The following is a 57671-nucleotide window of genomic DNA, read 5'->3' on the forward strand; positions in this document are numbered from 1 at the left end:
TCCAGCGTGCCAATCACACCTAACACGATTCCGCCAATTATGGAATTGTTACGTCATGGAGTCAATGTCCATCTTGGTTGTGACAATATCTACGATTGCTGGTCTCCTTATGGTGATGGCTCATTACAAGAAAAATTGGCTCGTTTAGGTGAACTTTTTAATGTGAAAGATCAAGATGCTTTAACCCAATTATTGGGCTTAGTGACAGATGGTGTCACAACTTTAGACGAACAAGGGCAAGCAAATTGGCCGCAAGTTGGTGCTGAAGCAACTTACTTACTCACTGAAGCAGAATGTGCGGCGGCTTTTGTCGCTCGTCAGACACCGGTGGAAATCAGTGTGGTAAAAGGAACCACACTTTATCAAAAATAACAAAAAGAAGCGAGATTTCTCGCTTCTTTTTTTGTTATTAAATTTATTTGGATTAGACGCTTAATTTTACAATTGAAAACGACATCCATCTTATATTTCATTGATGAAATTAGTGAGAAGAAGTATGATTTAATTTAGCTCTGATTACTTTTGATACATCGTTTTTCAACTGATCGAAATCTGATCTATAAGTAGCAATAAAAACCAATAAATCAACGCCTTCTTGCGTATCTAATTGGAAATCATAACCGTTTAATTGTAAAAATAAGTCGGTTGCCATTACAGCTGTCCGTTTAATTGCATTGTAAAAACAATGCTTTGTTGCAATGTTAATCATTAAAATAGCTGCTTTTTCTTCAATTGTTGGGTACAGGTCAACGTCAAAGACGAATTGTGCTGGTTGGTTGCTAGCCATTTCTAATGCATTACGATCTTTGATGCCAATTTGTTCTGCGGGAGAATACGTTTGGATCAAGAAAGTATTCATTTGAAATAGATCATCCGCTGATAAATAATAAATACTTTTCATTTAGTAACCAATTCTTTGTACAGCTCATTATGTTTTTGTTTTGAGTTCTCCATCATTTGTTGTAATTTTTTTTGATGTTCTGACATATTTTTTTTAACAATAATATCTTTTAATTTTTCTTCGTCTACATAAACGGTGTCTGTCGCAGTCGCACCAATGCTTTCTAGAAACTCTTTTGACAATGTCATAACAACAGAATTCCCAACTTTTCTAAGTTTTCTTTCTTTGATTTCCACCAGTAACCCACCTTTCGTATATATTGTATATACAGTATATCATGGATCATAAAAAAGTTTCTATCACAAGTCTAATACTTTAATAAAATTTCTTGATTGCTTATCGTTCCTTCAGCCAGCTATCCAATTGCTCAAATAAAGTGATGACCGAAGGATCTTTGGTTTGTTTTAAAAAATCATGTTCTAAATAGTAAACCGCTTTAAAGGTACTCTCAGGAATGGTCCGTCCGATTTTTTTGCTATAGCGGAACGGCACTTCTTCGTCTGAGCTGCTAGCTGTACTGAAACAAGGGGGAAAAGTTTTTAATGTTTCGTCTGACAGTGCGTAAGCAGACCAGTCCCCATTTTCTGGTAATCCGTAAAAGTGCGGCAATAGCCCTTGCTGAATACTGTAATGATACAGCAGATAGCGAGAAAGAAAAGGATCATCCCAAACAGGCTTTGTTTGGTCAATGGTAGCTATTTCTTTAGCGGAAATGGCTTGCTTTAATAATTTTCGTGGCTCTTTAATAAATTCTAAATCTGTATAGCCGTAAAAATTGACTAAAAATTGTGGCGTCAAATTTAGTGTTTGTAATTGTTTGGTTAACTGTAACATTAAATAACCGCCAGCGGAACGCCCGCACAAACCAAATGGCTGGTTTTGAATAATCTCTTCGTTTAGCAATTGGAAGGTTTCTGTGAGCGCCCCTAAGATGTGATCGATTTTTGTATTTGGAGCCAACAAATAGTCCAGTGCTAAAACGGTATAGCCATTGCTTGTAAACAGCTCCTTCAGTTCTTCTGGTAAATCACTTTTGGTTCCATAAATCATCCCGCCACCGTGTAAATAGACGACATAGTTCGTTGATTCAGTCGTAGTGGGGTAGATAGTAACTGTTGCGCCATTAGCGAGTGTTTGATTGTTTTTCAAGTGCACGTCTCCTCATCTTTATAATGTATGTGGCAATTTCATAATTTAACAATTGCAAGGGATTGGCTAAGTCAATATCAAGAAGTTGTTCCACTTTGTTTAAACGATAACGAATCGTTTTTGAATGAAGGAACATCGCTTCAGAGGTCTGTTTATAGTTGCGATTATTTTGGAAAAAACTGTACAAGGTTTCAAACAAATCGTAGTTATTTTCGGCTAATTGATAAAGTGCGCGAGGAATTAATTCGTCTAAATTTTCCAATTGGTCTTCGCGGATAAAATTTTTAAATACCCCGATATCGGCTAAGGTGACAATTGGTCCGTTATAAAAAGTTTCATTAAAGCGCAGAATGTCCAGACATTCAATCAGTAGCTCTTTAATCCCTTCTCGTGATTTTAAACTGCTGACGGCAACGGTAAGCGTGTCGTTTTCTTCTAAAAGTTCAGCTAATAAACGACTTAATTGCAGCTTTGTAATTTTTCCATCACTTTCATTGAAGTTAAAAAGGACCGCCGAATAATTTAGCTGATCAAAGAAGATGGATTTCACACGCAGGGTACGAAGTAAGGCAATAATTCGTTCTTTCATGAGTTGTGTATTGGTGTCTTTGGTAGAAAAAGCAATCGCTTGGTAAGAATCTAGTTCTTGCATTTGCACTTCACGAAGCAAACTGTTTAGCTCGTCAGGATTTTGCGGTGTATTTTGTAAAATAGCATCCGCTAAGTTGTTCAAACGAGTATACCGTTCTTTTTTTAACAAATTTTCGGTATTGAATTTTTCTTGCAAGACATCAATCGCATTTTCGATAATCACTAAATCCGTTTCTTTAACCTTTTCATCTTGTAAATAAACCAGAAGTAAACAATTAGTGGAATAACTATTGAAAATAGAAACTTCTAGTGCCAACTGTTTTTTGGGGTTGGCATGAGAATAAAGTGTTAAAAGAGAGTAATCATTTTTAGTGAACTCACTGTTTTTTAGTTTTTCTCTTGAGAGCACAATCGCATCATGGGGTAAGTCGCCATCGCTAATTTCCAGATGTTTATCCAACATTTTTAAAGCGAAGGGTAATTTAATGATGTCATAAAATTCTTGCATAATCGTCTCAACCGTTGGGTAGTGGCGCTCTAATTTGGTGAAACGTTGGCGTACATCGTAATACGTACGTAAGACATGCGACTGATAATTCAACAAAGGCTCGTAAATCGTAAACAGAATTTTTTCATAGCTAATGTCTTGTGTGATTTTAATTAAAGGAATTTCATAATTGAAACATAATTCGATAAACCACTCTGGAATCATTTTAATGAATCGATCTGTTTTCAAAATTAAGCCGCTGATGCCAATTCGGCGCATCTTTACGAAAAAATTTTCCAACTCTTTTTCTGGTAAATCATGCAATGCGTAGAAAGAAGTCAAAATTAACTGATTCTTTCTACTCCAGTTCTCAATGTCAATCGCTTCTAAGACCATTGCCGAGTGAACTTCATTGTCTAAACCAATCTCTTTCGTCAAAATTTTACCTTTTTTTAAGTCACCTATCGATAATAACTCTCTTAATTTCATCATTTTCTCCTTTTTTCCTCTTATGGATAAAAATTATACCATTTTTTTAGAATTATGTCCGATGAAAACACTTTCTCGTTTCGATACAATAGCATTGTAAGGAATAGATAGGAGGATGAACAATGTTACACACAGTAATTTTGAAAAACAATTACCAAGACTCCATCAACTTAATGTTATTGACCAATAAAATCAATGCATTAGATGGTGTAACCATGAGTCAAATCATGATGGGAACAGATGCCAACAAAGACATCCTTAACAACACGAACTTGTTAACGGATGAGGCCAATAGTGCATCTGCAAACGACATGATGATTGTGGTTGACAGTGAAAAAGAAAACATCATGGAAGAAGTTATGCCAGCGATTGATGAATTCTTAGATGATTTATCAGCAAAGGGAACTAGTGAAGAAGCACAAGCAGCGACTTCTTGGTCAGAAGCGTTTGATCTTTTACCAGAGGCGAATGTAGCGCTATTCAGTATTCCTGGTGAATATGGTGCGCCAGAAATGGAACGTGCCTTAAAAAATGATTTACACGTGTTCTCTTTCACGGATAATGTGTCAATTGAAGATGAAGTACGTTTGAAAAAATTAGCGCATGAAAAAGGCTTACTAATGATGGGGCCTGACTGTGGAACTGGTATTATCTCAAGTATTCCAATCGCCTTTACAAATGTTGTTTCTCCAGGAAACATTGGCGTTGTTGGTGCTTCAGGGACAGGGATTCAAGAAGTTACAACGATTATTGACCGCTTAGGTGGCGGAGTTGTTCACGCCATTGGTACTGGTGGTCGTGACCTAAGCGATAAAGTAGGCGCTATCACAGTGAAAGATGCTATTGTGGCCTTAGAAAATCACGAACCAACCGATGTGATTACAGTTATTTCTAAACCACCTGCAAAAGAAGTTCGTGATGAAGTGGTTGAATTATTACAAAGCATTTCAAAACCAGTCGTTGCGATTTTCTTAGGAGAAAAACCAACAAGTCACGAAGGCAAAGTTTATCTAGCTCATACATTAGAAGAAACAGCTAAAATTGCTGTTGATTTAGCAAATGATGTGGCCGTGAAGAAAAATTACTTTGAAGCATTAGCAAAACCAGCTGTACCAACATTACCAGAAGATAAAGTTGTAAAAGGCTTATATTCAGGTGGTACATTAGCTTCTGAAGCAGGTATGTTAATTTCTGAAGCTTTAGATCTTGGCGGTTTAGTGAAAGCAGAAGGTTATGTCTTGAAATCTCACGGTTATGAAGTCATTGACTTAGGCGATGATATGTATACACAAGGTCGTCCACACCCAATGATTGACCCAGATGTTCGTATCGAAAAAATTCGTGAATACGCACAAGATGAAAAAACGGGGATTATCTTATTCGATGTGGTGTTAGGCTACGGTGCTCATGAAGACATGGTTGGTGCGTTATTACCAGCAATTGAAGAAGCGCGTGCCACAGCCAAAGAAGCAGGACGCGATCTTTACTTTGTTGCAACTGTTTGTGGGACGACGAAAGATCCGCAAAATTACCAATCGTCGGTTGATCGTTTGAAAGAAGGCGGCGTTTTAGTTGCAGAAAGCAATGCTAAAGCTGTTCAATTAGCTTTATTACTAAAAGGAATCGAAATTTCAGAAGACGATAAAGAAGTGGTTGCTTACAACGGACCAACTGTCGATGTACCAAAACCAGGCGAAAAAGTAATGGAACTATTAACAACCAAACCAAGAATCATTAACGTTGGGTTGCAAAGCTTTACAGAATCAATCGTTGATTACGGTGGCGAAACTGTTCAATTTAACTGGCGTCCGCGTGCCAACGGCAATAAAAAAATGATTAAAATTTTGGATGCTTTGGAAGATTACAGTGAACAAATCGAAGCTGAAAATCACAAAGTAACAGACAAAATTAAAAATGCACAACCATTCTTAGTAGATGTGGTACCTGCAAAATCAGTGATTCCAGAATTAAATGATGATGCACAAAAAACATTACTTCATGCTGGACCACCAATCCAATGGTCTGAAATGACTGGACCAATGAAAGGTGCTTGTATCGGAGCTGCATTATTCGAACGTTGGGCAGACAATGAAGAAGATGCTTTGAAGATTTTTGAAGCTGGCGAAGTACGTTTCATTCCTTGTCACCATGTAAAAGCAGTAGGACCAATGGGCGGTATTACTTCTGGTAATATGCCAGTCTTTGTTGTAGAAAATCGCTTAGAAGGTAACGAAGCATACTGTATCTTGAATGAAGGTATCGGTAAAGTATTGCGTTTTGGTGCTTATTCACAAGAAGTAGTTGATCGTTTAGATTGGATTAAAGATGTTTTAGGACCAACTATTGCGAAAGCCTTGAAACTTTCTGAAGAAGGCTTGAACTTAAACGTATTGATTGCGCGCTCTATTACAATGGGTGACGAGTTCCACCAAAGAAATATTGCCGCATCTTTGAACTTCTTAAAAGAATTGTCTCCATTAATTATCAAAACAGATATTCCAGAAGATCAAAAATACGAAGTAATCAAATTCTTAGCTGACACAGATCAATTCTTCTTAAATGTCATGATGGCAACTGGAAAAGCAATTGTTGATGGTGCCCGTAAAGATACCAACGGAACGATTGTCACAACGATGACTCGTAACGGCGTGAACTTTGGGGTCCGGATTGCAGAAACAGGCGATCAATGGCATACCGCACCAGTAAATACACCAAAAGGTCTTTACTTCACTGGTTTCAGCGAAGAAGACGGAAATCCTGATGTCGGGGATAGTGCAATTACTGAAACAGTAGGCGTTGGAGCAATGGCTATGGTAGCTGCACCTGGCGTAACACGGTTTGTTGGTGCAGGTGGCTTTGAAGATGCGTTAGCAACCTCAAATGAAATGGCAAAAATCTGTGAAGGACACAACCCAACATTCTCAATTCCAACTTGGGATTTCCAAGGAACTTGTTTAGGAATTGATATCCGTAAAGTGGTGGAATTAGGAATTACACCAATCATCAATACAGGGATTGCACATAAAAATGCCGGTGTTGGTCAAATTGGTGCAGGGACAGTTAGAGCACCTCTAGGCTGTTTTGAAAAAGCCCTAGAAGCGTATGCTGAGAAACTAGGCATTACGGTTGAATAACCAACTAGTCATTAGTGACTACATTTTTCCTATCCACCAATATGGCAAGATGGGAACCATTCACAGTGTTTTTGAACGTTCATTTAATCTGAAAGTCCAGGATCAATTAATCAATGTTGCAAACTTCCATAATTATTTATCAAGCTTTGGTATGTTTTTGCCAGATCAATTGTTTCAAGAAATCTTTCCGTATGTACAACAAGGTAATAAAGTCAAAATCACAGAAAATCAGTTGACCTTTTACAGTACAGTCGGCGTGAAAACGATCCAACTCACACCTGCCGAGGTCGTTTCTTTAAACATTACTCATTTCAAGTTAGAAAAAGACCAATTACGCTTGTTGCGAGACCGCTTATTAGCGAGAAACTTAGAACGTAGAATTGGCCTGCCTTTAGACGAACGAGCAAAGCATATTTTCAAAAAAATGAGCCAAAAACAAAAAGTTTGGACACTATCGGAATGGCAAGAAGTAATGAATTATCTGATTGGTCGGGGCAAAGGGTTAACCCCGAGTGGTGATGACATTTTAGTGGCGTATCAAACAATTCTGTTCATACTTGCTGATGAAAGAGCTGCGGCGTTAGCCGCTACTCTTTCGGCAGCAAATTTATCCACAACAGATGTTAGTAAAGGCTATATTGCAAGCTCGGCTAAAGGATATGTAAATTCATTGTTGTATCAGTTACTCTTGGATTTGGAGAACCATCGGGATAATAGAGTTGACGAAAATATTGACAGAATTATACAAATCGGACATTCCTCTGGTAAAGATATGTCATTTGGAATGTTACTAGCTTTACAATCTGTAGAGTTAGATGAGAAGTGAGGAGAAGACATGGAGAATAGTAAAAAAAATCAAGCAGTGCAAGTGAGCAATAGTTACTGGATTAAAGTCGTAGCCATTTTCTTCGTAGGCTGGATTTTAATGTACGCAACACGAACTATTTTTAATCCAGTGATGGGGGTCATTGGAGAACAATTTGGTCTAAGTAACACACAACTTGGTTTAGCCAATAGTATCTTCTTTCTAACCTATGCTGTTGCACAGATTCCTTTTGGGATGATTGGCGATAAAATTGGGCGGAAATTAGTCATTGCTGTTGGGTTTATCGTTCTTGCTATTTCTACTTATTTTAGTGGATTAGCGACAACCTTTGTTATGTTTTTAGTCATTCGTGCAATTGCTGGTATTGGACAAGGAGCTTACTATGGCCCGCAATATGCGCTATCGACAGAAGCGATTCCAGCAAGTAAACGGACCATCGGTAATGCCATCATCAATAGTGGGATGGCCTTCGGTACATCAGGTGGGTACCTACTTTCAAGTAAGTTGGTTTTAGAAAATGGTGAACATTGGAGCAAACCATTCTTTATCATGGCGATTCCAACGTTTATCGTAGGAATTCTTTTCTATACAATTTTGAAAGAAAAAGTGATTCGTCCTGGTGAAGAAGCTGCACGAGCAGCTGCTGAAGAAGGACCGCAAGAAAAGATCTCATTAAAAGAAATTTTCTCAAATCGTAATTTATTAGCCGCATTTATTTTATGTTTCACAAGTATTTATGCAAACTTTGTCATTATTACTTGGTTGCCACAATTTTTAATTGCTGAACGCGGCTTTACAGGAGCGAGCGTTGGTTTCATTTCATCACTTGTACCATGGGCCTCTATTCCAGGCGCCTTAATCTTCGCTCGTTTGAATGATAAAACAGGTGCGACGAAAAAATTAGTCTTTACATTAGTACCTTTAGCAATCCTATCTGTCTTTGCGATTGCTTTTGTAACAAATCGGACATTGTTAATTTCTGTTTTAATTCTTTATGGGTTAACAGGGAAATTAGCGTTAGATCCAATTATGGTGACTTTTGTTACCAAACATGCACCAAAAGCGGCCTTAGGAACAACGTTAAGTGCCTATAATTTTATCGGGATGTCAGGGTCAATCCTAGCACCGTATGTCACAGGATATTTAGCAGATACAGCAGGCTCAATGCAAGTTGGCTTCTATCTTTCTTGTGTACTATTAGTTATTGGTTTACTAGCTTTTGCTTTCTTAGCTAAAGATGAAAGTAAACCGAAATTAGGTTAATTATCCCTTCGATAATGACTGAAACAATCAAAATGAGCAAGACAAAATCTTTCATTTCGTAAACAAATTATTTCTTATCCGTCGATACTGAAAAGATTTTGTCTTTGCTTTACTAAAAAGGAGCGAATCAATCAATGAGTTTAAACGTAATTGCCCTAGGTGGGAATGCTATTTTAGATACGGACCCAACAGATGAAGGCCAAAAAGCCGTCGTTAATCACGCGGCCAAATATATTGCAGAATTTGTTGCCAAAGGGGAACAAGTCATTGTCTGTCACGGAAACGGACCACAAGTAGGGAATTTGCTTTTACAACAAAAAGCAGGCGAAAGTGAAAAAAATCCAGCGTTGAAATTGGATACTTGTGTTGCGATGACACAAGGAAGCATCGGTTACTGGTTACAAAATGCTTTAACTAATGAGTTTGAAAAACGTAACATTGCTAAACCAGTTATCTCTGTAGTTACGCAAGTGCGTGTGGACAAAGAAGATCCTTCGTTTAAAAAACCATCCAAACCAATTGGTCCATTCTATACAAAAGAAGAAGCTGACGCGGAAGCAGCCAAAGATGGCTCTACGTATGTGGAAGATGCTGGCCGTGGCTACCGAAAAGTTGTTCCATCACCAATTCCTAAAGAAATTGTTGAAAAAGAGGCGGTTCGTGCTTTAGTAGAGGCGGACGTTTTAACTATCTGTTCTGGTGGCGGGGGCATTCCGGTCGTAGCAGAAGACGGACAATACGTAGGTGTGGAAGCGGTTAACGACAAAGATTTCTCTGCACGTGTTTTAGCTGAAAACGTTGATGCAGACCGTTTGATTATTTTGACAGGCGTTGATAACATCTACATTAATTACAATCAACCAGATCAAAAAGCATTAGAACAAATCAGTGTAGCCGAAGCAGAAGAATACATTAAAGAAGGTCACTTTGCTGCTGGTAGTATGCTACCAAAAATCGAAGCTGCCTTAGACTTCGTAAAAGGTGATGACAAACGGAAAGCAATCATTACTTCTATCGAAAACTTAGAAAACATCGATAAAGAAGCAGGAACTGTGATCAGTCAAAAGGGGTAGTTTACCATGAAAAAACCGTCCATGATCACCCAAATTGCAATTGCTGTTGTCGTAGGAATCCTCGTAGGACTCTTGATTCCTGCTAGCGGCAATTACTTGAAAATAGTTGGAGATGTCTTTTTGCGACTGATGCAAATGGCTATTCCTATCTTGATCTTAGGGCAAATTGTCCAAGCAGTTGGCAGTATTAATCCAAAAGAATTAACGAGCCTTGGGGGTAGAACAATCGCTGTTTTCGGGATTTCCTCCTTAGCTGCCGCTTTATGGGGCGTCCTAATGGCAGTCATTTTTAATCCAGGATACGGTGTTAAAATGACTGGCTTCCAAGATGCTTCTATTAAAGCGCAAGAAATCTCAATCACTGATACGATTTTAAATTTCGTTCCGAAAAATATTTTTGATTCACTGACTCAAGGATCGATTATTCAAATTATTGTCTTTGCATTATTTTTTGGTTTAGCACTGAATAAATACTTACAAAGCCATCCAGAGACACAACTCTTCCAAATAATTGTGGACTTTAATGAAGTTATCATTACAGTCATTCGATACGTCATGTATCTAGCACCTCTGGGGATTTTTGCTTTAATTGCTTCAACAATTAGTCACTTAGGCCTTCAAATTATTTTACCGTTAGTGAAGTATCTATTGGTCTATGGATTAGGAACTATTTTATTTTTGGGCATCTGGATTTTGGTTATCACATTGTACTGTAAAGTAAGTCCACTACGTTTAATTACAAACATGAAAAATATGTCTGTGATGGCCTTGGCGACAACTTCTTCAGCAATTACTTTACCAGTAGCTTTGGAAGAAACAGAAACAAAATTAGGTTTAAGTAAGCGAATTACTAACTTAGTGTTGCCGTTAGGTATGTCGTTAAACAGTAACGGTTCAGCGATGCATATGGCTTTTACTGTAATGACTATCGCTCAGATGTATCAGCTAGAGTTTGATATTACGAAAATGATTTACTTAGCAATTACAGCAACGTTTGTCTCACTAGCAAACGCAGTTGTTCCCGGTGCGGGCTTAGTCTCACTGGCAGTGATTGTTCCGCAAATGGGTTTACCCATTGAGAGTATTGCAATTTTTGCAGGCGTCGAATGGTTTGTTGGCATGTTACGAACAATTTTAAATGTCAATTCAGATGTTTACTCTGCTATTCTAGTTGCAAAATCAGTGGATGAAATTGACTATACTGTCTTTAACAGTAGCAATAAGTAGTGAAAAAAGGGGAGGAAATGCAAGGACGAAGAAGAAAATCACTTGTTTTCTTTCCCTTTTTTAAGATTAATGATAAAGGAGCAAGCGCAATGGAAGAAATGGTTGTCGTTACACCGGAAAAATTAGAAAAGCTGATGAAGCAAAAATTAGAAGCTGCTGGTTTACATTCTGAACATGCCGAAGAAGTTGCTCGACATTTAACTTTTGCAGATGCTAGCGGTATTCATTCACACGGGGCGGTTCGTATGGATTATTATGCGGAACGGATTGCAAAAGGCGGGATCACGATTGACCCCGAATTATCATTTGAAAAAACTGGACCGTCCACTGCCATTTTTCATGGCGATAATGGCGTGGGTCAATTTGTTTGTAACGAAGCATTAGCTGCTGCAGTTGACCTAGCCAAAGAATCAGGGTTAGCATATGTTGGCGTTTCTCAAACGAGTCATAGTGGGACGTTATCGTATTATGTTAAAAAAGCAGCGGAACAAGGCATGGTTGCTCTTTCGATGTGTCAATCTGATCCAATGGTGGTACCGTTTGGTGGTACAAGCAATTATTTTGGGACAAATCCAATCGCTTTTGCAGCACCTAGAGCAGGTCATGAACCAGTCGTGTTTGATATGGCTACGACAGTACAGGCGTGGGGGAAAATTTTAGATGCACGTTCAAGAGATGTTGAAATTCCCGACACATGGGCAGTAGACGAAAAAGGCCAGCCAACGACTGATCCTTATGAAGTACGAGGTTTATTACCGATTTCAGGACCAAAAGGATATGGACTAATGATGATGGTCGATGTCTTAGCTGGTTCGTTGTTAGGCTTACCTTTTGGCAAACATGTCAGTTCCATGTATGCGGATTTAACGGAGAAACGGAATCTGGGTCAGATGTTTTTAGTCATTGATCCAAGCCGCTTTACAGATTCTGAACGATTTAAAGAAAATATTAATCAAATGGTGGAAGAACTTCATAGTGTGCCTACAGCAGAAGGGTTTCAACAAGTTTACTATCCAGGAGAAATTGGTCAGCTAAACTATCAAAAAGCCATGTCAGAAGGCATTGAAATTCCACAAAGTATTTATGATTATTTAGTTAGTGAGATTGTACATTACGATAAATATGGCGGGCAAGGTGCCTTTGCCAAATAATGAGGAGCGCAGAGAGTATTCGCTGCTGCGTTGCTCTCGCCTTCTTTCTATTGGAGGAAAGTAAAATGAAAAAATCGTCAAAAGTAGCACTTATTTTTGCATTTTTAGTTAGTATTTTTGTGCCAGTTGCGGCCTTTGCTGATGAGATTGGGGATGTAGTTGCCCCGACAGGAATCATGGCATTAGTTGTGATTATTCCGTTGATTGTTGTTTTGGTTCTATTGTTTATGAAAGTCGATATGATTATTGCTGGTTTAATTGGTGGCGTCTTAGCGATGCTGATTGGTGGCATTGGACTAGAAGAAGCGAATAAACAGATGTTGGAAGCTATCCCAATGATGTTAGGAATTACCGTTCCCATCATTAATTCAGCTGTTGCGATGGCGGTCTTTAAAGCAGGTAGTTATTCAGCTGCATTAACTTTAGCCAAACGAGGCACAAAAGGAAAAGTCGAGTATGTTTCAGCTTTTATTGTTATCTTATTAGCCGCAGCCACATATATGTCAGGAATTGGTGGCGGAAGTGCGATGGTTATTGCGCCATTGGCCTTTGCCGCAGTTGGCGTTGTTCCTGAATTAATTGCAGCAATGTCTTTAGCTGCTGCGGTATCATTTACAACATCACCCGCTTCATTAGAATCAAGTATTGTTTCAAAATTAGGCGATATCAGTGTCGGTTCATATGTTTCAACCATGCGACCTTACTGGTTATTCTTCGTAGCATTAGCGATTGTTTTAGCCTTTTGGGGAACGAAACATAGAAATGTTGGCTTTAAAGAGTCGGCAGATGATGAATTTGATAAAAAGAGCAATGGTGAATTATTTAAAATTACCTTGCCAGCCATTTTCTTATTGTTTGCTGTAATTTTTGGACCAATTGTGAATGATTTAATTGGTTTTGCCTTCTTTACGCCACTTGTATACATGATTTTAACATTAGTTTTAATTTTCTTATGTACAGATTTCTCAATGAACAAATCTGTCGAAGCGATGGTAGATGGGTCTACATATATTTTGACTCGTTTATTCCAAGTAGGGATTTTCTTAGCCTTTATTAATGTTATTGCACAAACAGGAACGTTTGCTGTCATCGCAGGTGTTGCTGAAAATGCACCAGCCTTTATTGTCGTGCCAGTTGCCATTTTAACAGGGATTTTAATTGGGATTCCAGCTGGGGCCTACGTAGGTTCTGTTTTAACTTTAGTGCTACCAGTTGCTGTATCGTTGAACTTCCCGCCGTTAGCATTAGGTTTTGTAGCAATGGGTGTTGGTTTAGGTAGTCAAATGAGTTTCGTTAATATTACTATGCAAGCTTTATCTTCAGGCTTCCAAATTCCAATTTTGGATGTAGTTAAAGGAAACGTGAAATGGTTAAGTATTGCCTCTGTACTATTATTAGTTATCGGTTTAATCTTTGGATAAAAAACAATTTAGGGAGTGGAAAACATGGATTTATTAATTAAACAAGTTCGTCTTCAAGACGGTGAAGCATTACAAGATGTAGCTATTAAAGAAGGAAAAATCATTGAAATCGCCCCAGTTATTACTGGTGATGCCAAAGAAGTCATCGAAGCAGATGGTCGTGTTTTAATCCCAGGTTTTGTAGAAAGCCATTTACATTTGGACAAGGCATTAATCGCTGATCGTAAACCAAATAAATCAGGTACGTTGAAAGAAGCAATTGAAGTAACCGCAGAATTAAAACCAACATTTACCGAAGAAGACATTTACGACCGTGCCAAACGTGCTTTAGAAATGTTAATCGTTCATGGGACCACGGCGTTAAGAACGCATGCAGAATTTGACCCAGCGCAAGGTTTTACTGGCTTCAAAACAATTATGCGTTTGAAAGAAGAATACAAAGAGTTAATTGACATGCAAGTAGTTGCGTTTCCGCAAGAAGGAATTTTTAAAGCCCCTGGAACAGAACAAATGATGTATGAAGCAATGGATATGGGCGCAGACGTTGTCGGCGGTATTCCTTATAATGATGCACCAGCGAAAGAACATATTGATTTAGTGTTTGAAATTGCTAAAAAATATGATAAAGATGTAGATTTACACCAAGATTTTGCCGATGAAGCTGATGATATGAGTATTGAATATTTATGTGAAAAAACCATCGCTGAAGGCTACCAAGGCCGTGTTTCAGTGGGCCACTTAACGGCATTGCATGCCTTACCTGAAGCAGAATTGGCGCCTATTATTGCAAAAATGGCGGAAGCAAATATTAGCGTGATGGCTTTACCAGCAACGGATTTACATTTAGGGGCTCGTGGTGATCAGTACAATGTTCGACGTGCGGTTACGCCAATCCGTAAATTACGCGATGGTGGCGTGAATGTCTGTATTGCTACAAATAATATTCGCAATGCTTTTACACCATATGGCACAGGGGATATTGTTCAAACAGCGATGTTAGCCATTCCTGTTGGACACCTAGGTGGAGCGGATGACTTAAAAACAGTGCTACCAATGGTAACAACAAGTCCTGCTCGTGCGATGGGACTAGAAGGATACGGTGTCGCAGTTGGGAATAAAGCAGATTTAGTCTTATTAGACACAAAAGTGGTTGAACATGCGATTATTGATATTCCAGAACGGTTATATGTTATTAAAAACGGCCGTGTTACAGTCAAGACAGACAAAAAAGTCGAAATCATTCGTTAAGAAAAAAAACAAAAAGCTCAAAATGTTAGTTGTCAAAACTAACATTTTGAGCTTTTTTTGATAAAGGTAAAGCTAGGAAGGTGAAAATATGATTAATTTATCCTGTTTTAGCTATGATTCTCTATTGAAAAGTTTATTTTTAGTTTATTTTTGGTCGATTTTCCTTGATATATATAGAATCTTCAGGAAATGCTCCTGTCTGTTTAAAATTCGGAATTTCAGAAATTATTCTTTTTTGCTAAACTAGTTATAACTGGTTAGTAAAAAGAAGTATTGGACGAATAGCGCTGAAACAAGTGAATGATCCAAAGTATAAAGAAAAATGAAACCGATACCACAAGACAAGACTGTTGCTGAAAATGGTAAGTGATCATTCTGCTAAGTTTAGTGTTTTAATGTTTAGTTAACTAAGAATTGTTGGATTGTTCTTTAGAAAGAAGGGACAATATGAAGCGAAGTAAATGGAAAGAATTGATAGTAACGGGCATCTGCCATATATTAGTATTCCCCATACTAATACAGACAACTGTTTTTGCAGAAACATTACCAAGTACAAAACAAGTAAGAGAAGGAACCAATCATTCATTAACAGCAGAAAAAGCCGAAAGTGAACAACCACAGACAAAGGATAAACTACATGATGAAGAACCACTAGCATTGCCAAAAAGTGAGTTAATCGATAATGAGGCTAATGTTACAAGTCAAACGATTAGAGAAAGAATTGAGACGCCTAACCTAACTTATCGTTATGGATTTATTAATGAAGAGGGGCAGCCAGTAAACGCCAATGAGATCCTTCTACAGTATCATAGCTGGCAAGGCAATTCCCCAAATGGCATAAATGTGTGGGAAGGTGAAAGTCAACCAGCGACAGCATCTACAGTGGCTAATTTAAAAGAAGTGGTAATTCCAAGTGAGAAAGTAGCCGTCTATTCCGACATGTCAACGGTGCTTGCAGCGAGTAATCAAACATTTTTTTTACCAAGATATTATACTTCTTTAAGCTTATACAATAAGAAAGGGGAAATTGATCCCAATTTTCCGCTGCCAACTATTTCCGACGCATCAGGAAACCAATATCCAACAACAATTTCGCAATTTGAATTGGAAAAAATATCTGCACAACAATATAGTCAGAAAACAGGAGTAACATTTAACATTAGCGAGAGTCAAAAACTAATCGTTCCTGTGTACAACCAAGTGAAGGTTGATTCATCGAATCAATCTGGGCTATTGAATTACTTTAAATTTTCAGGGCCGGTTTATTATCATGTTACCAATCGCAAAGTGACAGAACATTTTGTGGATACTCAAGGGAAACCAATCCCTCCGCCACCGGGGTTTAGACAAGGAAAGCAAACGCTTATTGAACGTGACCCTTACACCTTTAAACAGAACGGCCTTTTGCCAAGTAGCTATGAAATCGACTCAAAAACATATCAATTTCAAGGATGGTATAAAGGGAAAACGAGACCTGAAAATTTAGAAAAAAGCGTAACGCCCAGTTATGATATTACCTATGACGACAATGATGATTTAACTGTTGTCTATAAGGAGGTACCTCAAAAAAATTATACATTTGAGGATGTCAATGGTGTTGAAATTGCACCACCATCTGATTTTATTCAGGATCACCAACGACCAATAACTACGGATGGCTTTCGCTATTTAGCTGGAAAAAAACTGCCACAACAATACAGCGTTAACGGTAAAACTTATTTATATCAAGGTTGGTATCAAAATAAAACAAAACAAGAGAACTTAGAAAAAACAAAACGACCAATAAACTCCCCTGTTTTTAATGAAATGAACGCTATTACAGCAGTGTATAAGGAAATAACTGCAAAAGCTGAAATGCAAATAGAAGGACTAGTCAAAGTCATGCCAAGTGGTTATATACAAATTTGGCAGATTATGCTTACAAATGTGGGAGAAGTACCGTTAAAAAAAATAAACTTAAAGCCAGCAAGTGGTTGGTCACCAGGTCTAGCTCGGCCAATCCAAGTCACGATTCGTGTTGGATCTGAACCAAACAAAATTGTTCCTATTACTGATGAAAATTGGCGAGTTGGCATTGCTTTAAATACGGAAGTGCCTATTAGTCAGACAGCAACTATTATGATGACAACAATTGCTACAGGTGAACCAGATCAAGTGTTACAAGCGGCTGTTGAAATGAATGGGAATTTTTCTGCTGTTCACGCAGCTGATACTGTCAGAATCCAACCTAAAAATCAAGAAATTGTGGCACCAGATGAGGAAGGTTTTATCAGCACACCAACTTTTGATTTTGGTAAAGTCGCCATTTCTAGCAACACGCAGCAACATGGTTTAAAGCAGGCAGCAGATTATTATGAAAATGGTCAGGAAAATCCATATTTACGTTTGAAAAAATCACAACCCAATTGGGCACTAACTGCAGAACTATCCCCCTTTGAAGGAAGAGTGGATCAACTATCATCAATGACAAAGTTATTGTTAGGAACAACCAATGTTTCAGGTTTTATTCAGTACAATCAACCAACGGAAACTAAAGTTGCTCTTGGCAAAACAACCGCTATTCAATTAGTTGCCAACGGTGTAGCTAGCCATATTGTTGCCAATGGTCAGTTAGACGAAAGTGATGTTTATCAATTTGATTTTTCTTTTGATCAAATCAAATTAGAAATTCCAGCAAATCAAGGTAGAAAAGATCAAACTTATCAAGCAATGGTGACTTGGAATTTAGTGACAGGCCCATAAGTCCATAAAAAATAAGTTGAATAGTTTGATCAAAAACATTGCATAGAAATAATAAAAGGCGGCTCAACGAAGCGGCCTTTTTCTTGGTTCATTACCAAAATATAACGAATTTTGTAACAAAAACGTTTGCTAAAAAGAAGGAAAAATGATTAATTTTACGAAAAAAAGCATATATCGACAAAAAAGAAGCAAAATTTGAATAAAAAAAGAAAAAATATGAAAAAAAATCGAAGAATTGTTTAACAATTGAAAACACGTGAAAACCAGTAGTGGCAAGGTGTAAAAGCCTTACAAAAGGTAAGTTTACCTATTATGGAGAAAGAACGAGTGATCTGAAATGTTTTTGTAACATTTCTATTGCTTAATTGAAATATGGGTGTGGTAGAATGTTTTTGTCGTAAGAAAAGATTAAGATATTTTAAATAAACTTTAGAAATTAATTCGGAGGAATGACAAGTGAAGAAACGTCTATTTGCATCAGTATTACTATGTTCATTAACGCTATCAGCAATTGCTACCCCAAGCATCGCTTTGGCGGACAATGTTGATAAAAAAATTGAAGAAAAAAATCAAGAAATTTCATCATTAAAAGCAAAACAAGGGGATTTAGCTTCACAAGTATCTTCTTTAGAAGCAGAAGTATCTTCAGTATTTGATGAAAGCATGGCTTTACGTGAACAAAAGCAAACACTAAAAGCAAAATCAGAACAATTACAACAAGAAATTACAAACTTGAATCAACGTATTGAAAAACGTAACGAAGCAATCAAAAATCAAGCACGTGATGTTCAAGTTAATGGACAAAGCACAACAATGCTAGATGCGGTTTTAGATGCGGACTCAGTTGCTGATGCAATCAGCCGTGTTCAAGCTGTTTCAACAATCGTAAGTGCCAACAACGACTTAATGCAACAACAAAAAGAAGATAAACAAGCCGTTGTTGATAAAAAAGCTGAAAACGAGAAAAAAGTGAAACAACTTGAAGCAACAGAAGCTGAATTAGAAACAAAACGTCAAGATTTACTTTCTAAACAATCTGAATTAAACGTAATGAAAGCTTCATTAGCATTAGAACAATCATCAGCTGAAAGTTCTAAAGCTGGCTTAGAAAAACAAAAAGCAGCTGCTGAAGCAGAGCAAGCACGCTTAGCTGCTGAACAAAAAGCTGCAGCTGAAAAAGCTAAACAAGCTGCTGCAAAACCAGCTAAAGCTGAAGTGAAAGCAGAAGCACCAGTTGCCTCTTCATCAACAACAGAAGCGCAAGCACCAGCAAGCTCAAGCTCAGCAACTGAATCAAGCACGCAACAAACAACTGAAACAACTACACCAAGTACAGATAATAGTGCAACAGAAAATACTGGCTCTTCTTCATCAGAACAACCAGTACAACCTACAACACCAAGTGATAATGGAAATAATGGTGGCCAAACTGGTGGTGGAACAGTTACACCAACACCTACACCAGAACCAGAGAAACCAACACCACCAACACCAACACCTTCTGCTGATCCAACAATCAATGCATTGAACGTTCTACGTCAATCATTAGGTTTACGTCCAGTAGTGTGGGATGCAGGCTTAGCAGCTTCTGCAACTGCTCGTGCAGCACAAATTGAAGCAGGTGGCATTCCAAATGATCACTGGTCTCGTGGAGATGAAGTTATCGCAATTATGTGGGCGCCAGGTAACTCAGTAATCATGGCGTGGTACAATGAAACAAACATGGTAACAGCTTCAGGTAGCGGTCACCGTGATTGGGAAATTAACCCAGGTATTACACGTGTCGGTTTTGGTTACTCAGGTAGCACAATCGTAGGACACTCAGCCTAATCAGCAATGATAAAAATAGACGTAAGCAGCTTCTGAAAAGAAGCTGCTTTTTTCATTACTATTTCATCCATCTCCGTTGACAAATTTGCTAAACGTGGTATTCTAATTGTAATCTAATAATTTCCGTTGAATAAGAAAGTAAATACAAGACAGCTGGTAGAGAGACTTTGGTTGGTGAAAAAAGTTAGATGTCTGTATCGAAAAATGGCCTAGGAGGAATTTTTGTCGAAACGTAGGCAAAAACGTAATGTCTTTCGTTAACAAGACCGCTGATTATGATTGTCAGTTGAAGGGAAAGAGTCATCTTTCCGAAAAAAGGTGGTACCGCGATAATAATCGCCCTTTTACTAGTTACGGCTAGTAAAAGGGCGTTTTTTTATAAATAAAAATAGGAAAGAGTGAGGCAAATGAGTAGTCAGATTCCTTTTACAGTTGATTATGTGGGAAGTTTTTTACGTCCGGAAACAATTAAGAAAGCACGGAAAAAGGTCCAAGCAGGTGCGTTATCTCAAGCAGAGCTACGTCTTATTGAAGATGAAGAAATCAAAGCATTAGTAGCAAAACAAAAAGCTGGCGGCTTACGGGGAATCACAGATGGTGAATTTCGTCGCGGTTTTTGGCATATTGATTTCTTAGAAGGATTAAATGGTGTGACAGGCTATATCCCAGAAACGGGGTATAACCAAACCTTTCATGGAAAAGCAGCTCCGGCCTATAATATCCGCGTAGTGGATAAAATATCTTTTCCTACGCAACATCCATTTTTAGAGGACTTTTCATTTTTAAAAGAGGTGGTGGAAGTTGGTGATGGCACGGTAGCCAAAGCAACGATCCCTAGTCCGACCATGATTTTACGTCAAGAAATTTTATCCAACGACGGCACCTCGCGCATTCAAACAATTTATCCAGAGATTGGTGATTTTTATAAGGATTTAGCACAAACATATAAAGATGCAATTGCGGCCTTTTACGAGAGAGGTTGCCGTTATTTGCAATTTGATGATACAAATTGGGCGTTTCTAGCGGATCAGACAAAACAAGAAGAATTACGAGCAAAAGGAATACAGCCAGAAGAAATTGCACAAGTGTGTACCACGATTATTAATGAAGCCTTGGATGGTAAGCCAGAAGATTTAACTGTAACCACACACATTTGCCGTGGGAACCATGCTTCATCTTGGTTATTTTCAGGTGGTTATGAACCGATAGCAAAAGAATTATTTGCTACGAATTATGATGGTTTCTTCTTGGAATATGACTCAGATCGTGCAGGGGACTTTTCACCATTAAGACATTGGCAAAATAATGGCAGCAAAGTCGTTTTAGGTTTAGTTACTTCTAAGTTTCCTGAATTAGAAGAGACTGAACAAGTGAAAGCACGAATTGAAGAAGCCCAACAGTTTGTTCCTTTAGAAAACTTAAGTATTAGTCCGCAATGCGGTTTTGCTTCGACGGAAGAAGGAAATCGTTTGACGGAGAAAGAACAATGGCGCAAAGTTCAATTACTTCAAGAAATTGCTAGAGAAGTATGGTAAAAAAACTGGGACATAAGTCTAAACGGCTTATGTCCCAGTTTTTTCATTGTATTATTTTAAATATTGATCTTTAGTAAAATTCGTGTGTTCATACTCGCCGTTGTCACCATAAAAGCGGTTATAGCGTTGTTTGAATTTGCGGAATAAATAAATGACTGTCACTTTAACTAGGCAATACATTGGAATCCCAAAAATAACGCCCATTAAACCAAACAGTTCGCCCATAACTAACAAGACAAGTAAAATAGTAATCGGATGGACTTTTAATTTATCGCCCATCACACGAGGAATAACAAAATCTCCATGAATCAATTGGATGGCAAACCAGACGATAACAAATTTAACTACCATAAATGTGGAATCCTGAAAGGCAATAATCAATCCAGGAATAAAGGCAATAAATGGCCCGATATAAGGAATAATACATAAAATACCCGCAGCTAAAGCTAAAATGCTACCAAATTGTAAACCAATTAATAGAAAAGCTGGCCAATACATAATCCCTAAAACCAACGAAGCAATGACTTGACCTTTTAGATAATCGCCAATTTGAATGTTGGCAATTTGGCTATATTCGTCAAAATCAGGACGAAAAGCTGGGGGAATGATGCCTTTTACAAAGCGATAAAACTTTTCTTTGTCTTTTAAAAGGAAAAAGGCGATGATAGGTCCTGTAAACAAGGTTAGGAAAGTAGAAGAAACTGCAGAAAAGACGCTTCCCAGACCTTGTGCGCCTGTTTGTAGGTAATCCCCTGCAAAGTCTTTAAAGGAGTTTGTAAGTTTGCCCCAGAGCTGATTAATCGACTCATTAGCAGATTCTAAATCTTTTGCAAAAGGTGTTTTAGCCATAAATTCTTGTACTGTTTGGAGCGTGCTTTTCCAAAAACTTGGGAATTGTTTGATTAATTCTTCCGTTTGGTCTTGGATAATTGGGAAAAGTTGCAGTCCAGCTAACACTAGTAATGCAATAATTAAGACATAGAGAATCGCAATCGCCCAAACACGGGGAATTTTTTTCTCAAGGCGTTTCACCATTGGATTAAGCAAATAAAATAGAATAATACCAAAAAGTACCGGGCCTAAGACGGCACTAAAAATAACAAAAATTGGTTTAAAGATAAATGAAACAGTGTTGAATAAAAAGATAGTTACAGCAATTAGACAAAGGATAGTTAATGTGTAAAGTAAATTTTTCCCACCTAAAAAGCGGATCCACTTGGTACTTTCTTTATCCATAAGTTGCTCCTTTCGTTAAGCTTTATTTCTAAAATGACCAATAATTTCAATGACACCCATGAAAATCAGGATAAATCCAAAGACTTGCATCAAAACTAAGAGACTTTTGAAGGGGTTGAAAACTAAAACAGCTCCAGCGATTAAAACCAGAATACTGTAGATAAGCGCGCCTGTTTGACGAGTATTTAAAGCAAAAGTCAATTGAACGAGGCCGTTTATAACAATGCTAATCCCTAATAAAAACGGCAGAATCGAAACGATCACTGGTGCAAAAAATAAAAAGGCTACTGCTAAGACGACAAAGATTAAACCTGTTACGAAACCAAGTCCCCAGCTACCCGTTTGTTTTTTTATTTTGTAGTCATCATAAATATTAATTAACCCTAAAAGCATCAAATAACCAGCAATTAAATAACCGACGAACTGGAAGAAAGCACCGGGATTAAAGACAATGGCACTTCCGATAACGATAAAGACGGCGTCGCGCAATAGGGTATGGCGCCGAAAATTTTCTCTAAAAGTTTGGAACATAAAAATCCTCCTCAATGTTATTGTTTCTTTTATTCTAGCGGAAAAAAGAAAAAAGTGCGAGTGGTAGCTCTAAAAAGTGTTGGAAACTGTGTCTTTAGAAAAAATAACATTAAAAATTAAAAAAGTCTTACAAATGAGCGAAAATTGGCATATAATGGAAAGTGAAATTTTATTTTAAGAAGGAGAGATTTGATGGATTTATTACCTTTATTAGGCGTATTGATCGTCATTGTCGGCTTCGCATTGAAATTTGATGCTATCTTGATTGTGATGGTTGCTTTAATAGTGACGGCTTTTACTGGCGGGCTTGGTTTGACATCAATGCTAGAAACACTAGGAACAACCTTTGTGAATAATCGAGGCATGGCTATCTTTATTATTATTATGTTAGCAACAGGAACGTTAGAGAGAAATGGCTTGAAAGAGTCAGCGGCTACGTTGATTAAACGATTCAAAAAGGTATCTGCTGGTGTGATTATTGACATTTATGGTGTCTTTCGGATTATCTTCGCCGCTTTTAACGTAAGTTTCGGTGGGGTAGCAGGTTTTGTGCGTCCGATTATTTTGCCAATGGCGTTAGGAACAATTGAATCAAAAAATTTACCAATGGTGCCAGAGTATGAAGAAGAACTAAAAGGGATGGCTTCAGCCATGGAAAATATCTGTTGGTTCTTTGGTCAAGTTCTGTTTGTTGGTGGGGCTGGGGCATTGCTTGTTCAATCAACATTGAAAGATTTAGGCTATGAAGTGACATTAGGTAAATTGGCTTTAGTGGAAGTACCAGTCGCCTTAGTTGCCTTAATTTCGGCAAGTATTTACTTTACTTTAAAAGAAAAAAGATTACGTAAAAAATATTATGGACAGGAGGGACTGAAATGAGTTTTTTCACAGATCCAAGTATTGATTTGAGTGCAAAGTTATTGGAAGTCCTTTATATTTTTATGGGTATTATCTTGTTATATACAAGTTTTCGTAGTTTTCGTGATAAAACCAATCAACATGCGTATGGGACTAGTTTATTCTGGGGGATTTTAGGGATCTTAATCGGTTTTGGTCGGTTTATTCCACCAGTTGCCTGTGGCGTACTTATTTTTGTGATGACAATTCCGGCAATTCTTCAAAAAGTGACAAAAGGAGAAAGTCGCTTACCTTCGAAAGAATACATGGAAAAAATGTCTCAAAAATTAGGAATGAAGATTTTTATTCCCGCACTAAGTATCGGGGTTTTTGCAATTCTTTTTGCCACATTGACTACTTTAGGAGCTTTAGTCGGTGTCGGTGTTGGTGTCTTTGTAGCGATTTTCATCATGATGTTCTTTTCTAAAAATAATACGCCGAAAGTATTTTTTGATGATGCGGCGGAAATGTTAGAAACAGTCGGTCCTCTTAGTACGTTGCCAATGCTATTAGCTTGTTTAGGTGCTGTTTTTACTAGCGCTGGTGTTGGTGAGATTATTTCAAAAGGAGTTAGTGCCGTAGTACCAGCAGGAAATGTCAATGTAGGGATTATTATTTATGCTGTGGGAATGGTTATTTTTACGGCTATCATGGGCAATGCCTTTGCAGCAATAACCGTGATGACAGTCGGAATTGGTGTGCCGTTTGTCTTTTCTTTAGGTGCAGATCCCGCATTAGTTGGGATGGTTGCCTTAACATGTGGTTTTTGTGGTACACTGTTAACACCGATGGCTGCGAACTTTAATATCGTACCTGTAGCCATGTTGGAAATGAAAGATAAGTACGGCGTCATTAAAAATCAATTGCCGATTGCACTCTTCATGTTAATTTTCCAAATTGTTTATATGATTCTATTCAAATAAGAAAGGATGATCGAAATGAAAGTTGTCGTTACTGGCTTTGATCCATTTGGAGGAGAAGCAATCAATCCTGCCTTTGAAGCAGTCAAAAAATTACCTGCTGAAATTGCAGGAGCTGAAATTATTAAAGTTGAGGTGCCAACTGTTTTTGGCACTAGTGGTGAAAAAGTGGCTGAAGCAATTGAAACCCATCAACCAGATATGGTGATTTGTGTTGGACAAGCAGGCGGCCGCCAAACAGTTACTGTTGAAAAAGTGGCGATTAATTTAGCGGAAGCGCGTATCCCGGATAATGCAGGACAACAACCAAGCGATGTGCCATTGGTTGAAGATGGAGCAACAGCCTATTTTACAAATTTACCGATTAAAGCGATGGTAAAAAATTGTCATGACCATCAATTACCTGCAGCGATTTCTTATACAGCAGGAACCTTTGTATGTAATGATATTATGTATCACTTACTACACTTAATTAACACTAAATATCCAACTATTCGTGGCGGATTTATTCATGTTCCGTTCCTACCAGAACAAATAATTGATAAACCAACGTTTGCTTCTATGTCATTAGAAGCAATCACAGATTCTTTGTTCTATATGATTGAAGCAGCGGTAAAAACGCAAGAAGATATTCAACTACAAGGTGGCACAACCCACTAATTAACTGGCGCTTTCGTGAGAACGGAGGCGCTTTTCTATTTTTACAAAAAGAAAAAGTAATTTTTGTTGGCGTGTGAAAAAATTTTTTATGCTATTTTCGTTGACAAGTCGGTTTCTTCTTGGTATATTGAGATTCATAAATTATTAGCCCAGTAGGAAATAGATGTTTTGTTCAGAAAGTCGATGGTTGTTGCGAATCGATCAAGTCTATTTGTGAATTACACTAATAAGTAGTGACAATTACATAATACATAAGCGAGAAGCAAGTAAGCTTCTAATTAAGGTGGTACCGCGGAGAGATTCGTCCTTATTCTTTAAGGATGAATCTCTCTTTTTATGTAGCTTTAGGAGGCGTTTTCAATGAGTTGTGGAGGGGTTATTCGTTATCATAAGATCCTTTAATGTCAGAGTATTCAGAAAAAAGATTAGAGGAGAGTAACGAAATGAAAGAAAAACAGAAAAAGAAGACCGTGAGTGTTCGAGAAGCAAGTATCGTGTTATTAATTATTGTGGCAGCTATTGCAACAGGAGTAATTGGCTTAAAGATATCGCCAAATATTACTATTTTGTTTGTGATTGCATTGATTTTAGGCTACGCAATGTTTCGTAAAGTACCATTTGATCAAATGCATAAAGGGATTGTTGATGGCTTGAAGCCAGGAATTATTCCAATTTTTATTTTCATTTTAGTGGGGGCATTGATTGCCGTTTGGATTCAAGCAGGAATTATTCCAACGATTATGGTTTTTGGTTTTAAAATGATTAGTGTTAAATGGTTTGTGCCGTCAGTTTTTATTGTCTGTGCGATTGTCGGCAGTGCAGTAGGTAGTGCTTTTACAGTGATGTCAACAATTGGAATTGCCTTTTTCGGTATTGGCAGTACCTTAGGGTTAAATCCTGCTTTAGTTGTGGGGGCGATTGTTTCTGGTTCAGTTTTTGGTGATAAAATGTCACCTTTATCAGAATCAACAAACTTAGCCGCAGCGATTGTTGAAGCGGATTTATTTAAACATATAAAAAACTTGATGTGGTCGACTGTACCAGCATTTATCGTCTCTTTAATCTTGTTTATGATTTTAGGACAAACGTACGCGAATACTAGTCTGACAGAAGTAGTTCAAGTTATTCAAGTATTGGAAGACCACTTTACCATTTCCATTTGGTCATTGTTACCATTAGCCTTAATGTTAATCTGTGCCTGGCGCAAAATTCCAGCGATTATCACGATTTTGTTGAACATTATTGTGGCAGTAATTATGATTATTATTCAAAATCCGAAAGTATCGTTGCAGGCATTAGGAAACACGTTGGAAAATGGGTTTGTTTCTCAAACGGGGAACGCACAAATTGATCAATTATTAAGTCGTGGCGGGATTATGAGTATGATGCCGACTGTGGCACTTATTATTCTAACGTTGTCTCTAGGTGGCTTATTAATGGAATTAGGATTGATTTCTGCGGTCATGGAAGTTGTTTCGCAGAAAATGAGCAGTACACCGAAATTGATTTTATCAACGTTATTAACAGGAATTGGCGTAAATATTTTTATTGGTGAACAATTCCTATCGGTTATTTTACCAGGGAATGCCTTTAAAGAAGTTTACAAAAAAGAAGGTTTGGATCCGACTGTTTTAGGCAGAACCTTGGAGGATGGTGGGACGGTTATTAACTACCTCATTCCTTGGGGGATTGCAGGTAGCTTCGTAGCGGGGACCTTTGGCGTACCAACGTTGACTTACTTACCATTTGTTTTCTTTAGCTTATTATCGCCTGTCTTCTCAATGGTCAGTGCATTTACTGGTTTAGGAATTAAGCGGTTATCAGCAGAACCTGTTACCGAAAAATAGATTGATTAAAATAGAACAGTTGATGGGGAATACTGTAGTTTCTCCCTGTCAATTGTTCTATTTTTCTTGTAAAAAAGGTTGCATTTTTAGAAAGAAACAGTTATAGTTGACTAGTCAATTGTTGACGAGTCATCTTTTTAAGGAGGAAACTATGTCGTTATCATTACGGGAAGTCAGCCAATTATTATGTCAGTTAAAGGTATTAGATCAAAAAATTACCAAAGTTTTTGAAGAGCAAGTTGGCTTGAGTTTGACTCGTTATGAGTTGCTGATGATTTTAAAAGAACGTCAGCCGTGTCTTCAAACGGAGATTCAAGAACACTTAAAAATCGATAGTGGTGCGGTCACTCGCCATTTGAAAATTTTAGAAGAGAAACAGTATGTGACACGACAGCGAAATCCAGAAAATAATCGGGAAGTGCTAGTGCATTTAACAGAAAAAGCACAACAAGAACTACAGCAATGTACAGCCAAGCAACAAATGGTAACAGAAATTATTCCCAGTACATTTACAAAGGACGACTGTCGCCAATTAAAAGAACTTTTGACAAAACTAGATCAAAGCATTACAACGAAAGAGGTATGATAGAATGACAACATATACAACGAATGATTTTTCAGAGATTGTTTTTGGCCGCAAATCGGTTCGGGTGTACGATGAAACCCATAAAATTTCTCATGAAGAAATGTTAACAATGATTCAAGAAGCGACCACCGCCCCTTCTTCTGTTAACATGCAGCCATGGCGTTTTGTCGTAGTAGAAAGTGAAGTAGGCAAAGAAAAATTAAAACCCTTAATTCGCTTTAATACGCGTCAAAATGAAACATCTTCTGCAATGCTCTTAATTTTTGGTGATCTAAACTGCCATGAGCGAGGAGAGGAAATTTACAATCAAGCCTATGCTAGTGGTAAAATGCCTAAGGAAGTGCGGGACCAACAATTAGCAGCCATTATTCCCCATTATGAAAGTTTAAGCAGAGAACAAATGAATGACATCGTAAAAATTGATGCGAGTTTAGCAGCTATGCAATTTATGTTAGTGGCACGAGCTCACGGATATGAAACAAATCCAATCGGTGGTTTTGAAGCGGAAAAATTAGCCGAAACATTTGGTTTAGATCAAGAGCGCTATGTCCCAGTAATGATTTTATCTGTGGGTAAGGGCATGGAAACTGGCTATGAATCTGTTCGTTTAGCACCAGAAAAAATCACGACATTTGAATAGGCAATAAAAAATGACGGCGTACGCTTGCATCAACCAACGATCTTAAAGAAAGTTGGCTAATGCAACAGCGATGCCGTCATTGTCGTTGGATAAAGTGACTTCCGTTGCGATGCTTTTAAGCTCGTCAACGGCGTTTTCCATAGCAATCCCCGTGCCGGCCCATTCCAACATTGTATAATCGTTGTGACCATCACCAAAAGCAATTACTTCTTCAGCAGCTATACCTAACTGTAGGGTTAGTTTTTCTAAAGAACGCGCTTTATCAATATTTTTTGCGGTAAATTCAAAATAGAAAGGAGCGGAAAAAGCAGCGGTGACGGTTTCTTTGAAAGGCGCGTAGATGGCCTCATGATATTTTTGTAAATAGGCGGGTTCACCAGCAATTAAAATTTTGTTCAAGGGAAAGTTTAGTCTGGCGGCTAAATCATGCCACTCACATAATTGAAAGTTGCCACCCCGTGATTCATATTCAATAATATTAAAATCACCAGTCTCTAAATGTAAGGTGTTATGAAAAACATCATTGACATACATAAATGTTTCATCATTAATCATTGGAATTACGTCAAATTGTTTCAAATGCTCTAAAATTTGTTGACTCAATGACTTTGAAATTGTCTGATTAAATAGTTGTTGCTGACTGCCATGATGGGTGACACAAGCGCCGTTATAGGAAAGTAAGTGTCCATTATAATGAGCCATCTCCAATTCATCTGCTAAGGTCCGCATACCGTTAGTCGGGCGGCCAGAAGCCAAAATCAGTGAGAGGCCTTGTTTTTGTGCAGCTGCTAGTGCTTGTCGCGTTTTTGGTGAAATCTTTTTTTCTGAAGTTAACAAGGTACCATCAATATCCATTACAATTGCTTTGATTGCCATAATTGGCCTCCAATCCGAAGAGTTTCTTTCTTTTAGTATAAAAGTTTTTTCTATTAATGTAAACGGATTCTCTTGTGAGGTGTATAAAAGAATTATTTTACAAAAATCTATACTATTTTTTTGTGAAATTTCATATAATAGAAGTATTCTAATTATCTACATAGAGAGCGAGGGACAAGGAATATGAAGGAAAAAGAAATGCATTCGCTCTTTTTTAAACATAAGTTTGTGAAAGTAACTCCCTATTTACGTCGTTTTGGTCATCGTTTGAGTGGGATGATTATGCCAAATTTGAGTATTTTTATTGCGTGGAGCTTATTGTCTTTGGTGGCTGGCTATACGACAGGGAATCTACGGCTAGCTCTTTCTGAAGTCGAAACGATAATGATTCGAGTTGTTTTACCGATTTTAATTGGTTTTACAGGCGGAAAAATGTTCGAGGAACAACGTGGCGGCGTCGTTGCTGCTATTGCGACAGTGGGCGTGATTGTTTCCACAGATGTTCCACAGTTGTTTGGTGCTATGTTTATTGGCCCTTTAGCAGGATATACTTTCGCCAAAATTGAACAAATTCTCTTACCGAAAGTTAAAGAAGGCTATGAGATGCTGACTAAAAACTTTTTAGCAGGAATTGTGGGAGGACTGCTGTGCTGTTTTGGTATTCTGGTTGTAGCTCCGGCTGTTGAAAGCGCTAGTTTTTGGCTGTATCAATTTTCTTCTTGGTTAATTGAAGCCAATCTTTTGCCATTGGTTCACGTTTTCTTAGAACCCTTAAAAGTGTTATTTTTTAATAATGCGATTAACCATGGCTTATTAACGCCTCTAGGTTTAGAAGGTGCTAGTCAAACAGGTCAGTCCATTTTATTTCTATTGGAAACAAATCCTGGACCAGGCGTGGGCGTTTTGGTTGCTTTTCTGCTGTTTGGGCCTGTAGGCCAACGAAAAACAGCAGGAGGTGCCACCATGATTCAACTGATTGGGGGCATTCATGAAATTTATTTTCCGTTTGTTTTAATGGATCCGCGCTTATTTTTAGCAGTAATTGCTGGAGGAATGAGTGGTACGCTTGTTTTTCAAATATTTAATGTGGGGCTAAGTGCTCCAGCTTCGCCAGGTTCATTGGTTGCGATTTTAGCCAATGCCCCGACTGATGCGAGGCTGGCGGTTTTTAGCGGAATTTTTGTTAGCTTTCTGTGCTCTTTTGCAATAGCAAGCTTGTTATTAAAACGTCAACGAGGAATTGAACCAGTTTCAATGATAAAGATGAAGGAGAAGGAGGAAGACCAAGTGGAAACAGTCACACCTAACTATCAGCAAATTTTATTTGTTTGTGATGCAGGAATGGGCTCAAGTGCCATGGGGGCTAGTTTGCTAAGCCGACAATTAAAAGCTGTGGACTTGGAGATACCTGTGACTTACCAGTCCGTTCATCAGATGAAGTGGCAGCCTAAGACATTAGTGGTCATTCAAGCAGAATTGAAACAGTTAGCACAAAAGTACGTCCCAGAAAAGGATATGGTGAGTGTTCAAAATTTTTTAGAAATTAAATCCTATTACCCGCAAGTTTTAGCCAAACTGACTGCTTCTTCTCAAGAGCAATCTTCACTTGGTTCAGAGTCTACTGGAACGAACTCGACCAAACAAAGACAGAAGCTTGTTTTTTTATATGCCGAGAATGTTCGAGGATCGCAAACAATGGGAATGGAATTATTGCGGCAACAAGCGGCGAAACAAGGAGTCGCGATTGAAGTATCTAAAGAACCACTGGAAACAGTCTTTTTTACCAAGGAGACAACCTACGTAGTGACTCGTGAACTGGCGCAAGCCTATCATTTAGATCTAACGCAACAAAATTTATACGTAGTTACTAGTTTTTTGAATAAGAAAGAGTATCAAGAATGGCTGGAAGGAGGAGCTGATAGATGTTTTTAACGACAAGAGAAACTGTTCTATTAACGGAATTAGTGAATAGTCCCACCCCCGTTTCAGTAAACCGCATGATGAATTTGTTAAAGGTTAGCCGCCGGACGGTATATCGTGAATTAGAAAATTTAGAAACCTCGCTAGCATCGATGGGCGCGACGTTGGAAAAAGTAGCTCGTGGGCGCTTTTCGATTCAAGCAGATGAAGCAGCGATGACGGAAATTCAGGCTGCTATTTTAGGAGAAGAGACACAGGAACTTTCTACTTTGGCGCGGCAACATGCGATTTTATTGACATTACTTCAAACAAAAGAGCCAGTCTCTATGCATTATTTTCTGGAAACGTATTGTATTAGTAATACGACTTTTTATGCCGATATTAAACAATTAGAAACACGGATTGCTCGGATTCCGTTGACGATTTCTCGGAATCAAGGCTATGAAGTGACTGGTTCTGAAAAATATCGCCGTCTTCTAATGGCGAATATTCTAAGTATGGAAATTAATGAGTACCAATTTTTTCATTTTACCGAATTAACAACAAACGACCATTTTTTCTTTCAGTTTATTCATGCAGAACATTTAGCATTTGCACAAAAAATTGTTCAGCCAGAAGTAGAAACTTTATTTCCAGCATTAAGTGATCGCAAATTACAACATTTGATTTTAATGTTAACAATTGCGATGGATCGGGTCACTGCAGGTTTTTATTTAGCTGATGAGACCTATACTGGGCAGATGAATAAGGCCTTTCTAAATTGTTCTAAACGACTTTTTTCAAAAGTCGCTGCTGAAACAAAACAACTATACGCTGTCAGTGAGATTGTTTTTTTTGCTAGCTTATTAAGTGATTTTTCTAATTCTTTTGATGAAGATTTTTTTGATGAACATTTTGACACTCAGCTGGCTTATGCAGTGAAACAACTGATTGAAGCAGTAAGTCAAGAAACGGAAGTTAATTTTTTCGAAGATACCAATTTGTATAAAATGTTGTTGACGCATTTATCAGGTGTTTTTTCTCGGGCGGTTTTACAAGAAGAAGATTTAACGAATCCCATTTTAGAACGGATTATGAATCAATATCAAGAAATAGCTGCGGCTTTACGCCAAGCGTTGCCGCAAATTTTTCCGCAAAAGAATTTATCGGAAGAGGAAATTGCCTACATGGTACTTCATTTTGCCAATTCTTTAGAGCGGAGTCCCAAAATTATGGAAGTTGATATTGCTGGTTTTTCTCCTAGCGGTTTGGCTTCGACAAGTATGCTGGAAATGCGATTACGGCGCTACTTTCCTTTTATCAACCAGATTCATTTTTTTCGGATTGCGGATTTAGGTAAGGTGAATGTTGAGGAAAACTATGACTTAGTGATTTCCACTTCGTTATTACCAGGATACAATGGTAAATATAAATTGATCTCACCGTTACTTTTAGACGATGAAATCCGCCAATTGAAAGAAGAGTTTAAGCGGATTAGTCACGAAAAACGCTCGCTTAGGAAAGCACCTGTGAAAAAAATAGGTGGCGAAGAAAGCTACGAAATAGTGGTCGCTTTCATGGAAGAAATTAGTAAACTATTAGAAACATTTTTCATAGCAGATTTAAATAATCAAGCGGATTTAGCAGAAACCGTTCAACAAGCTCTCGCGCAACTTTCCGCAGATTTAATCACCGATAGTGCAATCGTCTGTCAGCAATTGATGAAACGTTACGAGCAAGCGCCTATTGGGATTCCTCAGACGGAAATGGCCTTATTCCATACCTCAAGTACAGCAGTGACACAGCCTGTTTTTTGTATTTTTAATCTGGCCCAGCCACTTATGATTGAAGGGATGGATAAAAAGCCGATGCAGTTACAACGTATGTTACTCATGCTAGCGCCGATGCCGATTGATGAAACAATCGGGAAAATTTTAGGAAAAATCAGTGGTGCGATTATTATGAATGATTTAAATACAGAAATTTTTCATTCAGGAAATGAAGCCATTGTTTATCAGTTGCTTTCGTCATTATTAATTGAAGAAATGAAAGGCTAGGTGTTGAGAGATGTTTGAAATTACAGCGGAGCAAATAATGTTGAATCAATCGTATGCTAGTTGGGAGGAAGCACTTGCAGCTTCTGGTGAATTACTGCTAAAAAATCAGTTGGTCACGCCTGACTATGTCAAAGCAATGTATCAACGTCAACAAAAAGTCAGTGTGTATATCGGTAACTTCGTGGCATTACCTCATGCGGAAGGACAAGATGAACAAGTTTTAAAAGAAGGGATTTGCTTTATTCAAGTGCCTGATGGGGTCAACTTTGGTACGGAAGCAGATCGAAAAATAGCTACTTTGTTATTTGTCGTTGCTCTAAAAAGTCAACGGCAATTAAGCATGCTTCAAGAATTAGCTTTTTTCTGTTCAGATCTCGAAAACATTCAGCGGCTCAGTGATTGTCAAACAATAGATGAAGCACAAAAAATTCTGGCTCAAGCCTAAAGTTACGTCTGGAAAAAATCAATTCATTCTGAAATGTTCAATAATTATTGAAATAATTTTATATTAAAAAAATAAAATATTTTAATTTAAGAGGTTAAACAAAAAAGATAAGAAGATTCCTTGACAAAAAATAGGACCTATGATAAATTTAAGGTAACTTGTGACAAAGTCGTGCATGGATGCACTAAAAAGACACCCTATTGTGGTAGGGTGTCTTTTTTTGCTGTTTAGACAGCAGCGGTTGGAAGCAACTTGTTTATTCCTCGTTCTGTTTTTCCAACCAAATGGTTACAAGTTTCAGGACAATCCCGACAAAAATCGGCACAAGAATTTTTGTGACAATCTCGTACATGTGATGCACCTCCTTTCGAGGCAAGTCGCCAATTTGAGTATAGCATAAAAAGTTGTTCATTTATTATTGGAATTATTAGAAATGGAATAAGCACGTGTTTTCTGGTTTTCGTAACTAGAGAACACGTGCTTTTTTCTTTCAACTTTTGGCACAATGGTTTGTGCCAAAGTACGACTTTTTTCAGCTTTGGAAAGCGGATACAATTTAGTCAACAAGAAAAGTTACTTGAGAGAAGGGGAATAAAAATGGAACAAGTACCAGAAAAAAATAAAGTATCAATTAAAGCAAAAGTCCAAAGACTTGGCAGTACCTTATCTAGCATGGTGATGCCCAATATCGGGGCGTTGATTGCGTGGGGCGTTTTGACAGCGCTATTTATCCCAGATGGATATCTGCCAAATAAAGCCTTTGCCACGATGGTTGGCCCAATGTTGACCTATTTAATTCCATTATTAATTGGCTACACTGGTGGGAAAGTAATTGCAGGTGATCGCGGTGCCGTAGTTGGCGCAATTGCGACAATGGGCGTGATTGTGGGAACCGATATTCCGATGATGCTAGGTGCCATGATTATGGGTCCACTTGGTGGCTTTACAATTAAGAAATTTGATCAGTATTTCCAACATCGGATTAAAGCTGGTTTTGAAATGTTAGTAAACAATTTTTCAGCTGGATTGATTGGTTTTGCATTAGCTTTACTTGGTTTTTCAGCGATTGGCCCAATTGTCGATGCGCTGACTGCTGCAATGGCACGTGGTGTGGAAATCATTTTAAATGCTCATTTGATTCCATTAACGAGTATTTTTATTGAACCGGCAAAAGTGCTCTTTTTAAACAATGCGATTAATCATGGCATTTTAACACCCTTAGGGACAGAACAAGTCTTATCGGCTGGTAAATCAATTCTTTTCCTATTAGAAGCAAACCCTGGTCCTGGGTTAGGTGTCTTATTAGCATTTATGTTTTTTGGAAAAGGTGCGGCAAAATCTTCTGCGCCGGGAGCAATAATTATTCATTTCCTTGGTGGTATCCACGAAATTTACTTCCCATATGTAATGATGAAACCGTTATTATTCTTATCGGTTATTGCAGGTGGCGCGACAGGTAGTTTGGTTTTCCAAACGTTAGATGCTGGTTTACGTGCGCCCGCTTCACCAGGCTCCATTATAGCTATTTTAGCGATGACACCAATGGGTTCTTACTTACCAGTTATTTTAGGTGTTTTGGCAGCAACTGCTGTTTCCTTTGCAGTATCCGCAGTCATTTTAAAAGCAGATGCGAAAGAAGAAAGTGATGAATTTGCCCAAAAAGTGAAAGAAACCCAAGCTGCTAAAGCAGCATCAAAAGGATTAACTGTCACAAATGGTAGTGCTTCATTGTCAGGAATTCAACAAATTATTTTTGCTTGTGATGCTGGGATGGGCTCTAGTGCAATGGGGGCGTCTATCTTACGGAAAAAGGTCCAAGAGGCTGGTTTAGTACAAACTGTGACGAATCGGGCCATTAATAATTTGACCGATGAGGGAAATACATTGATTGTCACACAAGCGGAATTGCAAGAGCGGGCCAAACAGAAAGCACCTAATGCAACCTTTGTAGCAGTTGAAAACTTCTTGAACTCACCACGTTATGATGAAATTGTGGCTGAACTATCAGGTACCAAAGAAAAAAACGACGCACAACCAACAGCCTCCAAAGCAACACCTGCTTCTGAAATTGAGGGAGATTTAGCAAATGTCAATGAGATTCTTTTGGTTCACGATGACCGTGTCGGGTCAGCAACGATGGGAATGAAAGTCTTAGAAGAAATTTTAGATAAAGAGAAAATTTCAATGCCGATTCGAAAAATTAATATTAATGAATTAACTCAACAAACACAGGCTTTAATTGTCACTAAAGCTGAACTAACGGAACAAGCCCGTAAAAAAGCACCGAAAGCGACACACTTATCAGTAAAAAGTATGGTTAATCCCCAAAAATATGAAACAGTGGTTTCGCTCTTAAAAGAAAGTGCCTAGAGAGGAAGAAAACAATGGAAAATCTTACGAATATTTCAATTGAATTAAATCAACAGTTTAATACAAAAGAAGAAGCTATTCGCTTTTGCGGCGAAAAACTAGTCGAGGCAGGCTGTGTTGAGCCCGCTTATATCGAAGCAATGATTGAAAGAGACCAATTGCTATCTGTTTATATGGGGAATTTTATTGCCATTCCTCATGGAACAGAAGAAGCCAAAAAATTAGTGAAAAAATCAGGAATCTGTGTAGTGCAAGTCCCAGAGGGTGTTAATTTTGGCACCGAAGAAGATGAAAAAATTGCTACCGTATTATTTGGGATTGCCGGAGTCGGTGAAGAACATTTGCAATTAGTCCAACAAATTGCACTTTATTGTAGTGATATGGATAACGTGGTGCAACTTGCCGACGCATTAAGTAAAGAAGAAATAACAGAAAATTTAGCCATTGCTTAAAGGAGAGAATAAGAATGAACGCAGTACATTTTGGAGCAGGAAATATTGGACGCGGCTTTATCGGCGAAATTTTAGCTAAAAACGGGTTTCATATTACGTTTGTGGATGTTAATGAAACCATCATTCAAGCGTTAAAAGAACGTAAAAGTTATACAATTGAATTGGCCGATGCCTCACATCAACAAATTAACGTTGAAAATGTGACCGGGTTAAATAACATGACAGAACCAGAAAAAGTAGTAGAAGCAATTGCGGAAGCCGATTTAGTCACGACGGCGATTGGTCCCAATATTTTACCAAGAATTGCTGAATTAATTGCTCAAGGAATTGATGCACGTGCCGAAGCAAATTGTCAAAAGCCGCTGGATATTATCGCTTGTGAAAATATGATTGGTGGTTCAACCTTTTTAGCAGAAGAAGTGGCCAAATATTTGAAAAACCCAGCTTATGCTGAACAATGGATTGGTTTTCCTGATGCGGCGGTTGATCGGATTGTTCCATTACAAAAACATGAAGATCCACTTTTTGTTCAAGTTGAGCCTTTTTGTGAATGGGTCATTGATGATACCAACCGAAAAGCCAAAGAGATTCAGTTAGAAGGCGTTCATTACGTTGCTGATTTAGAGCCGTATATTGAACGAAAATTATTTAGTGTAAACACTGGCCATGCTACAGTTGCCTATACAGGGGCGTTGTTAGGCTATCAAACCATTGACGAAGCGATGCAGGACGCCTTAGTGGTAGCACAACTCAAATCAGTTTTGCAGGAAACCGGTAAACTTTTAGTGGCTAAATGGAATTTTGATGAACAAGGACATGCAGCCTATATTGAAAAAATTATTCAACGTTTCCAAAATAAATATATTTCAGATGCTATTACACGTGTAGCACGGACACCAATCAGAAAATTAGGTGCGCAAGAACGGTTTATTCGACCAATCCGTGAATTACAGGAACGCAATCTAGTGTCGCCGCATTTATTAGCAATGATTGGTATTGTCTTTAATTATCATGATCCAGAAGATGAACAAAGCCGTCAATTACAGGAAATGCTTGACCAAGAAAGCGTTGATACAGTGATCGCTGAAGTAACGGGCATTGAAGATCCAGAAACGGTTAAAAATATTAAACAAAACGTAGAACGCTATGCGCGACCACAAGTAGCATAATAACAAAATCCTTCTACCAAGATACTTCACATTTCTTAATTAAAGAAAAAAACAACCGCTCACTGATTAAAGTGAGGGGTTGTTTTTAACATATTGACTAAGTGGTTTTTGATAAAGCTCTCCTTTGAAGGTACCTGTATTGAAGTATTCAGCTAATTGGTAACCAATGAATGGGCCAGTAGTGAGTCCTGATGAACCAAGTCCGCTAGCAACCACAAGGTGGGGCAGCTCTGGCAAAGGACCAAAAAACGGAGCGAAATCAGATGTATAAGCACGTGTACCAACGCGGTAATGCATGGGTTGCTTAAAAAGCTGATCTGCTTCTTTTAGAAATGGCGCAGTCCCAGAAGTTAGTTGTTGAAAAGCGCTAACAGTCTCTTCTAAATCCCAGGCTTGTTCATTTTCGTGGGTGGCACCTAATAAAATTTTTCCTTGATTAAAAGGAATTAAATCGGCTTCGCCATCTAACATAGCGACAGGCCATTGCTGACTATTTGTAAAAGGGGTCTCGAAAACTAACAATTGTCCTTTTTGGGGATGAATGTCCACAGATAAATTTAAAGTAGCGAGTAATTCCTTTAAATGAGGACCAGGTGTTAAAGCGAGAAAATCAACGCTCTTTTTTTCTGAATTTGTGACAATTTCCCACCCTTGATTCAGTTGTCGAAAGTGCGCCCGTTGTGAACAAAAAGTGACCCCTTTGGCTTCGGCGCGTTTCTGAAGATGGTTTAGATAAGCTGGTCCATCTAGGCGACCGCCGCCAGAAATAAAAAGTGAGGGAGTTTCCTTAAGTAGCGGTAAGAACTTCGCTGTTTGAACCGCTGACAACATCGTGATTTCTCCAATTTCAGGTGCAGTTTGCTTACGCTCTTCTGCCAAATGGGCTAAGTCTGCCAAAGCAGCTGCCGGACGCAAAATGACTGTCCCTGATTGACGATAAATATCCTCCGTCAGCTGAAAATCTTTGACTAGCTTTGGAAATAGGGCAGCGCCCTCTCGCGCTAATTGGTACCATTTCTTATTTCGACGTTTGGATAGCCAAGGGGAAATAATCCCAGCGCTCGCTTTAGTCGCTTGGCCGATCCCTTCATCATAAACGGTAATGTCAAATTTTTGTGGATCTAAATAATTAGCTAACGTCATTCCGATAATGCCGCCGCCAATAATGGCAATTTTTTTCATGCTTCTTCTCTCCTTCGAACAGTTGTATTGTAACACAAAAAAACCGCCTCTAGACAGAGACGATTGAGAGATAAATTGTTAGCGGGTCCTTCTGTGTGTGTAAATAGAATTGCCGCCTTCTAAAACGTGAACAATTTCTTGTGCCATTTCTGCCACAGGCACGGGATCATAGCCAATAAATAAGTTCTTTAAAAAGGGGATTTTCTTAAAAAAATAAATACATTTACTAAAAAGTATGGTGCCGGTACGTTCTTGACCTACAAGTAAACTAGGATAAAAAATTACTGCTTCGGCGACTTCTTGGTGGATTAGTTCCTCCGCTGCCAATTTGGCATCCATATATTTTCTCAAAGGGAAAGGAACAGTATTGGCTGAAATAAATAAAAACTTAGCTGGCTTTTTTTGTTGTGCTAAAAAAGAGCTGATTTTTTTCACGGGCGTCAGAATTAGCCGTTGATAGGTTTTCTTTTTTCGTGGATTTTCAAATAAAATACCTACCGTATCAATGACCCAGTCAGCACGCTGGACTTGTTCTTGCCAATTCGTGTCACGAGTAACATCGGAGCATACCCACTGCACTTGGTGGCTCCAAGATGCGGAGAGCGTGGCAGGCTTTCCATGACGTGAAACACTGATGACTTGATGTTGGCGTTGGACTAAAATTTTTGCGATTTGTTGACCTAAAAAACCGCTACCGCCAAAAATAATAATTTTCATGGCAAGCCCTCACTTTCAATTGTTTCTTCTAGTGTACCTTAAATAAAAAAAGAAGCAAAAAATCTCGATTGCGTATAGTTTAGTTATAAATAACATAAAAATAACCTTTTTAGATTGTTGAAACACAAAGACCCAACAATGGTTATTTATTGTCGTGAAATAAATAAAAAAATGAACAAAAATGAAATAAATCAGACTAAAGGCCTAGAGAAATGCCCTTGTTTCTTGAATTCAAGCATGGTTAAATAGTTATAAGTGAACGACCGAGCAATTTAGTTTGTTGGGGAAAATAGACAGAATGAGGAGATGAAACGAAGAAAATGAAGAAGAAAACGATAATTATATTGGGGGCAGTTGCGGTAATTGCGGTTGGGGGCATCGTAACTGTGAATGCGTTAAATAAAAATGCACAACAAGTAGCTGTCAAGCAAGCGCCTAAAGATGACTGGGGAATTGACTATTTTGACGTTCCCGACTTGCAACAAATTTATATTAACGGTGTCATCCAACCGGAACAAATGGAAGCCTTTGCGCGTGATCAAAAAATAACAAAGGATCCAGAGATTAAGGTGAAAAACGGCGATGTCGTAGATGCAGGCACAGAATTATTTACTTATGAAGATGAGGCGGTCACAAAAGAAATTGAGGCACAACAAAATAGCTTAGCCAAATTAGAAACGAAGCGGGCGAATATCTATAATAAGTGGAATCGGGCCATTGATAAATTTAATAAAACTAAAGAAGAAGACCGCACAATGTCTGGTGATGATTTAAATGAACAATATCAAACAGAAGTCGATGCGGTAGATGAAGAGATTACCTTCACCAATGAAACCTTAGCGGATTTAGGAGCGAAGCAATATATTTCCACAAAGGCTAATTTCAAAGGTCGCGTATCAATTCCAGAAGTAAAAGATGCCAATTCACCGATTTTACGGTTAACTTCAGAAGATCTTTATTTAGCTGGAAAAGTGAATGAAAAGGACTTGACTAAAATTAGTGTTGGGCAAAAAGCTAAACTAACTTCTGTTTCCAACAATGTGGTTGTGGATGGCTCAATTTCTTACATCGATGATAATCCTCCTGAAGGCAACAGCGATGCCGCGAGTGGCAATCCAGAGGGTGGCACGACGATGTCTAGTTATAGCGTCAAAATTGCGTTGGCCAATTTAGACAAAGTTAAAAATGGCTACCATATGCAAGCAACCATTGATTTAGGCGATTTAGGGGCGATTGAGTTACCGAAAAAAGCGATTCAAAAAGAGGGTGAACAGGCCTACGTTTTAGTGAATGATTTTGGAACCATCATTCGTCGTGATGTCCAAGTCGGGCAAGAAAATGGCGACAAAATGGCGATTGAATCTGGCTTAGAATCAGCCGACCGAGTAGTTATTTCTTCAAAAAAACCAGTAAAAGTCGGTGATATTGTTGAATCAGATGCAGCGATTGCTTCTGATGAATCAGCAACCAACGAATCAATGACAGATGCGTCGAAATAGGAGGGCTTGATGGTGGAAGCAAATAATACAAATCAACCCCTCATTGAATTGCGGGACATTAACAAGTTCTATCCGGTAGGTAAGGAAAAACTACATGTTTTAAAAGAATTGAACTTGACCATCCATCAAGGAGAGTTCATTTTAATCATGGGGAAGTCCGGCAGCGGTAAGACAACACTGATGAACATTATCGGTTTCTTGGATCGCTTAACAGACGGAAGCTATCATTTCTCAGGAACAGATGTTTCAAAATTGTCTGAAAATAAAAAATCAGCCTTTCGCAATGAATATCTAGGGTTTATTTTTCAACAATTTTTCTTGATTAATTCTTTAAATGTTAGTCAAAATGTTCAATTGCCCTGTGTTTATGAAGGGAAAAAAAGCCGCGCTGAGAAAAAAGCGATTGCTGAAAAATACCTAAAAATTGTCGGTTTGGAAACAAAAGCCAAATCAAAAGTTACTGAACTTTCTGGAGGACAGCAACAAAGAGTAGCCATTGCTCGTTCCTTGGTGAATGATCCATTATTGATTATGGCTGATGAACCGACTGGGGCATTGGATAGTGAAACGGGTACAGAAATCATGGAATTATTGAAAGAATTGAATGAACAGGGCAAAACAATTGTCATGGTGACACATGATGAAGATATGAAAAAATATGCCTCACGAGTGATTCATATGAAAGATGGTCGCTTTTTGGAAGAAGAGGTGATTAGATGATTGCTAATTTATTTGTTAGTACTTTTTTAAGCTTAAAGGCGCATAAGTTGCGGGTATTTTTAACGATGGTCGGGATTATTATTGGGATTACATCAGTCGTAACGATTTCTGCGCTAGGTGAAGGGATGAAGCGTCAAGTTGTGAAGGCATCCAGTGCAGTGAACGCGGATGTTTTGAAGATTCATTATACAATGTCGGATGGTAGCAGTGACAATTTTATGTCCTATGAAGAGCCAGATTATACGTTTAGCCGAGTGGACTTGAAGAAATTACAAGACATTCAAGGAATTGAAAGTATTTATCCTCAATATGGTGAATCAATGATGGGGGGCGGAGACAATTTGTTTGTACCAATGGATTATTTTGGGGCGCAGGCGAATTTATCCATTACGTCGACTAAAGGGCAGAATGATATTTTATATGGTCGTGATTTTCAACCGAGCGATGCAAATACAGATGCGATTGTCTTAAATCATGATATCTTTGAAGCGCAAATTCGGCTTGATGATCCTAGCCAACTCATTGGAAAAGCTGTTTCAATTGGTGGTTATATGTACAAGGTGATTGGTATTTTAGCACCAAAAGATTTAGATAGTTTGGGCATGAACGATGATTGGGCAACTGCTATGAGTAGTTTTGTTTCTCGAGAATCATATAATAAATTAGCGAAAACAAAAGCAATTAGCGGCATCAATATTAAAGTTCGTGAGGGAGCGGACCGTGAAGCAATTTTAGGACAGGCAATCACTATTTTAAGTGAAAATCATCCTGAAGTGAAAGGAACGTTTAAAGAAAACGACCAAGACCAACAACTCCAACAACAAATGGAAGAAATGGTCACGGGTATGACAATGTTTCTGATGGCAATTACTGCAATCTCCCTATTAGTCGGGGGAATTGGCGTCATGAACATCATGTATGTGTCTGTCACGGAACGGAAACGAGAAATCGGGATTCGTCGGGCCATTGGTGCTAAACCACGAGTCATTTTATTCCAATTTTTAATGGAAGCAGCGTTTATCACATTGATTGGTGGTTTGATTGGTGTCGGCTGCGGCTACTTATTGGCAACTGTGGTCGGTGGGTATATTTCGATTACGCCAATTATTACGCCGTCCATCTTTGCTATTTCAACATTGGTTTCGGTCTTCACAGGTATCTTTTTCGGGATTATTCCAGCAATTGGTGCCTCGAGGATGGATCCGATTAAAGCGATTTATAATTAAAAAGAAGAGCTTGGTAGTCACATCTTTTTTGATGATCCTATCAAGCTCGCTTTTTTATTTCATGTCACTAAGAATTTTCTGAATCAATTCTTGTTGAAACTCTTTGGTATATTGTTCGGTGAGTTTCGCTTGTTCTTCTTGGGACATTGATGGATTCGCCATCATAGCGGCCATCATTTTTTTGCCAACTGTTTCAGTCCCTTCTTTTTTGATATCAGCGGCATGTTGTTCCATATATTCGCCTAATTTTTTGGCTTGATCAGCACTTAAAACTAGCCAGTCACTAGCAACATTAAAGGTGTTTTCTTGTTTTGCAAATTGGTTATCGTTGTCAGCAAGGCCAAATAGTGTTTTGGCCCAAGACTCTTGATAGGACCATTTCGTCGTTTTTTGGACTAATGTGGCTTTTTGAGCATCTTTTTGAACTGTGTTTGTGACGTTTTCCGTTCCTGTTTTTTGTAGTTTCTTTTTATCTGGTGTGTTATATAAATAAACTTTTTCGGAACCATCGCCCAACGGCTGATACAATAACATGTTGGGGCCATCTTTACTTGAACTACTGCTTTTTAGTTCAAACGTTTTGTCCTGAGTAACTTCGGTCATACCAAAATGATCTTTATCGTTTAAAACGATAAGACTTAACGAAGCTAAGAAGCCTAAACCAAAAATAACCATACAGCATTTATGCCAAACTTTTCGGCCAAATACATTTGTGTAGGCAAAGCCTAACACGCAAAGGATTAAAAGGAAAATAATCATTATTTCATTGCACCTACTTCCTTAACAGGCATCGCTTCTTTTTTATTTAAGAAGAAAGTAATCGCCAAGCCGAGAACGCCAAAGATTGTTGCCACGAAGAAGGCTGCGTGATAACCGTTTAATGTTGCGTTTGTTGCTTGGTCGCGATAAGCGAGTGGGGCTGTTTTTAATAAGTCTGATGCAGGTAAGCCGTCTTTGGTAACATTTGTTAAAACACTAATCAAAACAGCTGTTCCAATTGAGCTGGCTACTTGTCGGAAGGTGTTGTTTACAGCAGTTCCGTGACTTAATAAATTCATTGGTAAAGCATTCATGCCAGAAGTTGTCACAGGCATCATGACCATCGAAATACCAAACATCCGAATCGCATATAGGACAATGATATAAATAATAGGTGTTGCTTTTGTTAAGAAAGCAAACGGTAACGTTGCAGCTGTTAAAATAAACATCCCAGTAATCGCAAGACGACGGGCACCAATTTTATCAAAAATGCGACCCGTTACTGGCATCATAAGTCCCATGACTAACGCTCCTGGTAAAAGCATTAACCCTGAATGGAAGGCAGATTCACCACGAATATTTTGGATATACAAAGGTAAAACCATTTCGGCACCAATCATTGCCATGTTGGTTACGCCAGATAAAATGGCTGCGACAGTAAAGACTTTTGATTTAAAAACGCGTAATTCTAAGAAAGGTTGTTCTAAATGCAATTGTCGATATGTAAAAAGACATAAAACAATCGCACCAATAATTAAGAATCCATAGACTTGCGGGCTACCCCAACCTTTATCACCAACGCTTGAGAAGCCGTAAAGTAAGCTACCAAAGCCGAGAGTAGAAAGAATGACCGATAAGACATCGATACTTGGATTAGATAATTGGATGACATTTTTCATTAAGAATGAAGCTAAAATTAGGACTAAAACGACAATTGGAATGACCATCCCAAAAAGGTCACGCCATGTATAAGAATCAATAATCCAACCAGATAATGTTGGACCTAAAGCGGGTGCTAATCCGATAACAATTCCCGTTGTGCCCATGGCAGCGCCACGTTTTTCAGGCGGGAAAATTGAAAGCATAATTGTTTGTAAAAGAGGCATAGATACACCGACCCCTGCGGCTTGAACAAGACGTCCAGTCAATAACATGCCGAAGTCTTGCGCTACAAAACAGATGATGGTTCCGATTAAGAACGTTGACATCGCTGTTATGTATAATTTTTTTGAACTGAATTTGTTAATCAACCAAGCACTGATGGGAATCATAATGCCGTTCACAAGTAGGAATCCAGTGGTTAGCCACTGTACACTTGAAGCTGAGATATCAAATTCTTTCATTAATGTAGGTAAGGCCGTCGTTAAAAGTGTTTGGTTTAAAATCGTACAAAATGTTCCGATTAGTAAAACGCCGACTAGTAACGACCGGTTATAAGGTTTTCCGTGAATATCCACAGGTTGTTGTGAAGTCACATATATCGCTCCTTTTTCTGTAAGTTTCAAATTAAATTGCATTAACTACTTTACAACTAATTAGAATCTTTGTCAACTTACTTGACAAAGGTGTAAAAAAAACTACAATTAAGGAAAGGATAAGGGAAAGGAAGTTAAACTAATGTGGTCAAAAATGATTCAGCGTTTGTTAAATGAAGAGAATTTGTTGATAGGAATTAGTGAACTAAGTGAAATTGCTGAAGTTTCGCCACGTCAACTTCGTTATTGGGAAGAAAAAGGGTATATTTCTTCCATTGCGAAAGACGCAAACGGTCCACGGAAATATCGGTTACATACAGTCGTCAAAGTGCATTGGATCAAGCGTTTTTTAGATGAAGGATATACGTTACAAAGTGCGGTGGAAAAAGCAGAAGAGCAGCATCGTAATGTGGGGATGACGAAAAAAATCTTTAGTCAAATGTTTCATGGTATCTCAGAAGTTTGTCCTAATTACGTAGCGATTGATTTAGGCGATTTCGATGAAGAACAAAAATTATATGTCGTATTTAATGAAACCACAGAAGTCAGTGAGTATCTTTTAATTCCTAAGGATGCAGATGTTTCTGATGAGTTAAAGAAAAGAAAATAAGAATGAAATAGGACTGGGAGAAAGACCTGAAGTGAAAGTAAAACGTTACTGAATGAATCTTCGAGTTCTTTTTTTCTTGCAATTTCTTTATTTTTCTATATAATTTCTTATATGGAAAAGGAGGGTTTCGATGAAAGAAACAAAACCTTACGGAACAGTCTTGTTAAAAGCGGCTAAAATCATGGACTGTCTAAGTTTACAACCCGATCAAACCTTACAGGAAATTGCAAAGAATACCGAAATGACGGCATCAACGGCAATCAAAATTTTAGAAACCTTAACATTAATTGGCTATGTTCAAAAAGACACGAACAAGACGTACCGCTTAGGAACAAAATTGATTCGCTATGCGAATCAAAGTGTGGAGCAAATCGATTTAGCTGAAATTGCGGTACCTTATTTAGAAAACCTTCAAAATACGGTCGATGAAACCATTCATTTAGGGATTTTAAATAATAATGAAATTCTGTATATCAATAAATTAGAACCGAAAAATCAAACGATTCGCATGTCCTCGAAAGTGGGAATTACTCGACCTTTGTATAATTCGGCCATGGGTAAAGCCGTTTTAGCAGAATTTTCGGAAGAACAAGTGCAACAATATTTAGACACGCAGACATTAATTCCCTATACCGAAAATACGATTACCAATCCCTTGCGTTTGAAAAAAGAATTAAAACAAGTGCAACAAACGGGGGTTGCTTACGATGATGAAGAAATTGAACAAGATATTTTCTGTAGCGGAGTATCTTTAATGAAAGATGGCGAAATTGCGGGTGCTTTTAGTGTGAGCATGCCGAAATATCGTTTGACAGAGGAAAATAAAACGACGATTAATCAAGCCCTTTTAGCAACAAAAGCAGCGATTGAAGCGAAATTATAGTAGAAAAAGAAAGACAAACAAAAGTCGATTGGGATTTTTGTTTGTCTTTCTTTTTTTATTTTTATAAAAACGTTTGCATTTTCTTTTTTTATCTGTATAATGAAGTTGTGAATTTCTTTATAATAAATATATATTTCTAAATAAGAAATGAGGGAGTCTGTTGAAGCGAGTATCAATTTTACAAAAATTAGAAAATGCTGGCGTGATTGCTGTGGTTCGCGGAAAGACAAAAGAGGAAGCGCTAAAAGCTAGTCAAGCCATTGTAGCAGGCGGTATGCGGGGGATTGAGTTAACCTTTACTGTTCCTCAAGCAACAGAAGTGATTCAGGAATTAGTTGCGTTATACCAAGAGAATCCTGACGTAGTCATTGGTGCGGGGACAGTTTTGGATGCTACGACTGCTCGTTTAGCTATTGTAGCAGGGGCTGAATATATTGTGAGTCCAAGCTTCGATGAAGAAACCGCTAAAATTTGCAATTTATATCAAGTTCCCTACTTGCCAGGCTGTATGACCATCACAGAAATGAAAGAAGCACTGAAAAGCGGAGCAGATATTATTAAACTATTTCCGGGAAGTGTTTATGGACCGAGTGTTATTTCGGCATTTAAAGCGCCATTGCCTCAGTTAAATATTATGCCAACGGGTGGTGTCAGTTTGGAAAATATGGCCGAGTGGTTTGCTGCAGGTGTGACGGCTGTCGGTGTTGGTGGCAATCTGTTAGCGCCAGCAGCAACTGGGGATTTTGAAAAAGTTCGTGAGGTTGCCCAAGCCTATATGGAAAAATTCCAAGCAATCAAAGGGGTGTAGGCACATGGGGAAAGTCGTAACATTGGGAGAAATCATGTTGCGTTTGTCCACGCCTGTCGGAATACGCGTAGCACAAACAGAAAATTTCGCTGTACATTACGGCGGTGGTGAAGCGAATGTAGCGATTTCGTTAGCGAACTATGGCCACCAAGTGACTTTTGCTAGTAAAGTGCCCGATAATTCATTAGGAGAAGCCGCCAAAAAGCATTTAAGTCGTTATGGGGTTTCAACGGAATTTGTACGAACTGGCGGAACACGCCTAGGAACGTATTACTTGGAAACTGGTACAGGAGAACGAGCAGCCAGTGTTGTCTATGATCGCGCCTATTCAAGCTTTGCTCAAATCGAAGAAATGGAATGGGACTTACATGAGCTGTTTTCAGGAGTAGAGATCTTTCATATTTCAGGGATTACAGCGGCGTTATCAAAAAAGTGGCAAAGTATGACGGTTGCGCTAGTTAAAGCAGCGAAGCAAGCAGGGTGCCAAGTAAGTTTTGACATTAATTATCGAGGGAAACTTTGGTCCCAGAAAGAAGCGAGCGTGGCATTGAAGGCCATTCTTCCATTTGTTGATATTTGTTCAGCTGGGGTATTAGATGCTCGTTATTTACTGGAGATTCCAGAACCAGAGGAAGAACTTGAAGACGCATTAACGTGGTACTACCGAAAAATGCAAGAACGTTATCCCAACATTCAAGTATTTTATTCAACCAAACGTCAAGTTCATTCAGCGACAGATAATGAATTAATCGGAACGCTATGGTACAAAGGTGCGTATTATACGTCCAAATGTCATCGATTACAACCGATTGTTGACCGTGTCGGTGCCGGTGATGCGTTTGCTGGTGGGGTTTTACATGGTTTATTAGCTGCCTATGATCCACAAACCTGTATTGATTTTGCGACAGCGGCTAGTGCGTTAAAACATACTATCCATGGTGATTGTAATCAATTTAGTCAAAAAGAAGTCCTTGCTTTTTTGGCAACGGGCTCAGGAAAAATAAATAGATAGGAGATTTTAGTTATGCAAAATATGGAAACACGTTATACACATAGTCCGGCGGATATCCGTCACTATTCAACAGAACAATTGAGAGATGAATTTTTAGTAGAGAAAGTTTTTATTCCAGGTGCAATCAGCTTAACCTACACACATAATGATCGGATGATTTTTGGTGGTGTGACACCGACCACAGAAGAATTAGAAATTATTTTGGACAAGGAATTAGGAGTTGATTATTTCTTAGAACGTCGTGAACTAGGAGTTATTAATATTGGGGGACCCGGCTTTATTGAAATTGATGGCGCCAAAGAAACAATGAAAAAACAAGATGGCTATTATATTGGGAAAGAAACAAAACATGTTCGTTTTTCTTCAGAAAACCCTGATAATCCAGCGAAATTTTACATTAGTTGTGTGCCAGCACATCATAAATATCCGAACGTAAAAATTAGTATTGATGAAATTACCCCAATGGAAACGGGTGATCCATTAACATTGAACCAACGTAAAATTTACCAATACATTCATCCGAACGTTTGTGAAAGTTGCCAGTTACAAATGGGCTACACCATTTTAGAACCAGGTAGCGCTTGGAATACAATGCCTTGTCATACACATGAACGTCGTATGGAAGCGTATGTTTATTTTGATATGGAAGAAGATACGCGGATTTTCCACATGATGGGTAAACCAGACGAAACGAAACATTTAGTAATGAGTAATGAACAAGCAGCCATTTCACCAAGCTGGTCAATTCATTCTGGGGTTGGTACAAGTAATTATTCCTTTATTTGGGCCATGTGCGGAGAAAATATTACGTACACAGACATGGATATGGTTGCAATGGATCAATTAAAATAAACCAAAGAAAGAGGAGAAAACATGGAATTTAAAATGAATGATTTTCAATTAGATGGAAAAGTAGCGTTAATTACAGGTGCTGTTTATGGGATTGGCTTTGAGATTGCGAAATCCTTAGCTGAAGCAGGAGCAACAATTGTTTTTAATAACTTATCTCCTGAATCAGTTGAACAAGGCTTGGAAAATTATCGGGCTGCAGGGATTGAAGCACGTGGTTATGTGTGTGATGTCACTGATGAAGAGCAAGTTCAAGCGATGGTTGCTCAGATTAAAGAAGAAGTCGGCTCTATTGATATTTTAGTCAATAATGCGGGAATTATTAAACGAATTCCAATGGTGGATATGTCAGCAGAAGAGTTCCGTCAAGTGATTGATGTTGACTTGAATGCGCCATTTATTATGGCAAAAGCGGTTATTCCAGATATGATTGAAAAGGGCCATGGCAAAATTATCAATATCTGTTCAATGATGAGTGAACTAGGTCGTGAAACAGTTAGTGCGTACGCGGCAGCAAAAGGCGGACTAAAAATGTTAACGAAAAATATTGCTTCTGAATATGGACAATATAATATTCAATGTAATGGGATTGGACCTGGCTACATTGAAACGCCACAGACGGTGCCATTAAGAGAACCAGGGCATCCATTTAACGAATTCATCTTGGGACGAACACCTGCTAATCGTTGGGGCACACCAGCAGACTTAGCTGGCCCAGCAGTTTTCTTAGCATCTAACGCTTCTGACTTTGTTAACGGACATATCTTATATGTCGATGGTGGAATTTTAGCTTATATTGGAAAACAACCATAATAAATAAGTAAAGGAGCGAGATTAGCAATCTCGCTCCTTTACTTATGGCTAGCCTTCTACTAAAAACTCACATAAAAGAAAGAAGCAATCGCCACAGCAAATGAAATAATAGCAAACACTAAGCTACTCCATAGTCCTAACAGAATAAATGGTGAGGTTCTTTTGCCGCCCTCTTTCTTTAAGTAGGAAAATGTCCGTCCAGTAACAATGAATTGCCAGATACTAATCAATAAAAAAATACCGCCAATTAAGTAACGCATGTCCTCGTCCTCCTTCTATTTAGTATACCACTTGATGAAAACGTTATCAAAACGCTGTATAAAAAAGTTGCCTTTCAAAAAAGAGAAAGGCAACTTTTTTGACGGTTTAACGGACGTCACCCATTAAGTTTTGGATTGGTTTTTTCACAATGAATAAGAGAATCCCAGCAACGACAGCTACAAGTCCGACAATCCCAAAATATGCTGACTCTGTTCCAGGTGTATAGAAGCGAGCAATTTGAGCGTTAATGGCTTGTGAAGCGGCATCTGCTAATAACCAAATAGCAACGGTTTGAGCTTCGAAAGCTTTCGGTGCTAATTTTGTAGTAATCGATAAGCCAACGGGAGATAAACACATTTCTCCGACAATCATAATGAAGAAACTAAAGAATAACCAAAGTGGACTCACCCGTCCTTCGGTACCATAAAGTAGACCTGGCAACATTAATAAGACGAAGGAAAGACCAGCAAAGACTAGCCCTAGTGAAAACTTCACAACTGTTGATGGTTGACGTTTACCTAGTTTTGTCCATAATGTAACAAAAATAGGGGTCAAAATAACTACGAATACAGGATTTAATGATTGGAACCAGCTAGCGGCAATCGGGAAGCCAAACAAACTCGTTTGCGTCCGTTCATTTGCAAATAGAGCAAGAATAGACGAACCTTGTTCTTCCAATGACCAGAAAACAATTGCTGCTAAGAATAATGGCAAGTAAGCCAGAACTTTTGGTTTTTCTTCAGCAGTGACATCTTTAGACGTTAACATTTTGCTGAAATAATAAACTGGTAACAGGATTCCTAACACGCTGATGGTATTAATAAAGAAATCAATTGTTAAATGTCCTGTGACATAGGCGCCACCAAAAATAAGTAAAGCAACGACAATTGCCAACATAAATGCTTTAGCAAATTTCTTTTGCTCTTCTTTAGACATTGGATTAGTTGGGGCCTGACCAATTCCAGCCAGAGATTTACGTCCTTGGAAATAATATTGTAGTAGCCCGAAGAACATTCCTACTGCGGCAACGGAAAAGCCTAAATGATAATTATATTCTTGTCCTAAAGTTCCGACAACAAGGGGAGCGATTAAGGCTCCGATATTAATCCCCATGTAAAAAATGGAGAAGCCTGCATCTCTACGTAAGTCAGTTTTTGAATAAAGATGGCCAACCATCCCTGAAACGTTTGGTTTTAACATCCCAGTCCCAAATACAATTAACATAATAGAAACGAATAAGGCGGGGACACCAAATGGGGTAGCGAGAACAATATGTCCAGCAATGATTAACAAACCACCAATAAAAACAGTTTTCCTTGAACCTAAGACACGGTCAGAGACCCAACCGCCAATGATACTGGACATGAAAACCATTGATCCATAAATGGACATGATGGCTAAGGCAGTTGCTTTGGGGAGACCTAAACCGCCATTGGCTACGGTATCGTAAATGTAATACATTAGAATAGCACGCATGCCGTAGTAACTGAAACGTTCCCACATTTCTGTGAAGAACAGTGTTGCTAGTCCTTTCGGTTGTCCCAGAAAGGATTTGTCTAATTTCTCAAGTTGTTCTTTGTCACTCATAGATAAAACTCCAATTCTTATAATATTCAGAATATTTGATAATAAAATGACTTAAATGTAGATTCATATATTTTATTACTCATAGATTGGAAAATAGAAAGAGAAAAAACTGATTACGTTTTTAAATAACAAGCGTTCGAGTGATTATTTGTTTTTTATTCGTGAATTACAATAAAAATGAATATTTATTCTGCTTTATTTTCAATACTTTGTTTTCATAGTTGCTTTAGCTGTTCCTTTTTTGAATAAGATTAAAATGAATAAATAACAAGCAAAATATAAGATTTTTTTGTTTAACTCTTTTTGTTTCAATAGGAAGTGCTTAGTGTTTTTTCAGAATCGAAAAATGAATACGACAAAAAATTTATCTATATAATAGAAGGAAAAATAAAAATAGTGAATGATAAAAAAAATTCAAAGAAAACACCTGTTCTTTTTAGGCGTGAGTTTTTGAAAAAAACATTCTCATGTCTAGTATATTTAACATTTTGTTACTTTTTGACTGAAACGAATGTAAAAAAACCGACATTTAAGGGCTAATCAAGGGTTAGAAAACGGTTTCTCAAAAATAAAATCCTGTTTTTTTAACTTTTTTTCGCAAAATATAAACAGGATAATATCAAGCTTCCAGCAGCTTTTTATTACAAAATGTAACAAAACCGACATTCTAGTAATAAATTGTCACGAGATATTCACCTACGGCCGGCCATTCGATGATAAAGTATGTGAAGTCGTTTCGATAAAGCGAAGCAGACGTGGTTGTTGCCGAGTGCTAAGAGCAACAATCAAATATTTTTAATTACAAAGGAGAAACATACATGAAATCAATCAAAACGATTTTACTTGGAACAACTTTGGCCGCAGGTTTAGGATTATTCTTAGGAACAGACGCAAACGCAGAAAGCTTATATACAGTTAAAGCAGGAGATACTTTATCAACAATTTCTCATCAATTTGCAGGAGACAATAGCTTAATTCAAAAAATTGCTTCTGATAACAAATTGCCAAACCTTGATTTAATTTTTGAAGGAGAACAATTAGTTATTCGTTCAGAAAAAGAAGTTGCTAATACTCCAGCACCAGCTGTAGAAGTTGCACCAGTGCAACAAGTAGTTGAACAACCTGTTGCACAACCAGTACAACAAGAAGTACAACAACCTGTTGCTCAAGAAGTAGCGCAACCAGCAGCACCTGCCGCAAGCAGTGATGCGAAAGAGTGGATCGCACAACGTGAATCTAGTGGTTCTTACGATGCAACAAACGGCCAGTATATCGGTCGTTACCAATTATCTGCCTCTTATTTAAATGGTGACTATTCACCTGCCAACCAAGAACGCGTGGCAGATCAGTACGTAGCAGGTCGCTATGGTTCATGGGATGCAGCTAAATCATTCTGGTTAGCAAATGGTTGGTACTAAAATTAAATAAACGAAGTAATCTAATTACTTATTAAAAACCATAAACAAAAAAACAGTAACCTGTAAAGATTACTGTTTTTTTTGTCGATTTGTTAAGGTACAACGCCCCACGCTCGTCAATTGGTGGTCTGCGTTATATATTTTTGCTTCCCAAACTTGAAGGGTCTTTCCCGAGTGATCGGGCGTCGCAATCACGGTAAGGCTACCATCATGGACACTACGAAGATGATTTACTTGTAAGTCTATGCCGACAGCAAAAGTGTTTTCAGGAACGTTTTCGTTCGCACCTAAACTACAGGCAGTTTCAATTAAGACGCCGTTTAAGCCCCCGTGGACAAGGCCATAGGGTTGTTTATGCACGTCTTTTACCGCTAAAGTAAGCTGACATTTCTCAGCAGAAACGTGTTGAATCGTGATACCTAAATACTCTAAAAGATGAATAGTAATCAGTCCTTTCTAATAAAAGAGAGAATAAAAGGTTTTTTATTTATTATACAGGAATGAAGAAAATTTGAAATAGCCATGTTTTTTCTTAAAATTCAAGCGACTTTTTCTCTAAAGTGCCGATTCTTGTGTATAATAGAAAAGATGAGATTAATGAAGGAGGTTTCCTAATGAGAAACTGGACAACAATTAAAGAATATGATGAAATTTTATTTGAGCAAGAAGGCAAAGTAGCAAAAATTACTATCAACCGCCCGCATGTTCACAACGCATTCACACCAAAAACAGTCATGGAAATGATTGATGCATTCAACATTAGTCGTGATAAAGAAGATGTCGGGGTTATTATTTTAACAGGCGCAGGTGACCAAGCATTCTGTTCTGGTGGCGATCAAAAAGTTCGAGGTAATGGTGGTTATGTTGGCGAAGACAATATTCCACGTTTAAATGTGTTAGATTTACAACGGTTAATCCGTGTCATTCCCAAACCAGTCATCGCAATGGTGAAAGGCTGGTCCATTGGCGGCGGCAATGTTTTACAATTAGTTTGTGATTTAACAATTGCGGCTGAAAATGCTAAGTTTGGGCAAACAGGACCAAATGTCGGTAGCTTTGATGGTGGATACGGCTCAGGTTACTTAGCGCGTGTTATCGGCCATAAAAAAGCGAAAGAAGTTTGGTTTATGTGTAAACAATATTCTGCCCAAGAAGCTTTAGATATGGGCTGGATTAATACCGTTGTTCCATTGGATCAAGTAGAAGATGTGACAATGGAGTGGGCAGAAGAAATGTTAACCAAAAGCCCGATTGCTTTACGGATGATTAAAGCCTCTTTAAATGCCGATACAGATGGCTTGGCTGGTGTGCAACAATTAGCTGGTGATGCGACACTTCTTTACTATACAATGGCTGAAGCACAAGAAGGCCGAGATGCATTTAAAGAAAAACGGACACCAGATTTCGATCAATTCCCTAAATTCCCATAAACCAATGACTTGGTTAAATAAACAAGTACAAAAACGTCCCGATCATCCTGCTTTTTATTTTCAGGATGAATCTTGGACGTTTTTAGAAGTGCAACAAGAAGTCAGCCATTGGGTAGCCACATATCAACAGGTGCTTGCACCAGAAGAAAAACGTGTGGCTTTATTCAGTAAGAACAGCAAAGAGTTGTATTTTTCAATTCTAGCCTTATGGGAATTGGGGAAAGAGTTATTATTTTTAAATACGCATTTGACACTTGCTGAACTGACTTTTCAGTTAAAAGATGCGCAAGTTAAAACGATTATTGGTGCGCCTGAAACGCAGGCTTTGTTAGAGGAGATTTCTTTTGTCGACGTTCAGCCAATGGTTAAAAAACAGCATAGTCTTTCACATCAGGAGTTTCAACAGCCAAGTGACTTAGAGTCGGTGGCTTCTATTATGTATACATCTGGAACTACAGGACAGCCTAAAGGGGTCTTGCAACGGTTTAAAAATCATTTGGCCAGTGCTAGAGGCACTCAAGAAAATATGGGGATTACTGCTGAAGATTGTTGGTTGTGTGCAGTCCCATTATTTCACATTAGCGGATTGTCGATTGTTGTTCGACAACTCGTCTTAGGTTGTAGTATTCGCCTTTACGATAAATTTGATGAACAGCAAGTGACACAAGATTTACAAGAAGGCCGTGGAACCGTCATTTCAGTGGTTGCGACAATGTTACAACAATTATTGTCTGTCTATCCTGAAGCTGGCTACAGCGTCAGCTTTAAAGGAATGTTATTGGGCGGCGGACCGATTGCACCGGATAAATTAGCGCAGTGTGAGGAAAAAGGGATTCCAGTCATTCAATCTTACGGGATGACGGAAACGTGTTCGCAAGTTGTTGCCTTGAAATTTGAAGATGCGGCGCTGAAAATCGGCTCTGCTGGGCAACCGTTAAAAGATATGCAGATCAAAATTGTTGATGAACTAGGACAAGAACAGCCAGAAAAGCAAGTCGGGGAAATTTTACTTAAGGGACCAAACGTTGTTTCAGGTTACCTTAACCAGCGTCAACCTGAAAAATGGACAGCAGATGGTTGGTTTAAAACAGGCGACATGGGCTATTTAGATGCACAAGGTTACCTGTATTTGGTTAGTCGTTTAAGTGAACTCATTATCTCTGGTGGTGAAAATATTTACCCCACTGAGGTTGAACAGGTGTTACAGGCGATAACAGGAATTAAAGCAGCGGCAGTTGTAGGAGAACCAGATGCGCAATGGGGAGCCGTCCCAGTTGCATATGTGATTAGTGACCAAGAAATCACCTTAGCGCAAATTCAAGACCAGTGTTCACGAAAACTGGCAAAATATAAACGACCGAAACGCATTTATTTTTGTCATTCTTTCCCGCAAACAGCAAGTGGAAAGATTGCCAAACATCGTTTCATGACAGAAGAAAGAGAGGCGTTTTTAATCAGATGAAATTGCCTGATGAATTACGACAAGCCTATCAGAAGAATGCCCGTCAGTTCAGTTGGGTTTTTCCATTAGAAACAGAACAAACAGCCTTGGCAATTTTTGCCGCTGGTGAAAAGGCATACCAAGGAGAACGTTTTTTTTGGCAAACGCCGAAAAAAGATTTTGCTTTGGTTGGCTTCGGATATGAAACTATCTTAAAAGGCGCAGAAACAGAAACGCAGCAATTGAACAACTTTTTAAAAAAAGAGGCGGCAACTCGTTTTCAAAATATGTCTATTTCTGGTACGGGGGCTCTTCTGTTTGGCGGTTTGCCTTTTGATACAGAACAAACGCCTACTGAGGCCTGGGGAGAGTTAGGGGAAGGTTGGTTTTATCTACCAAGTATTCTATTTACTTTTTCAGGTTCACGTATTTATGGAACGCTGAACTTTTCAGGTTCTAGTGAACAAGAAGTCGAGGAACGTTGGTCGACTTTGGTGGCTCAGTTTGATCGCTTGTTAGCTACCTGTGAGGAGTTGCCAGTTGTAGCGGAAACAAAGATTGACAAGGAAGAAGTTGCTGTGACTGAATGGCTACAAGCTGTCAACGAAACAGTATCAGTCTTAAGAGAAGATGGCCCTTTAAAAAAAGTGGTTTTGGCTCGACAACTTGCTGTGAGCAGTCCTGAAAAAATTCGAAGTAACCAAGTGCTCGTTAATTTAATGGCACAACAACAAAATACGTATTTGTTTGCTTTGGAAGCCAATGACACAAGTTTCATTGGTGCAACACCAGAACGACTTCTGTTGGGTACTAAAGAAACGTTTGCGACCGCTTGTATTGCAGGAACCATTAAAACGGGTCAAACACCAGAAGAAACGAAAGCTTTAGGAGCACAACTTTTGCAAGACCGCAAAAATACCGGAGAACACCAAATTGTGGTGGAACGTTTAGCGAAAGAGTTGGCGAAGATGACGACTTCTGAAAACAGTATTCAAGCACCCATTATTTTGGAAAATCGAGATGTACAACATCTTTATGTGCCAATCTCGGGTCAACGTAAGCCGGGAATTTCGTTTTTGGAAAGTGTGATGCAGCTACACCCAACGCCAGCTTTAGGCGGTGAGCCCAAAGAGTTGGCAGTCGAATGGATTCGACAATATGAGCCAGGGAGTCGTGGGCTATATGGTGCGCCAATCGGTTGGATTTCAGGGAATGATGATAGTGGCGAGTTCGCTGTGGCCTTGCGTTCAGGTGTCTTTGCTGGTCAGCAAGGCGTTCTTTATGCAGGTTGTGGTATTGTTGCGGATTCCCAAGCAGAGCTAGAAAGAG

52 protein-coding genes and 2 other annotated features (2 of these 54 running past the window's edge) are annotated in these 57671 nt (G+C 38.4%); of the genes, 37 read left to right on the forward strand and 15 right to left on the reverse strand.

All coding sequences use genetic code 11. The annotated features are described in order from the left end of the window. A protein-coding gene (locus IGK86_RS01405) for an amidohydrolase family protein (protein ID WP_002392486.1) crosses the window boundary here: on the forward strand, positions 1–372 show its end. Its footprint begins 840 nt before the window's first position; 372 of the gene's 1212 nt are visible here — the last part of the coding sequence; its start codon lies off the left edge, out of view; its stop codon occupies positions 370–372. Between the two features lie 109 nt (positions 373–481). On the opposite strand, the gene IGK86_RS01410 is transcribed toward IGK86_RS01405, so the two are convergent. The 4 genes from IGK86_RS01410 to IGK86_RS01425 form a co-directional block, all read right to left on the reverse strand. Beyond that, entirely contained in the window at positions 482–901 is a 420-nt protein-coding gene (locus IGK86_RS01410) for a type II toxin-antitoxin system death-on-curing family toxin (protein WP_010775526.1), read from the reverse strand. Further along, a complete protein-coding gene (locus tag IGK86_RS01415; RefSeq protein WP_002358371.1) occupies positions 898–1137 on the reverse strand; it encodes an AbrB/MazE/SpoVT family DNA-binding domain-containing protein in 240 nt (79 codons plus the stop codon). Before IGK86_RS01415 ends, IGK86_RS01410 begins: the two co-directional genes overlap by 4 nt. Before the next feature lie 100 nt (positions 1138–1237). Beyond that, positions 1238–2050 (reverse strand): alpha/beta hydrolase, encoded by an 813-nt coding sequence (locus tag IGK86_RS01420; protein WP_016617032.1) that lies wholly within the window; start codon positions 2048–2050, stop codon positions 1238–1240. After that, entirely contained in the window at positions 2025–3617 is a 1593-nt protein-coding gene (locus IGK86_RS01425; protein ID WP_438742604.1) for a PucR family transcriptional regulator, read from the reverse strand. Before IGK86_RS01425 ends, IGK86_RS01420 begins: the two co-directional genes overlap by 26 nt. A gap of 122 nt (positions 3618–3739) precedes the next feature. Between IGK86_RS01425 and fdrA the strand changes: the two genes are divergently transcribed. The 11 genes from fdrA (at position 3740) to IGK86_RS01480 (ending at position 21067) form a co-directional block, all read left to right on the forward strand. Further along, positions 3740–6751 carry a DUF1116 domain-containing protein gene (fdrA, locus tag IGK86_RS01430; protein WP_002355249.1) on the forward strand — a complete coding sequence of 1004 codons (3012 nt, stop codon included), beginning with the start codon at positions 3740–3742 and terminating at the stop codon, positions 6749–6751. Continuing rightward, complete coding sequence (locus IGK86_RS01435) at positions 6744–7577, forward strand: DUF2877 domain-containing protein (RefSeq protein ID WP_016615443.1); 834 nt, start codon at positions 6744–6746, stop codon at positions 7575–7577. Before fdrA ends, IGK86_RS01435 begins: the two co-directional genes overlap by 8 nt. Positions 7578–7586: 9 nt before the next feature. Continuing rightward, positions 7587–8840, forward strand: a complete 1254-nt coding sequence (locus IGK86_RS01440) for an MFS transporter (protein ID WP_002355251.1) — start codon at positions 7587–7589, stop codon at positions 8838–8840. A 134-nt stretch (positions 8841–8974) separates the two neighbouring features. Further along, a complete protein-coding gene (gene arcC, locus IGK86_RS01445; RefSeq protein ID WP_016617033.1) occupies positions 8975–9913 on the forward strand; it encodes a carbamate kinase in 939 nt (312 codons plus the stop codon). Positions 9914–9919: 6 nt separating this feature from the next. Continuing rightward, positions 9920–11140 (forward strand): dicarboxylate/amino acid:cation symporter, encoded by a 1221-nt coding sequence (locus IGK86_RS01450; protein WP_002361159.1) that lies wholly within the window; start codon positions 9920–9922, stop codon positions 11138–11140. Positions 11141–11229: 89 nt separating this feature from the next. After that, on the forward strand, positions 11230–12291 hold the full coding sequence (gene allD / locus IGK86_RS01455) for an ureidoglycolate dehydrogenase (protein ID WP_002413499.1): 1062 nt from the start codon (positions 11230–11232) through the stop codon (positions 12289–12291). Continuing rightward, entirely contained in the window at positions 12291–13712 is a 1422-nt protein-coding gene (locus IGK86_RS01460; protein WP_002383665.1) for a hypothetical protein, read from the forward strand. Before allD ends, IGK86_RS01460 begins: the two co-directional genes overlap by 1 nt. Before the next feature lie 24 nt (positions 13713–13736). Beyond that, the gene (locus IGK86_RS01465) at positions 13737–14960 is read left to right on the forward strand and encodes an amidohydrolase family protein (protein WP_002389547.1); all 1224 of its coding nucleotides are present in this window, start codon (positions 13737–13739) and stop codon (positions 14958–14960) included. A 447-nt stretch (positions 14961–15407) separates the two neighbouring features. Then, positions 15408–17702 carry a WxL domain-containing protein gene (locus tag IGK86_RS01470; RefSeq protein WP_438741930.1) on the forward strand — a complete coding sequence of 765 codons (2295 nt, stop codon included), beginning with the start codon at positions 15408–15410 and terminating at the stop codon, positions 17700–17702. A 456-nt stretch (positions 17703–18158) separates the two neighbouring features. Next, on the forward strand, positions 18159–19532 hold the full coding sequence (locus IGK86_RS01475) for a PcsB-like coiled-coil domain-containing protein (RefSeq protein WP_016617037.1): 1374 nt from the start codon (positions 18159–18161) through the stop codon (positions 19530–19532). A 117-nt stretch (positions 19533–19649) separates the two neighbouring features. Then, positions 19650–19879: a binding site (T-box leader), on the forward strand. A gap of 60 nt (positions 19880–19939) precedes the next feature. Next, positions 19940–21067, forward strand: a complete 1128-nt coding sequence (locus tag IGK86_RS01480; protein ID WP_438741932.1) for a 5-methyltetrahydropteroyltriglutamate--homocysteine S-methyltransferase — start codon at positions 19940–19942, stop codon at positions 21065–21067. A gap of 51 nt (positions 21068–21118) precedes the next feature. On the opposite strand, the gene IGK86_RS01485 is transcribed toward IGK86_RS01480, so the two are convergent. Together IGK86_RS01485 and IGK86_RS01490 are read right to left on the reverse strand one after the other, a co-directional pair. Continuing rightward, positions 21119–22303, reverse strand: coding sequence for an AI-2E family transporter (locus tag IGK86_RS01485; protein ID WP_010713586.1), 1185 nt, complete (start codon positions 22301–22303; stop codon positions 21119–21121). Positions 22304–22318: 15 nt separating this feature from the next. Then, positions 22319–22834 (reverse strand): HdeD family acid-resistance protein, encoded by a 516-nt coding sequence (locus IGK86_RS01490; RefSeq protein ID WP_002381189.1) that lies wholly within the window; start codon positions 22832–22834, stop codon positions 22319–22321. A gap of 192 nt (positions 22835–23026) precedes the next feature. Here IGK86_RS01490 and IGK86_RS01495 point away from each other — a divergent pair, with 192 nt between their 5' ends. The 6 genes from IGK86_RS01495 (at position 23027) to IGK86_RS01520 (ending at position 28384) form a co-directional block, all read left to right on the forward strand. Continuing rightward, positions 23027–23713 carry a DUF969 domain-containing protein gene (locus tag IGK86_RS01495; protein WP_002355265.1) on the forward strand — a complete coding sequence of 229 codons (687 nt, stop codon included), beginning with the start codon at positions 23027–23029 and terminating at the stop codon, positions 23711–23713. Continuing rightward, a complete protein-coding gene (locus IGK86_RS01500) occupies positions 23710–24654 on the forward strand; it encodes a DUF979 domain-containing protein (protein WP_002355267.1) in 945 nt (314 codons plus the stop codon). Before IGK86_RS01495 ends, IGK86_RS01500 begins: the two co-directional genes overlap by 4 nt. Before the next feature lie 15 nt (positions 24655–24669). Next, positions 24670–25311 carry a pyroglutamyl-peptidase I gene (gene pcp / locus IGK86_RS01505; protein ID WP_438741935.1) on the forward strand — a complete coding sequence of 214 codons (642 nt, stop codon included), beginning with the start codon at positions 24670–24672 and terminating at the stop codon, positions 25309–25311. A 136-nt stretch (positions 25312–25447) separates the two neighbouring features. Beyond that, positions 25448–25623: a binding site (T-box leader), on the forward strand. 89 nt (positions 25624–25712) lie between these two features. Beyond that, a complete protein-coding gene (gene nhaC / locus IGK86_RS01510) occupies positions 25713–27158 on the forward strand; it encodes a Na+/H+ antiporter NhaC (protein WP_002383673.1) in 1446 nt (481 codons plus the stop codon). A 151-nt stretch (positions 27159–27309) separates the two neighbouring features. Next, the gene (locus IGK86_RS01515; RefSeq protein WP_002370202.1) at positions 27310–27744 is read left to right on the forward strand and encodes a MarR family winged helix-turn-helix transcriptional regulator; all 435 of its coding nucleotides are present in this window, start codon (positions 27310–27312) and stop codon (positions 27742–27744) included. A gap of 4 nt (positions 27745–27748) precedes the next feature. Next, the gene (locus IGK86_RS01520; RefSeq protein ID WP_010713585.1) at positions 27749–28384 is read left to right on the forward strand and encodes a nitroreductase family protein; all 636 of its coding nucleotides are present in this window, start codon (positions 27749–27751) and stop codon (positions 28382–28384) included. 42 nt (positions 28385–28426) lie between these two features. Here the strand turns inward: IGK86_RS01520 and IGK86_RS01525 are convergent, their stop codons facing one another. Next, positions 28427–29260 (reverse strand): Cof-type HAD-IIB family hydrolase, encoded by an 834-nt coding sequence (locus tag IGK86_RS01525; RefSeq protein WP_010713584.1) that lies wholly within the window; start codon positions 29258–29260, stop codon positions 28427–28429. Between the two features lie 183 nt (positions 29261–29443). On the opposite strand from IGK86_RS01525, the gene IGK86_RS01530 reads away from it, so the two are divergent. From IGK86_RS01530 to IGK86_RS01540, 3 genes are read left to right on the forward strand one after another with little or no spacing between them, the layout of a single operon-like run. Then, positions 29444–31192 carry a PTS transporter subunit EIIC gene (locus tag IGK86_RS01530; RefSeq protein ID WP_016617040.1) on the forward strand — a complete coding sequence of 583 codons (1749 nt, stop codon included), beginning with the start codon at positions 29444–29446 and terminating at the stop codon, positions 31190–31192. Continuing rightward, positions 31183–33216, forward strand: a complete 2034-nt coding sequence (locus IGK86_RS01535) for a BglG family transcription antiterminator (RefSeq protein WP_016617041.1) — start codon at positions 31183–31185, stop codon at positions 33214–33216. Before IGK86_RS01530 ends, IGK86_RS01535 begins: the two co-directional genes overlap by 10 nt. Positions 33217–33226: 10 nt before the next feature. Continuing rightward, on the forward strand, positions 33227–33661 hold the full coding sequence (locus IGK86_RS01540; protein WP_002355276.1) for a PTS sugar transporter subunit IIA: 435 nt from the start codon (positions 33227–33229) through the stop codon (positions 33659–33661). A 256-nt stretch (positions 33662–33917) separates the two neighbouring features. On the opposite strand, the gene IGK86_RS01545 is transcribed toward IGK86_RS01540, so the two are convergent. Beyond that, positions 33918–34013 carry a type I toxin-antitoxin system Fst family toxin gene (locus IGK86_RS01545; RefSeq protein ID WP_015543884.1) on the reverse strand — a complete coding sequence of 32 codons (96 nt, stop codon included), beginning with the start codon at positions 34011–34013 and terminating at the stop codon, positions 33918–33920. A 245-nt stretch (positions 34014–34258) separates the two neighbouring features. Between IGK86_RS01545 and IGK86_RS01550 the strand changes: the two genes are divergently transcribed. From IGK86_RS01550 to IGK86_RS01560, 3 genes are read left to right on the forward strand one after another with little or no spacing between them, the layout of a single operon-like run. Further along, positions 34259–36031, forward strand: a complete 1773-nt coding sequence (locus IGK86_RS01550) for a PTS mannitol-specific transporter subunit IIBC (RefSeq protein ID WP_002405272.1) — start codon at positions 34259–34261, stop codon at positions 36029–36031. 14 nt (positions 36032–36045) lie between these two features. Continuing rightward, on the forward strand, positions 36046–36483 hold the full coding sequence (locus IGK86_RS01555; protein WP_002355279.1) for a PTS sugar transporter subunit IIA: 438 nt from the start codon (positions 36046–36048) through the stop codon (positions 36481–36483). Positions 36484–36497: 14 nt separating this feature from the next. Then, positions 36498–37652 (forward strand): mannitol-1-phosphate 5-dehydrogenase, encoded by a 1155-nt coding sequence (locus IGK86_RS01560; protein WP_016617042.1) that lies wholly within the window; start codon positions 36498–36500, stop codon positions 37650–37652. A gap of 66 nt (positions 37653–37718) precedes the next feature. On the opposite strand, the gene IGK86_RS01565 is transcribed toward IGK86_RS01560, so the two are convergent. Both IGK86_RS01565 and IGK86_RS01570 read right to left on the reverse strand, forming a co-directional pair. Next, positions 37719–38834 (reverse strand): NAD(P)/FAD-dependent oxidoreductase, encoded by a 1116-nt coding sequence (locus IGK86_RS01565; protein WP_016617043.1) that lies wholly within the window; start codon positions 38832–38834, stop codon positions 37719–37721. Between the two features lie 78 nt (positions 38835–38912). Further along, complete coding sequence (locus IGK86_RS01570) at positions 38913–39551, reverse strand: NAD(P)H-binding protein (RefSeq protein ID WP_002373205.1); 639 nt, start codon at positions 39549–39551, stop codon at positions 38913–38915. Positions 39552–39871: 320 nt separating this feature from the next. Between IGK86_RS01570 and IGK86_RS01575 the strand changes: the two genes are divergently transcribed. The 3 genes from IGK86_RS01575 to IGK86_RS01585 are packed head-to-tail and all read left to right on the forward strand — an operon-like array spanning position 39872 to position 42996. Next, a complete protein-coding gene (locus IGK86_RS01575) occupies positions 39872–41050 on the forward strand; it encodes an efflux RND transporter periplasmic adaptor subunit (protein WP_002355284.1) in 1179 nt (392 codons plus the stop codon). A 9-nt stretch (positions 41051–41059) separates the two neighbouring features. Beyond that, positions 41060–41770: an ABC transporter ATP-binding protein gene (locus tag IGK86_RS01580; RefSeq protein ID WP_002383683.1), complete on the forward strand. Its 711-nt coding sequence runs from the start codon at positions 41060–41062 to the stop codon at positions 41768–41770. After that, positions 41767–42996 (forward strand): ABC transporter permease, encoded by a 1230-nt coding sequence (locus IGK86_RS01585; protein WP_002355288.1) that lies wholly within the window; start codon positions 41767–41769, stop codon positions 42994–42996. Before IGK86_RS01580 ends, IGK86_RS01585 begins: the two co-directional genes overlap by 4 nt. A 54-nt stretch (positions 42997–43050) precedes the next feature. Here IGK86_RS01585 and IGK86_RS01590 read toward each other — a convergent pair whose 3' ends face one another. Beyond that, on the reverse strand, positions 43051–43755 hold the full coding sequence (locus tag IGK86_RS01590) for a DUF4811 domain-containing protein (protein ID WP_002364955.1): 705 nt from the start codon (positions 43753–43755) through the stop codon (positions 43051–43053). After that, on the reverse strand, positions 43755–45272 hold the full coding sequence (locus IGK86_RS01595; RefSeq protein ID WP_016617044.1) for an MDR family MFS transporter: 1518 nt from the start codon (positions 45270–45272) through the stop codon (positions 43755–43757). The genes IGK86_RS01590 and IGK86_RS01595 overlap by 1 nt, the downstream gene beginning before the upstream one ends. 100 nt (positions 45273–45372) lie before the next feature. On the opposite strand from IGK86_RS01595, the gene IGK86_RS01600 reads away from it, so the two are divergent. From IGK86_RS01600 to IGK86_RS01625, 6 genes are all read left to right on the forward strand, one after another. Then, on the forward strand, positions 45373–45840 hold the full coding sequence (locus IGK86_RS01600) for a MerR family transcriptional regulator (RefSeq protein ID WP_002383688.1): 468 nt from the start codon (positions 45373–45375) through the stop codon (positions 45838–45840). A gap of 130 nt (positions 45841–45970) precedes the next feature. Further along, positions 45971–46723, forward strand: coding sequence for an IclR family transcriptional regulator (locus tag IGK86_RS01605; protein WP_002355294.1), 753 nt, complete (start codon positions 45971–45973; stop codon positions 46721–46723). Positions 46724–46883: 160 nt separating this feature from the next. Beyond that, positions 46884–47531 (forward strand): bifunctional 4-hydroxy-2-oxoglutarate aldolase/2-dehydro-3-deoxy-phosphogluconate aldolase, encoded by a 648-nt coding sequence (locus tag IGK86_RS01610; protein WP_002367887.1) that lies wholly within the window; start codon positions 46884–46886, stop codon positions 47529–47531. A 4-nt stretch (positions 47532–47535) separates the two neighbouring features. Continuing rightward, entirely contained in the window at positions 47536–48543 is a 1008-nt protein-coding gene (locus IGK86_RS01615) for a sugar kinase (protein ID WP_010818675.1), read from the forward strand. Positions 48544–48555: 12 nt separating this feature from the next. Further along, positions 48556–49395 (forward strand): 5-dehydro-4-deoxy-D-glucuronate isomerase, encoded by an 840-nt coding sequence (gene kduI, locus IGK86_RS01620; RefSeq protein ID WP_002355301.1) that lies wholly within the window; start codon positions 48556–48558, stop codon positions 49393–49395. A gap of 21 nt (positions 49396–49416) precedes the next feature. Next, positions 49417–50205, forward strand: a complete 789-nt coding sequence (locus IGK86_RS01625; protein WP_438741940.1) for a gluconate 5-dehydrogenase — start codon at positions 49417–49419, stop codon at positions 50203–50205. A 59-nt stretch (positions 50206–50264) separates the two neighbouring features. On the opposite strand, the gene IGK86_RS01630 is transcribed toward IGK86_RS01625, so the two are convergent. Together IGK86_RS01630 and IGK86_RS01635 are read right to left on the reverse strand one after the other, a co-directional pair. After that, positions 50265–50465 (reverse strand): hypothetical protein, encoded by a 201-nt coding sequence (locus IGK86_RS01630; protein ID WP_002355314.1) that lies wholly within the window; start codon positions 50463–50465, stop codon positions 50265–50267. Positions 50466–50571: 106 nt separating this feature from the next. Next, positions 50572–52053, reverse strand: coding sequence for a peptide MFS transporter (locus IGK86_RS01635; protein WP_002355315.1), 1482 nt, complete (start codon positions 52051–52053; stop codon positions 50572–50574). Between the two features lie 818 nt (positions 52054–52871). Here IGK86_RS01635 and IGK86_RS01640 point away from each other — a divergent pair. After that, complete coding sequence (locus IGK86_RS01640; protein ID WP_002355317.1) at positions 52872–53471, forward strand: LysM peptidoglycan-binding domain-containing protein; 600 nt, start codon at positions 52872–52874, stop codon at positions 53469–53471. Positions 53472–53540: 69 nt separating this feature from the next. Here the strand turns inward: IGK86_RS01640 and IGK86_RS01645 are convergent, their stop codons facing one another. Beyond that, a complete protein-coding gene (locus tag IGK86_RS01645; RefSeq protein ID WP_002361187.1) occupies positions 53541–53921 on the reverse strand; it encodes a PaaI family thioesterase in 381 nt (126 codons plus the stop codon). 110 nt (positions 53922–54031) lie between these two features. On the opposite strand from IGK86_RS01645, the gene menB reads away from it, so the two are divergent. The 3 genes in view from menB to IGK86_RS01660 are tightly spaced (at most 4 nt apart) and all read left to right on the forward strand, a layout consistent with a single transcriptional unit that may run on beyond the window. Next, positions 54032–54901 (forward strand): 1,4-dihydroxy-2-naphthoyl-CoA synthase, encoded by an 870-nt coding sequence (gene menB / locus IGK86_RS01650; protein WP_002383695.1) that lies wholly within the window; start codon positions 54032–54034, stop codon positions 54899–54901. Positions 54902–54905: 4 nt separating this feature from the next. Continuing rightward, a complete protein-coding gene (locus tag IGK86_RS01655) occupies positions 54906–56363 on the forward strand; it encodes an o-succinylbenzoate--CoA ligase (protein ID WP_016617046.1) in 1458 nt (485 codons plus the stop codon). Continuing rightward, positions 56360–57671 carry the 5' portion of an isochorismate synthase gene (locus IGK86_RS01660; RefSeq protein ID WP_016617047.1) on the forward strand. 56 nt of this gene lie beyond the right edge of the window, so only the first 1312 of its 1368 coding nucleotides appear in the window; its start codon is at positions 56360–56362; its stop codon lies off the right edge, out of view. Before IGK86_RS01655 ends, IGK86_RS01660 begins: the two co-directional genes overlap by 4 nt.

The sequence above is a fragment of the Enterococcus sp. DIV1206 genome, assembly GCF_051712485.1.
GTDB lineage: Bacteria > Bacillota > Bacilli > Lactobacillales > Enterococcaceae > Enterococcus > Enterococcus faecalis.

Excerpts from the sequence above, each read along its gene's own strand:
- IGK86_RS01640 (WP_002355317.1), top strand. The coding sequence starts at position 52,872 with ATGAAATCAATCAAAACGATTTTACTTGGAACAACTTTGGCCGCAGGT.
- IGK86_RS01600 (WP_002383688.1), top strand. The coding sequence starts at position 45,373 with ATGTGGTCAAAAATGATTCAGCGTTTGTTAAATGAAGAGAATTTGTTG.
- IGK86_RS01540 (WP_002355276.1), top strand. The coding sequence starts at position 33,227 with ATGTTTGAAATTACAGCGGAGCAAATAATGTTGAATCAATCGTATGCT.
- allD (WP_002413499.1), top strand. The coding sequence starts at position 11,230 with ATGGAAGAAATGGTTGTCGTTACACCGGAAAAATTAGAAAAGCTGATG.
- IGK86_RS01460 (WP_002383665.1), top strand. The coding sequence starts at position 12,291 with ATGAGGAGCGCAGAGAGTATTCGCTGCTGCGTTGCTCTCGCCTTCTTT.
- IGK86_RS01560 (WP_016617042.1), top strand. The coding sequence starts at position 36,498 with ATGAACGCAGTACATTTTGGAGCAGGAAATATTGGACGCGGCTTTATC.
- arcC (WP_016617033.1), top strand. The coding sequence starts at position 8,975 with ATGAGTTTAAACGTAATTGCCCTAGGTGGGAATGCTATTTTAGATACG.
- IGK86_RS01440 (WP_002355251.1), top strand. The coding sequence starts at position 7,587 with ATGGAGAATAGTAAAAAAAATCAAGCAGTGCAAGTGAGCAATAGTTAC.
- IGK86_RS01625 (WP_438741940.1), top strand. The coding sequence starts at position 49,417 with ATGGAATTTAAAATGAATGATTTTCAATTAGATGGAAAAGTAGCGTTA.
- IGK86_RS01595 (WP_016617044.1), bottom strand. The coding sequence starts at position 45,272 with ATGCAATTTAATTTGAAACTTACAGAAAAAGGAGCGATATATGTGACT.
- IGK86_RS01530 (WP_016617040.1), top strand. The coding sequence starts at position 29,444 with ATGAAGGAAAAAGAAATGCATTCGCTCTTTTTTAAACATAAGTTTGTG.
- IGK86_RS01535 (WP_016617041.1), top strand. The coding sequence starts at position 31,183 with ATGTTTTTAACGACAAGAGAAACTGTTCTATTAACGGAATTAGTGAAT.
- IGK86_RS01425 (WP_438742604.1), bottom strand. The coding sequence starts at position 3,617 with ATGAAATTAAGAGAGTTATTATCGATAGGTGACTTAAAAAAAGGTAAA.
- IGK86_RS01570 (WP_002373205.1), bottom strand. The coding sequence starts at position 39,551 with ATGAAAATTATTATTTTTGGCGGTAGCGGTTTTTTAGGTCAACAAATC.
- IGK86_RS01495 (WP_002355265.1), top strand. The coding sequence starts at position 23,027 with ATGGATTTATTACCTTTATTAGGCGTATTGATCGTCATTGTCGGCTTC.
- IGK86_RS01515 (WP_002370202.1), top strand. The coding sequence starts at position 27,310 with ATGTCGTTATCATTACGGGAAGTCAGCCAATTATTATGTCAGTTAAAG.
- IGK86_RS01635 (WP_002355315.1), bottom strand. The coding sequence starts at position 52,053 with ATGAGTGACAAAGAACAACTTGAGAAATTAGACAAATCCTTTCTGGGA.
- nhaC (WP_002383673.1), top strand. The coding sequence starts at position 25,713 with ATGTCAGAGTATTCAGAAAAAAGATTAGAGGAGAGTAACGAAATGAAA.
- pcp (WP_438741935.1), top strand. The coding sequence starts at position 24,670 with ATGAAAGTTGTCGTTACTGGCTTTGATCCATTTGGAGGAGAAGCAATC.
- IGK86_RS01525 (WP_010713584.1), bottom strand. The coding sequence starts at position 29,260 with ATGGCAATCAAAGCAATTGTAATGGATATTGATGGTACCTTGTTAACT.
- IGK86_RS01485 (WP_010713586.1), bottom strand. The coding sequence starts at position 22,303 with ATGGATAAAGAAAGTACCAAGTGGATCCGCTTTTTAGGTGGGAAAAAT.
- IGK86_RS01555 (WP_002355279.1), top strand. The coding sequence starts at position 36,046 with ATGGAAAATCTTACGAATATTTCAATTGAATTAAATCAACAGTTTAAT.
- IGK86_RS01470 (WP_438741930.1), top strand. The coding sequence starts at position 15,408 with ATGAAGCGAAGTAAATGGAAAGAATTGATAGTAACGGGCATCTGCCAT.
- IGK86_RS01580 (WP_002383683.1), top strand. The coding sequence starts at position 41,060 with ATGGTGGAAGCAAATAATACAAATCAACCCCTCATTGAATTGCGGGAC.
- IGK86_RS01465 (WP_002389547.1), top strand. The coding sequence starts at position 13,737 with ATGGATTTATTAATTAAACAAGTTCGTCTTCAAGACGGTGAAGCATTA.
- IGK86_RS01630 (WP_002355314.1), bottom strand. The coding sequence starts at position 50,465 with ATGCGTTACTTAATTGGCGGTATTTTTTTATTGATTAGTATCTGGCAA.
- IGK86_RS01575 (WP_002355284.1), top strand. The coding sequence starts at position 39,872 with ATGAAGAAGAAAACGATAATTATATTGGGGGCAGTTGCGGTAATTGCG.
- IGK86_RS01520 (WP_010713585.1), top strand. The coding sequence starts at position 27,749 with ATGACAACATATACAACGAATGATTTTTCAGAGATTGTTTTTGGCCGC.
- IGK86_RS01500 (WP_002355267.1), top strand. The coding sequence starts at position 23,710 with ATGAGTTTTTTCACAGATCCAAGTATTGATTTGAGTGCAAAGTTATTG.
- IGK86_RS01450 (WP_002361159.1), top strand. The coding sequence starts at position 9,920 with ATGAAAAAACCGTCCATGATCACCCAAATTGCAATTGCTGTTGTCGTA.
- IGK86_RS01585 (WP_002355288.1), top strand. The coding sequence starts at position 41,767 with ATGATTGCTAATTTATTTGTTAGTACTTTTTTAAGCTTAAAGGCGCAT.
- IGK86_RS01550 (WP_002405272.1), top strand. The coding sequence starts at position 34,259 with ATGGAACAAGTACCAGAAAAAAATAAAGTATCAATTAAAGCAAAAGTC.
- IGK86_RS01545 (WP_015543884.1), bottom strand. The coding sequence starts at position 34,013 with ATGTACGAGATTGTCACAAAAATTCTTGTGCCGATTTTTGTCGGGATT.
- IGK86_RS01410 (WP_010775526.1), bottom strand. The coding sequence starts at position 901 with ATGAAAAGTATTTATTATTTATCAGCGGATGATCTATTTCAAATGAAT.
- kduI (WP_002355301.1), top strand. The coding sequence starts at position 48,556 with ATGCAAAATATGGAAACACGTTATACACATAGTCCGGCGGATATCCGT.
- IGK86_RS01615 (WP_010818675.1), top strand. The coding sequence starts at position 47,536 with ATGGGGAAAGTCGTAACATTGGGAGAAATCATGTTGCGTTTGTCCACG.
- IGK86_RS01480 (WP_438741932.1), top strand. The coding sequence starts at position 19,940 with ATGAGTAGTCAGATTCCTTTTACAGTTGATTATGTGGGAAGTTTTTTA.
- fdrA (WP_002355249.1), top strand. The coding sequence starts at position 3,740 with ATGTTACACACAGTAATTTTGAAAAACAATTACCAAGACTCCATCAAC.
- IGK86_RS01605 (WP_002355294.1), top strand. The coding sequence starts at position 45,971 with ATGAAAGAAACAAAACCTTACGGAACAGTCTTGTTAAAAGCGGCTAAA.
- IGK86_RS01490 (WP_002381189.1), bottom strand. The coding sequence starts at position 22,834 with ATGTTCCAAACTTTTAGAGAAAATTTTCGGCGCCATACCCTATTGCGC.
- IGK86_RS01590 (WP_002364955.1), bottom strand. The coding sequence starts at position 43,755 with ATGATTATTTTCCTTTTAATCCTTTGCGTGTTAGGCTTTGCCTACACA.
- IGK86_RS01655 (WP_016617046.1), top strand. The coding sequence starts at position 54,906 with ATGACTTGGTTAAATAAACAAGTACAAAAACGTCCCGATCATCCTGCT.
- IGK86_RS01565 (WP_016617043.1), bottom strand. The coding sequence starts at position 38,834 with ATGAAAAAAATTGCCATTATTGGCGGCGGCATTATCGGAATGACGTTA.